The following is a 57,671-nucleotide window of genomic DNA, read 5'->3' as shown; positions in this document are numbered from 1 at the left end:
GTTCTCATTCTCTTTATGGCGCTTCGTAATGCCTAATTTATTTAACATCATGGCGTTAAAATCCGATTGAAAATCAGTATTGAATTGTTCCAAAATTCGTTCCAAAGCTTGTGTTTCTTCAATCAGCGGATACAAAGCATTTGCCAATTGCAGTAAATTCCATAAAGCAATGTGGGGTTGGTTACCAAAACGATAACGTTTGCCCTGAGCATCTGTCGTATTAGGTGTCCAATGCGGATCGTAACCTTCCAGCCATCCATAAGGACCATAATCTATCGTAATGCCATGGATCGACATATTATCAGTGTTCATAACGCCATGAACAAAACCTATACGTTGCCAATGGATCAGCAATTCTTTTGTTTGTGTTGCGATTTCCTGAAAAAAAGCAATGTATCTCTCTTTTCCGGTTGTTGTAATTGACGGGAAATAGGTCTCGATACAAAAATCAGCTAGTAGTTTAAGGTTTTTAACATCCTGTCGGGCAGCGAAAATTTCAAAATTTCCGAAACGTATAAAACTGGGTGCTACACGACAAACGACAGCTCCTTTTTCGTAAGCCGCATTACCGTTGTATAAAATATCACGCAATACCTTTTCACCGGTTTCCATAACACTGAGCGATCGGGTGGTAGGAACACCTAAATGATACATGGCTTCACTGCATAAATGTTCACGGATAGAAGAACGCAATACAGCCAAACCGTCTCCTCTGCGGGAATAAGGTGTTTTTCCGGCACCTTTAAGTTGTACCATCAGGTTTTGTCCTTGATTTCGGACTTCAAACAGATTAATCGCTCTGCCATCACCTAATTGTCCTGCCCAGTTTCCGAACTGGTGTCCGCCATAACACATGGCAAAAGGTTTAGTGCCTTCTAAAACTTTTTTTCCTGAAAAGACAGCTATAAAATCATCCGAACTGATTGATTGCTCCGATAGCCCGATCAATTCAGCCACTTCTGCTGATGCATGAACTAATTTAGAATGCAAAGGAACTTTAGGAGTCACATAAGAGAACATAGCTTCATAAACCTGACGGATTTCATTGCTCGTTTCAGGATCGGCAGGAAGCTTATCTGTGAAAATAGTGGTAACAGGAAGTTGCATAGCTTTTTGTCAAAGTTACAAAATTGGCTTCAGGATCCCTTTGGAATCTTTAAAAAAATGTATCTTTGAAGACAAATTTTTATACAAATGGCAACAACAACGCAATCGCAACTGGAAACGTATTTTGATACATTTCGAAAAGAAATTGTCGGAATAGATCAAACTTTTACCTCTCCTTTCGGTACAAAGAAGATCATTTATACGGATTGGACAGCTAGCGGACGCTTGTATAGACCTATAGAAGAGAAAATGTTGCACGATTTCGGTCCGTTTGTTGCCAATACGCATACCGAGACTTCTATTACAGGAACTGCAATGACCTTAGCCTATCATAAAGCACGTCATATCATTAAAGAACATGTTAATGCTTCAGAAGATGATGTTTTAATCGCGCACGGAACGGGAATGACCGGAGTGGTAAATAAGTTGCAGCGGATACTAGGCTTGCGTGTTCCTGAAAACCTGAAAGAGTTTGCACATATTCCTCAGGCAGTAAAGCCTATTGTGTTCATTTCTCACATGGAACACCATTCCAATCAAACTTCCTGGATAGAAACGATTGCCGATGTGGTGGTGGTACCGGCAAATGATGAAGGGCTTTTTTGCTTAGAGAATTTTAAACAATTATTAGAAAAATATAAAGACAGAAGTTTTAAGATCGCTTCCATTACTTCGTGTTCCAATGTTACAGGAATTAAGACACCTTATTACGAAGTTGCTAAGTTAATGCACCAATACAACGGTGTGTGTTTTGTTGATTTTGCCTGTTCCGGACCTTATGTGGAGATCAACATGCATCCGGAAGATCAGGAATCGTATCTGGACGCTATTTTCTTTTCCCCGCATAAATTTTTGGGAGGCCCGGGAACTTGCGGAGTAATGGTCTTTAATAAAAATCTGTATAAAAATAACGTACCGGATTGTCCGGGCGGAGGAACGGTAAAATGGACGAATCCGTGGGGCGAACACCAGTATATTGACAGCATTGAAGATAGGGAAGATGGAGGTACTCCGGGCTTTTTACAAGTGATCAAAACGGCTTTAGCGATAGAGTTAAAAGATAAAATGGGAGTGGATCATATTTTGGAACGCGAACACGAATTGGTTGCTTATATTTTCGATCGTTTACAAGATATTCCGAATATCAATATCCTGGCACCGCAACATCAGGACCGATTAGGGGTATTATCGTTCTATATTGATGAGCTGCACTATAATTTAGGCGTAAAATTACTCAATGACCGATTTGGTATACAAACTCGCGGAGGTTGCAGTTGCGCCGGAACTTACGGGCATTATTTGTTGCATGTGGATCAGGAAACCTCTCATACTATCGTATGTCAGATCTCAGCCGGAGATTTGGAACATAAACCGGGTTGGATCCGTATGTCGATCCATCCTACAACGACAAATGCAGAGATCGAGTATGTGTGTGATAGTATTATTGCCTTAGCCGAAAATCATAAAGAATGGGCTAAAGAGTATTCATATTCTAGTAAAACAAATGAATTTACCCATAAAAACGCTCAGGATACGATCCATAAAACGATAGAAGATTGGTTTACTTTATAAAAAACAGATCAGTAAATACGGTAAACATTAATGAGATTAAAAAAGAATAAGCTAGCTCTTATTTTTTCTTCTTATTTCGTTTGAATTTCCAACGTTTGTGAGTCCAGAAATAATATTCCGGAGCTTCATAGATCTGTTTTTCTACTTCTCGGATGAAACGTCTGCTTACTTCAAATTCCGGTAAGGTTTCAATATTGTTATCCGTTATCGGGATAAAAGTGGCCTCGTAGTAACCGCGTTTTATTTTCTTTACTTTCATATAAAGAACATTCATATCCAGATGTCTTGCCAGCATTTCACCTCCGGTATGGATCGGTACTTCATGCCCCAGAAAGGTATCCCAATATTTGGCTCTGCTACTACCGCCCGGCGTTTGGTCACTGATAAATCCGTAAACGCCCAGAATTCCTTTGTTTTGGTTTTCAGTCACTTCTTTTACCGTGTGTTTGGTATCCAGTAAAGTAGCGTCGAACCGCGAACGGATACTTCTCATTAAATGGTCAAAGTACGGGTTCTTGATTCTTTTGTAGATGCCGAATCCTTTAAACCGTATGTAAGTTCCTAAGGTAACGGACCATTCCCAACTGGCGTAATGGGCATAGAACAGAATGATACTTTTGCCTTTATCTTCGTATTCTTCGAACAGATCCAGATTGGTAAACCTAAAACGCTTTTGAATCTCTTTTTTAGAAATAGTCATGGTTTTGACCATTTCCATAAACATATCGCATAAATGGCGGTACGATTTTTTTTCGATGGTTAATCGTTCTTTTTTACTTAAGTTCGGAAAAGCCAGTTCAATATTAGATCTGACCGTTTTTTTACGATAACCGATAATGTTGTAAATGATGACCTTTATACAATCGGAAACAAAATAGAATATAGGGAATGGAAGTATAGATACTATCCATAATATCGGGTAAGCAAAGTAATAGGCAATACGCTGCATTTATTAAAAACTTTTTACAAAAATACTTTTTTTAAAGTAGTTTTAAAATAAATTAACTATTAGTAATTTTACCGAAAAACAAATCAATGGATATTTTCTTACTGACTATAATCGGAATTAATGTTTTGGTAAGCTTTAAAGGCTTTAACGACATGGCTTTTTTCAGGAAATACGAGTTCCATGTTGGCTCTGTTAAAGCAGGCGAACAGATCAGGATATTGACCAGCGGCTTTTTGCACGTCGATATTATGCACCTCGCATTTAATATGCTGACCTTGTACTTTTTTGCGCCGGTTGTTTCTCATACTTTGGGCAACATGTATTTCCTGTATATTTATTTCGGAAGTTTAGTTGCCGGGAACTTGCTGACGTTGTATTTGCACAAAGATGACTATTATTATAGAGCCGTAGGGGCTTCCGGAGCAGTAACCGGAATTATTTACAGTTCCATACTCTTGTATCCGGAAATGACCTTAGCGTTGTATTTTTTCATTCCTATTCCGGGGTATCTTTTCGGAATAGGTTATTTGCTGTACTCGATCTACGGAATGCGTGCTAAAAATGATAATATCGGTCATACGGCGCATTTCGGCGGAGCGATCGCCGGGTATCTGATGACTTTACTCAAAGATCCGTCGATGTTAGTGACCAATACTAAAATGGTGATCTTGTTAACAATACCTATTCTGCTGCTTTTTTATTTGTACAAAAACAATAAATTGTAAGATTTTGGCACGACAATTGGATAAATTATCTGAAAAACAAAATATAGTATGAAAAAATTAGTTCTGATTTTAACATTTGCAACAACAGCTATGATGGCCCAAAATCAAATTCAGGAACCCGTTCCTCAGATCTCAGTGAGCGGAGAAGGTAAAATTAAAGTAGTACCGGATCAGGCGGTTATTACTTTAGGCGTTGAAAATACAGGAAAAGATGCCACAGAGGTAAAAAAGAAAAATGATGAGACGGTTGATGCCATCATCAAAGCCATTAAGAAAAACGGAATCCCGACAAGTGATTACCAGACGCAGAATGTGTCCTTGCGCAAGAATTACGATTACAACCAGAAGAAATACAGTTATTATGCCAATCAAACCATAAGCATTCACTTAAAAGATCTGAAAAAATACGATGCTTTACTAATGAGTTTGGTCGATGCCGGAGTGAACAACATTCAGGGAGTGGAATTCAAATCGTCTAGGTTAGAGCAATACGAGTCAGAAGCGCGTGTTAAAGCCATGCTGGATGCGAAAAAGAAAGCGGAAGACTATGTTTCGGTTTTAGGACAAAAAGTGGGCAAGGCGTTACAAATTAGCGATAACTCACAGGTTAATTACCCGAGACCGATGTATAAAACCTATGCAGTAGCAGAAATGGCTGATGCAGCACCGAGAGAAACCTTAGCGATAGGAGAGATCGAAGTAACGGCAAATGTTTCCGTGAGTTTTGAGTTGAAGTAAAAAAAGTTTTTTTAAAATAGAAAATCCCGAAGTTTAGGCTTCGGGATTTTTTTGTTTTTTGATGGTCTTGGCTAAGAATAGTTGCGTGGTGGTTTAGCGGTTAACCTGAAAGTACTCACATAACTGAAAAATCCTCGTGGATTTTCAGAAGTATGTGATAATAAGTAATTACTTATGCCACCATCATATTGTCAATAGTTTTTTAATCAAAAAGCTTACTTATTGAAATTAATTTTGGACCTTCTAACTCAATTGTTTTAGAATTTTCACGGATATAACTTGATTTACCAACAAAGGACAACTCTTTTTGTTTAGGAATCCTTATTCTAAGAATAGTAACTCCTTTATAATCAATTACATCAAGCTGACTTAAAACTTGACTTTTTAATGGATCTGTTAAGTTTGATTTTGATATTTTACTCATTAATTTATTAATATAATCATCAAGATTACCATTCAGCAATTTTAATTCTCTGTCAATTCCAACAACATACCTTTGATTAATTGTTTTATAATCAACTTCATCCAAAGCTTGAACTCTTATCGCGTCTGCCTGTTTGTCTGCCACTCCAATAAATAAATAACCATCCTCTTCAGGACCAATATTCGCTATTCCACATATTGTTTGAATTATTTCATCATACAGTTTTTCATTCAATTTTCTTTGATCTGACAGATCAAAGAAACCTTGTTTACACTCATATCGGTTTGATTCGATTTTTGCTCGTCTTATTGAGTTTTCAAAATCTAAAGCAAGACCAGAGCCATGTCGTAAAACAGGTGGATCTTTTTTTACGAAATATTTTTGTATCAAGCCTATAGTAAGATTTATATTTTTCTCTCTATCTGCGGTTACAGAATAGTTAGCCGTTGAAGTCATTTTTTTTTGTAAATTCTTTAATGCTGTAACAATTTGTTCGTTATCTGCTGGTGATTTTTCCTCTTTAACGATCAAATGGAAAAATGCCATAAAAATAGAAAAGAATGATTCTTTTACAGGGTTTCTGGATTTTGGATTAACAATATTAATTATTGTTGTATTTTGCTCTCCGAAAACTTCTTCAATGATAGAAAAAGTAACTTTAATTTCGTGCATGATTCTATCAATACCATATTTCGATAATAATGTGTTGAATTCAATATTTTCATCTGATTTACTAGTGTATATTCTATTGAATAAATCTCTACTTTTGGCAAGAGGTTCATCTTTAACAATACTTGCAATTAAGTCTAATATCATTTCTTCATCTTCACTATCTCTCAATTGCTTTTTCCAAATAACACCATTTTTGCACCAAAATATTTCTTCCGCTATAAGACCATAACCAATTTTCTCACGTGTTGAATCTATGCTTATTTCAGGCATTTCGGCAAGATTTAAAATGTCTTTTGATGAATCTCCTCTTATTTCGGATGATACTTTTCTTATTGTGTCAGCTAAAACATCAAGCATACCTGCTTGCCTTTTTTCTTGAGGGCTTAATTGTTTACCTCCTGAGTTGATTCTGCCAAAAATGTCTGTAATTTCAGCTTCATTGTCAGTAGGGTAAATAGTGATTGCTAATTGATAATCTAAAAAATTAGCACAAGTTTTAGGGTCTAATAATTCATCTACGTTTGTTATTGCAGTAAACAAACCTTCTTCAGAGGATTGCTGTGCTCTTGATGATTGCTTTATGTCAAAATATTTTCCATTTATAGAGAACCTGTTTTCGATGAATGAAATTATTGCATTTAGTCTTTGTAATCCATCAATAATTTCCAATTTTCCATCATCAGTTTGAGCCAATAAAATTAAAGGAATCGGTAAGTCGCTAACAATACTATCAATTAAATATTCTTTCTCATCAACTGTCCAAACAAGTTTTCTTTGATATTTCCTATTTACTAAAAATTTTCCTTCCGAATAATTTCGATAGGCCTCTTGCAAACTCATTCCTCTAGGTGTAATACTCATTTGTTGTTGTTTTTTAATTATTACCCACTACTAAATATAATCAAATATATACAACTTTTCTCTACAAAAGTAAATTTTGTTGTTAGAAATTAGAGCATTACCGTAATAAGTAAGAGGAAATTGAAAGTAAACTTTGAAACAAATACAGAGCAGTAAAGCATTTAGGGAACAGAATTACTCACTTCGCTCGTGATCCTGAGTAAGGAAACCTTACTCAAACAAAAAAATCCCAAAACATTTATAAAAGTAAACTTGGTTATCAGATATAAAATATCACGAAACAGGATTAGCTTCGCTTTTCCTGCCAAGCTAGGCTTTGAAAATAAAACCAACAAAAAAACGCCTAAGCAAGGCTTGGCGTTTTTTTATTGATTCTATTTATTCGTGGGGAGAGCAGGATTCGAACCTGCGAAGGTGTAACCAGCAGATTTACAGTCTGCCCTCGTTGGCCGCTTGAGTATCTCCCCAGCCTGTGCTTATCTTGTAAGCGGTTGCAAATATAGGATTGTTTTTAAAACTTACAAATACAAAATGCGATTAATTTTAAAATAATTTATAACCATTTGTAAATTAGAAAAATAAAAAAATCTCCCATAGGAGATTTTTTTATATACGTTATTTTAAGAGGTCTTATTCACCTAAAAGTTCTTTGATCTTAGCGTCTAGTTCAGCACCTCTAAGGTCTTTGGCAATAATAACACCGTTTGCATCAACGATAAATGTTGCCGGAATGGCTTTTACGTTGTATTTCTCAGCGATCGGGTCGGCCCAGAATTTCAAATTAGAGATATGGTTCCAGGTTAAACCGTCTTTAGCAATAGCTTCTTTCCATTTTGCTTCGTCTTTGTCAAGAGAAACCCCGATAATGTTCAGTCCTTTGTCGTGGTAGTGGTTGTACAATTCCACTACATGAGGATTCTCCATACGGCAAGGGCCACACCATGAAGCCCAGAAATCAATGATGGTTACTTTTCCCAATGATTCTTTTAATGAAATTTCTTTTCCTTCTGGTGACGGTGCTGAAAAATCAGGTGCTTTTTTACCGATTTCTACAGAGTTGGCAGCCTCTATTATACTTTTAATATTTTTAGCGGCTCTTGTATCTAATAATTTTTGTTCAAAGTTGTCCAAACGTTTTTGTGCTTCGTCAACTGAAATTTCCTGACGCAACAATTGGTTCTCGGTCAACAGGATACCGACAAAACTTTTCGGATTGTTGGTAATGATCTGAACCGGAACATCAGCCAATTCTGATTTGATCTCCTCCAAATCCTTGATCAGTCCGTTCACTGTAGCAGTGTCACCGGATGATTGTGCCGTCATGTATTTTTCCTGATTTTCTTTCTGGTACGACATAATTTTGTCATACACTGCATTGTTCTTAGTGGTGAATTCCTGAAAGATATCATTTTCAACAGTTCCCGCTATTTTATTATTTTGAAGTGAATCTTTATCGAATGCAATTGAAATAGCTCCGTTTTCCAGGATAAAAGGAATTCCATTACTGCCTTCAACCGTTAAGAAGCCAAGTTCCGGTAATTCAGAAGTTCCTTTAAATTGAAATTTTCCGTTCTCAACCGTAACAGTATCTTTCGGAACCAATTCGTTCTCACCCTGAATTTGCAGATAAACTTTTGTGCCGTTGTCAACACCTTTTGTGTCTCCGGTAATGGTATAGCCACTTTCTGCATCTTTTTGACAAGAAACAAAAGCAAAAGCTACGGTTGCTAGTAAAGCCAGTTTTTTCATAAATAGTCTTTGTGTTAAGGTTTTGGCAAAATTATCCATTTTAGATGGTTTTGGAAGTATGATCGGTATTAATTTTTTCATAAAAAAATCAGGCAAATCGCCTGATTTTCTATTTAAAATGAATCTTTTTACTTTAAAGTGGTCGGACAAACATATTGAGTCAGTTCAACATTTGTATCGCGAATACCGCCCATTCCTTTTTCAACATTGATCATGTTGTGATAGCCTCTGGCTTTCATGATCGAAGCCCAGATTACTGAGCGATAACCGCCCGCACAGTGTACATAGAATGGTTCGTCTTTAGGAACTTCTGCTAAGTGTTCGTTTAAGTAATCCAACGGAATACTTTTAGCATTTATAATATGCTCTGCCGTAAATTCGCCCGGTCTTCGGGCATCGATAACAATAGCGTCTTTGTAATGCTTAGCAAACTCTTCAGGGCTTACGGATTGTAGAGAATCAGTTTCAAAACCGGCTTTTTTCCAGGCTTCAACGCCTCCGTTCAGGTAGCCTAAAGTATGGTCAAAACCTACTCTTGATAAACGGGTTACGGTTTCTTCTTCTTTTCCTTCCGGCGCAATGAGGAGGATCGGTTGTTTTACATCTTTAATTAAAGCTCCTACCCACGGTGCAAATTGACCGTGTAAACCGATGAATATAGCCCCCGGAACGTGTTCTTTGACAAATTCGCTTTCGTTTCTGACATCCAGAACGATAGCATCTGTTTGATTGGCTACGGCTTCAAATTCAGCAGGAGAAAGCGGTTTGTTCGCTTTTTGCATTACATTATCCAGACTTTCATAGCCTTGTATGTTCATTAGTACATTCTGAGGGAAATAGGCCGGAGGAGGAGTTAAACCTTCCAGTAATTCTTTTTTGAATTCCTCAACGGTCATATCGGCCCTCAGAGCATAATTGGTTTTCTTTTGATTGCCTAAAGTATCTGTGGTCTCTTTACTCATGTTTTTACCGCAGGCACTTCCGGCACCGTGGTTCGGGTATACGATCAGGTCGTCTGCCAGTGGCATGATCTTATCGCGTAACGAATGGAATAATTTTTCGGCTAAAACTTCCTGAGTAAGGTCTTCCACTAACTTTTGCGCCAGATCCGGTCGACCTACATCACCGATGAATAAAGTATCACCGGTAATAATTCCGTGTTGTTTGCCGTTTTCATCCGTTAGCAGGTAACAAGTACTTTCCAGTGTATGTCCCGGCGTATGAATGGCTTTAATGGTATAGTTACCGATTTTGAACTCTTGTCCGTCTTCAGCAATGATCGCTTCAAAATTCGGCTTAGCAGTAGGACCGTAAACTATTTGTGCTCCTGTTTTTTTAGCCAGATCTAAATGTCCTGAAACGAAATCAGCATGAAAATGCGTTTCAAAAATATATTTAATTTTAGCATTATCTTTTTCAGCTCTGTCTATATAGGGTTGTACTTCTCTCAGCGGATCAAACACGGCAGCTTCGCCGTTGCTTTCAATATAGTAAGCAGCATGTGCTATACATCCGGTATAAATTTGTTCTACTTTCATAATTCAATTTTTTAGTTTTCAAGTGTAAAATTAGTCAACTTTTAATAAAAAAGCAGTAACTCCTGTTACATTATAACATTTCTTTAAATAAAATAAAGACCGCCATTGCTAAAACAAAATAGGCAAATCCTTTTTTCAGTTGTTTTTCATTGATGAATTTATTAAGGTACGTTCCTATAAAAATTCCGGCAATGGAAACCAATGTAAAACTGAGTAAGAATTTCCAGTTGATCTCTAAGTTCTGGACATCTCCTAAAAAGCCGATCAGGGAGTTCATGGAAATGACAAATAAAGAGGTTCCGATGGCTTTTTTCATTGAAAGATGTGCGAATAAAACCAGTGTCGGAATGATCAAAAATCCGCCTCCGGCTCCTACAAAACCGATAAGAACCCCGATAAAGAAGGTTTGTATCAGTAAGGTAAACAGGGAAACCTCTTTGGGCTGTTCGCTCGTTTCTTTTGCTTTAAGCATGGAATAGGAGGCAAAGAGCATGATAACCGCAAAGAGCAACATTAAGAAAGAACCTTTGCTCAGAGTCATCCATTCGTTTTGAAAGATCACATCCGGCAACAAAGGCACTAAAAATTTTCGGGTGAGATATACACCGATAAATGACGGAATGGCAAAAATGATCCCGTTTTTAACGTCTACTAATTTTTTTTGGTAATTATGTATGGCACCCACTACGGAAGTCGTCCCCACAATGAACAAAGAATAGGCAGTAGCAGTAACCGGATTGATATGCAACAGATAGGTTAAAACCGGAACCGTCAGCATAGAACCGCCTCCGCCGGTTAATCCTAAAACCAAACCGATCAGTAATGCTCCTAAATAACCTAGTAGTTCCATTAAAGTTCTAGGATTTCGATTTTATTGCGGTTCAGTTTAATTTTTCCTTTAAGTTCTAAACTTTTCAAAAGTCGGGAAACAACCACTCTGGAAGTGTGCATCTCATAAGCGATCTCCTGATGAGTAGTATTGATCTCAGTATTGCCTAATACTTTTGCTTTGTCTGTCAGGTATTTGTACAGGCGTTCATCCAAGTTCATGAAAGCTAAGGTATCTATGGCTTCCAGCATTTCCTTAAGGCGAATGTTGTAACTGTCAAAAACAAAGTTGCGCCAGGTTTTGTATTTGGTGAGCCATTCTTCCATTTTTTCAACCGGGATCATAAGCAATGTTCCATCAGTTTCAGCAACTGCTCTTATTTTACTTTTAGCTTGTCCCATGCAACAAGTCAGGGTCATGGCACAAGTGTCGCCGCGCTCCAGAAAATAAAGCAACAATTCATCGCCATTGTCGTCTTCTCTCAGGATCTTGATGGCTCCGTTTAAAAGTAAGGGCATGGTTTTTATGTAATCGCCGATCTCAATTAAGTAATCATCGGCTTTGAATTCTTTGTAGATGGCAACTTTGCTTATTTCGTCTAATAATTCTTCTTCAAAAATATAGCCGTATGCCTGTTTTAGAAGTTCTTCCATTTTTTTATAGTTACAAGTCTGTTTTGAGTTATTGGTATGTAAAGATAGTTTTTTCTGGGGTTAATTGTATGTAACAAGGGTTACATTAACTTTTGTTTGGTGTTCGCAAAACATAAAATTAACGAAATATTATTTTTTTTTGACAGGCAATTACAATAAATTTGTCTCTTAGAAATAATACTTCTCTGATATCAATTATATATTATTGTATGGACGCTTTAAAAAGGCCAATGTTTGCTAGAGCTTCTAAAGATGATTTTTTTAAGAAACTGGTTAAAGAAGTTCAGGAAACCGTTTTAAAAAATAAAAAGATACAATATAAAAGTATTTATAAAGCCCTGGGGCTCTTAGCTTTGTTTTTTGTATTCTACGGATGTATCCTGTTGTTTGGGAACAGTACTCCGCTTTTATATACTTTCTATATTCTGATGGGATGGACAATGATCGTGCTATTTGTGAATTCATTTCATGATGCAGCCCACGGAGCGGTATTTTTTACACCTAAGCAAAACAGATGGTTCTGTTATGTATTGGAGCTTTTCGGTTCTAACAGTGAAATATGGATCAGACGTCATATAGAATTGCATCATCCTTATCCGAATGTACAAAATTGGGATTGTGATATCAAGCAAAGCGATCTGGTGAGACTTTTTCCGAACAGTAAGTGGTATAAGTTTCACAAATTCCAGCATATTTATATGTGGTTCTTATATCCTTTTTATACCATAATATGGTTGTTTAGCAGGGATTTTAAAGATTTTTTCGGAACAAAAGACAATTACCTGAAGAGAATTTATACCATTCCCGTTCTTGAGTATGTAAAACTTTTTGCAGCCAAAGTGTTCAATATTTTCTATATGTTATTGATCCCTTATTGGGTATTGGACCAACAGTTTTCAACCGTATTTTTAGCTTGGTTCGTAATGCATTTGTTGTCGAGTGCTTTAGGTGTGGTAGCTTTGATATCAACTCATGTTGATGAACATGCTGTTTTTCCGTTGCCACCGGAAGATGGGAGATTTGATTTGACTTGGGCTGAACACCAAATGCTGGTAACAAAAGATTTCAGTGCCGGAAATCCGATAGCTGATTTTCTGTACGGAGGCTTTACGCACCACGTAGCACACCATTTGTTTCCCACAGTAGGTCATACTTATTATCCTTATATTACTCCTATTATAAAGAAATATGCCGCAGAGTACAATTTACCTTATACTTGTTATCCGGCTATTGAAGCCGTAAAATCACACTTTTATTTGTTGAAAAACAGTGGAGTAGGTCAAAATATTTTTAATAGTTATGAACTATAATGATAGTTTCGACTGTTATAAACCAATAAAAACTGTTAATAATTGTAATTTTTAGTTAAATAACTATAAATTTGTTATCCTTATAAAAATACACAGGATGACATCAATAGCATATGTGAACGGACCTTCGGATACTCCGTTATTGGGAGAAAACATCGGTCAGAATTTAAAACGAACAGTAGAGAATTACCCCCAAAATACGGCATTGGTATCACTTCAGCAAAATTACCGTGCTACGTATCAGGAATTTTGGGATCAAACAACAGAATTAGCCAAAGGACTTTTAGCATTGGGTATCCAATCCGGAGACAGGGTTGGGATCTGGTCTCCTAATCGTTACGAATGGGTTTTATTACAATATGCTACAGCAAGGATCGGAGTAATACTGGTAAACATAAATCCGGCTTACCGCTCGAACGAGTTGATCTATGTTGTCAATCAATCCGGTATTAAATTGTTGATATCTGCATTACAGTTCAAAACAAGCGATTATAAAAAAATAGTTAAAAAGTCTGAGAAATACTGTAAAAGGTTAAAACAGGCTTTATATCTGGATCAGGATTGGCAAAAGATTCTGGATTTGGCGACAACAGTTTCCGATGAAACGTTAGCACAAGCCGAGTCAGGAGTTCAGTTCGATGATCCGGTTAATATTCAATATACTTCCGGTACAACTGGTTTCCCTAAAGGAGTGACGCTTTCTCATCATAATATTTTGAATAACGGCTATTTCATTGCGAAACGGTTACAGTATACGAATAGTGACAAAGTATGTATTCCCGTGCCTTTTTATCATTGTTTCGGGATGGTGATCGGGAATTTAGCCTGTACCACATCGGGGGCAACTATGGTTATTCCGGCCGAAAGTTTTGAACCTCGATTAACCTTGGAAGCAGTAGAAAAAGAACAATGTACATCGCTTTACGGTGTGCCGACTATGTTTATTGCCGAATTGCAGTTGCCGGATTTTAATTCCTTCAACCTGAAAAGTTTACGTACAGGGGTAATGGCAGGTTCGCCTTGTCCGGTAGAAGTGATGAAACAGGTGCAGTCTAAAATGTATATGAAAGAAGTCTCTATCTGTTACGGAATGACCGAAACCTCTCCCGTTTCCACACAAACGGTTATAGGAGCACCGTTAGAAAAACAGGTAAGTACGGTAGGAACGGTACAGGATCATTTAGAAATTAAAATTGTTAACCCGGAGAACGGTGAAATTGTACAGCGAGGAGAAGCCGGCGAATTATGTACCCGCGGTTATTCTGTGATGTTAAAATATTGGGAGAACCCGGAAGCTACAGATCAGGTACTGGATGACGCAGGATGGATGCACACCGGTGATTTAGCCGTAATGGATGATGAAGGTTATATCAATATAGCCGGAAGGATAAAAGATGTGATCATCAGGGGTGGTGAAAATATTTCACCGAGAGAAATTGAGGAATTTTTATATACTCACGATTTGATCGAAGACGTACAGGTAATCGGAATCCCGCATGAGAAATACGGTGAAGAGATCATGGCTTGGGTAAAGTTAAAAGCTGAAGCCGATTTGTCGCAGCACGAACTAATGTTGTTCTGTAAAGATCAGATAGCCCATTATAAAGTGCCGAAGTTCTGGAAATTTGTAGACAGTTTCCCGATGACCATTACCGGAAAGATCAGAAAAGTAGAAATGAGAGAAATATCCATCAAAGAACTGGGACTAGAAGAGCTGTTAAAGATCAAAACCAGTTAAACTTTTGTATGAAGCAGTACAATAGAAGTAATTTCCATAAGCATACATTTTGTATTTTCAGGCAGATCACAGCAACAGAAGAGACCAGTCTGAATTTTACATATAAAAGCAAATCGGGCAGTGAATATTGTTTTACGGAGCAAGGTGTATACAGACGATCCAGCCATTGGGGCAGAGCAGCTAACTGTCGTTGGATATTATCTGAAACAACAGCATATAAAAATCAGAATGTAGTTTGCGGCTATGCCAATTGGACGGATTTTTATACCAATAATGAAACGGCAGCGTTGTTTTTTATAACATTGGATCTCACTCAGCAAAAAGTGAGTTACCAACATAAAGACGCTTCAAACGATCAAGAGCGATTGCTGCGAACCGCTTCTGAAACTGCAAAACGGATCAAAGAAATAAAGAACATCCTCTATCAGGACGATTGGGCTAAATATTTAGACATCGTAAATGTTGAGAAAGCCAGAACACAACTTTTAGAAGAATTGGTAAATACCGAAACCCCCTTGGTAAAATTAAAAAGCAAATACTTGTAATTGAATGAAACAGACAAAAACACGACAACTCTCTTTTTTCAAGGTAGTAGCTTTAGCAATGCTATTACTACTGGTTCCGTGTAAAGTTCGCAATTTCATTGAAAAAAGTTTTGATCTAGAAATTTCCAAACCAAACCTTCAAATCAAGACAACCTGTAAAAAGGAATGTCAAATACAGGTATATCAAAAACAACAATGGCAGGTTAAAAAGGTATTGCCTGTAATTAGCGGAGACCAACCTGCCGATATCTTTTATACGGGTTTTATCTCAATTAAAGAACCGGGAAAAAAAGTTACTTTTCTACCTCAGCAGAAATCCGGTATAACAGTTCCTTATTATGTGTTATTTCAACAGTTGAAAATTCATCTTGTGTAGTTAGAACCCTGGATTATCCCTATTCTTAGGGAGATAAAAAGAGTAATAATAAAATCAAGAGTATATGAAAACACAGGAATCTTCATATAATCTAGCTGCACTTTTCGCATTAAGTCTGCGATTAGTAGTGGGCTGGACCTATTTTTCTGCCTTTTGGCGCAGAGTTGTTTTAGAAAATAAATTAGATCCGGAATTACCGGGTTACATCGGACAAAAGTTCAATCATTTTTTACCTAATGCCATTGGCATTCAACCTATCATTGAATATCTGGTAACCCATCCGGAGGCACTTCACCGGGCGATGGTCACTTTTACGATCATAGAAGCCTTAGTCGGTTTAGGGATCATCTTAGGGATAGCAACACGTGTAATGAGTATAGGCGTACTGAGTTTAGCCATGGGAATTTTATTGGGTTCCGGTTGGTTGGGCACTACCTGTTTGGACGAATGGCAGATAGGAGTGCTGGGTGTGGCATCCGGAGCCGTATTGTTTTTCGCTGGCGGAGGTTTATTTTCTGTAGATGCTTTGCTTGAACAAAAGGGAAGTACTTTTACAAAGAAACGTTGGTATCCTTATTTTTTCTCAGGAAAATTACCTTGGTCAACAGCAACATTGAATAAAGTTGTGCCGCTTATAGCCTTGTTTATCTTTGGTCTTACCTTATTTACAAATCAGGTTTTTCACGGAGGACTCTGGGGAACGTTGCACAACAAATCTGTAAAACCTAAAGTCGAAATTTCCAATGTAGTTCTGACATCAAATGCTCTGCAACTGGATGTTTATCGGGTAGAAGGAGCCGATGTATACGGTTCATTTGTAATTGCGATTAACTTATTAGATGAAAAAAATGAAGTGCTTTGGACCAAGACTCAGGAAGAACTTGCCGAACTAAAAGCTAACGCTATTCAGAATTATTATATAGCTCAGGTAAAAGCCGGAAAGCATAGTTTGGTATTGCCGTTAGGAGCCAAAGCTACTTTGAATTTTGTTTCCGATGATTTTCAGAAAATAAAAAATCAGGTAGCTAAGATACAGTTAGTAGATATCAGTGGTTTACAATGGGAAACTAAATTCTAATAAATGCACCGCTTCAAAAAATTAAAGAAGCGGTGTTTTTTTATAATCTTAACAGAACGCTAAATTTTTGTCAGGCTGTTTCATTTTTGGTAACTTTGAGGGAATAGTTTTTCAACCTAAAACATTTCGTTACAACGAAATTCTAAAAAGCTAACCATGAAACATCAATATCAAGTTACCGGAATGTCCTGCAAAGGATGTCAGGCAAGCGTGGAAAAAACCTTGCAGTCTTTTCCGGAAATACAAAATATCACTATTGACCTTGCCACAGGTAAAACCGAAATTGAAATGTCTTCTCATATTACCATTAAGCAATTACAAGATGCTTTTTTGAGAGATGGATTGCATTATTCGATTTCAGAATACCATGAGCATGCTATGCCACACCACCAACTGCAACAACCCAAAAAGAAAGGCAATGGAGTGTATTATTGCCCCATGTTTTGCGAAGGCGATAAAGTATACGACAAACCCGGAAGTTGTCCGGTTTGCGGAATGGATTTAGTAGAACAACCTGCTGCTAAACCAAAGGCTTTGTATGCTTGTCCGATGCATCCCGAGATTGTTTCCGACGAACCGGGAAGTTGTAGCATCTGCGGAATGGATTTAGTGTTACAACAACCCAAAGACGAAGAAGAGAATACAGTTTACAATTCCTTAAGGCGCAAATTTATTCTGTCGCTTTGTTTCACCATTCCCGTTTTTATTATTTCCATGAGTGGTATGTTGCCGCACAATCCGTTGTATGATATTATGGATGTAAGCTATTGGAATTACATTCAGTTCTTGCTTACGTTACCCGTTGTGTTTTACACTTGTTGGATGTTCTTTACACGAGCTTGGAAATCCATTATCACATGGAATTTGAATATGTTTACCTTAATTGGGATCGGGGCAGGAGCCGCATTTGTATTCAGTCTCATCGGTTTGTTCTTTCCGACCATTTTTCCGGACGAATTAAAAGCACACGATGGCAGTGTACATTTGTATTTTGAAGCTACGGCTGTTATCCTGACTTTAGTTCTGCTCGGACAATTGTTAGAAGCCAGAGCGCATACGCAAACCCATACGGCTTTAAAAGAATTGTTGAAATTAGCACCATCCGAAGCAACGCTTTGGGAAAACGGAACCGAGAAAAGAGTCGCTATCGATAAAATTGTAGTGGGAAATATCTTGAGAGTTAAGCCGGGCGAAAAAATTCCGGTAGACGGAATATTAACTGAAGGCAATGCAACTATTGACGAATCCATGATTTCCGGAGAACCTTTACCGATTGATAAAAAAGAAGGCGATAAGCTAATCGGCGGAACACTCAATACCAACCAATCTTTTTTAATGAAAGCCGAAAAAGTGGGTTCGGAAACGTTGTTGTCTCAAATTATTGAACTGGTGAACCAAGCGGGACGATCTAAAGCGCCTATTCAAAAATTAGCCGATACCATTTCTAAATATTTTGTACCCATTATTGTTGGCGTTTCCATCCTTACGTTTATCATTTGGGCAATTTTCGGACCGCAACCGGCTATGGTGTATGCTTTTGTAAATGCTATTGCGGTGTTAATCATTGCTTGTCCTTGTGCTTTAGGTCTGGCTACGCCTATGTCGGTTGTGGTGGGAATTGGTAAAGGGGCTCAGTTGGGAGTGCTAATCAAGAATGCGGAAGCGCTGGAAACCTTACACAAAATTGATGTAGTCTTAGTGGATAAAACCGGAACACTAACCGAAGGAAAACCTTCTGTAGAAAGTATTGAAGTAGTAAACGGAACTAACGAAAAAGAATTTACAAAAGTCTTAGCATCTGTTAATCAAAATAGTGAGCATCCTTTGGCAAATGCTACGGTTACTTTTGCGCACCAGAAGAATATAGCATTAGATTCGGTACACCAATTTGAATCGGTTACCGGAAAAGGAGTGAAAGCCGTTTGGAACGATCAGCAAGTTTTGATCGGAAATATAGGTTTACTTCAAGAATTCAAAATTTCGATTACCGATGTGGTGTTGCAAAAAGTAAAGGAAAAACAAGCACAAGGCAAAACCGTTTCTTTTTTAGCAGTTGCCGGAACCTTGTGGGGTTTTGTAGTCATTGCCGATGCGATTAAAACAACCAGTAAAGAAGCCTTGCAGTACTTTAAAGAGCAAGGTATAAAAGTGGTAATGTTGACTGGCGACAATCCGATTACGGCAAAAGCTGTGGCTAACGAATTAGGATTGGACGAATACAAAGCCGAATGTTTACCGCAAGATAAACTTCAGGTGATTCAAGACTACCAAAAAGAAGGGAAAATTGTAGCGATGGCAGGTGATGGTATTAACGATTCGCCGGCATTGGCACAAGCCCAAATAGGGATTGCCATGGGAACCGGAACCGATGTAGCTATCAACAGTGCAGATGTGACTTTGGTTAACGGTGATTTGAAAAATATTGTAAAAGCACACCAATTGAGTAATGCCGTGATGAAAAACATCAAACAAAATCTGTTTTTTGCCTTTTTCTACAATTTATTAGGCGTTCCGGTAGCGGCTGGCGTGTTGTTTCCTGTATTCGGTATTTTATTGTCACCAATGTTGGCCGCTGTAGCGATGAGTTTTAGTTCCGTTTCGGTAATTACCAATTCGCTGCGCTTAAAATCCTTAAAAATAAAATAATCAGAGTTTTATATAGCACATGAAAAAAATAATAATTAAAAATACCGATTTAGAAATTGCACCGATTAATTTCGGTGGAAATGTATTCGGTTGGACACTCGACGAAAAACAATCTTTCTCTATTTTAGATGCCTTTCACAACAAGGGTTTCAATTTTATTGATACAGCCGATACCTATTCATGGTGGGTAAACGGAAAAGGAGGGCAATCGGAAACCATCATCGGAAATTGGATGAAACAACGCGGAAACCGCAACGAAATGGTGATTGCAACCAAAGTAGGTTCGCAAACCAAAGAACATGGATTTGACATCAGTAAAAAGCATATCTTAAAATCCGTGGACGAATCGTTACAACGTTTACAAACCGATCACATTGATTTGTATTATACGCATTTTGATGATGACACAACACCGGTTGAAGAAACGATGGAAGCCTATGCCGAAATTGTAAAAGCCGGAAAAGTTCGTTACATAGCGGCGTCTAATGTTTCACCGGAACGTTTACGCGAATCATTTGACGTAGCCGAAAAAAATGGCTTTCCGAAATATGTGGCTTTACAACCACATTATAATTTAGTGGAACGTCAAAAATTTGAAAGCGAATATGAGCCTTTGGTCAAAGAATTCAATTTGAGTGTTTTTCCGTATTGGGCATTAGCAGCAGGATTCTTAACCGGAAAATACAGAACAGAGGCTGATTTCAGTAAAAGTGTCAGAGGAGAAGGCGTTCGAAAATATATGGACGACAAAGGCTTAGCGGTTTTAAAAGCATTGGATGAGGTTTCAGCTAAACACAACAGCCAACCGGCAACAGTAGCTTTAGCTTGGTTATTGGCTCACCCTTCAATTACTGCACCGATTGTTAGTGCAACGAGTCAAAATCAACTACAAACTTTGTTTGATGCACCTGAATTACAATTGGATGCAGAAGATCTACAATTGCTGGATACCAGCAGTTTGTAAAATTCTGAACTATAAAATATAAAGAGCTGTCTGTGGAAACAGACAGCTTTTTGTTAGAGATAAAATCTGAAAAGGCAATTAAAAAAATCACTAACTTTGAGAAAAAGCATGCTATGATTGTCCATAAAAATGATTTACGCCAACATCTTTTCCTGCATTTAGACGGATTGGTTACTGCGCCTACGGCGTATTATTTATTACAAAGTGGTGTTTTACAAGAATTGCTCGGTCAAACGTCTGTCGATTTACAAAAGCTTACCGAACAGTTTAACGCCAATGAAGGCTATCTGAATGTGGCTTTACGGGTTTTGGCTTCGCAAGGTTTTTTGGACTATCATTTAGATACAGCAAAAGAAGTCATCACGATTAGTTTGAATGCCAATTCCAAAGAAGCGTTTGCTCATTTTCATTGGTACGAAGCTACGGTTAAAATGTTAGAAGAAACCGATTTTTTTACTTCAGTAAAGATCACGAGTGAGCATTTATCCCGATTGCAAAATTTGTTTGACGATTATCATCAAAAGAAAGCTTTGGCACAAACGGAGGTTCAAAAACAAATTGTTAAACATTTAGAAGGTTATTTGGTAGCGCCCATTGCGGTGAGTTTAGGAATGACGGGAATGTTTCATAAATATTTTATGGAAACGTCTTTCAGTGCAGAAGAATTTCACAAAGAACCGGAAGCGTTCAAAGTGATCTTGGATTTCTTTGTTTCGTTGGATTGGTTTAGCCGAAAAAACGGAAATTATCAATTTACGGAAACCGGTTTGTTTTTTGCTAAAAGAGCAACTGCTTACGGAGTGACAGTTTCGTATTTGCCCATGTTTAAGAACCTGAACCAAATGTTGTTTGGCAATGCATCGGTTTTACGGGAAATAGCGGTTCATGAAGAAGAAAAGCACGTGAATCGGGAAATGAATGTTTGGGGTAGTGGTGGAGCGCATTCTACCTATTTTAAAGTGATTGATGATATTATTATCGAGTTATTCAACAAACCGATACAGGAGCAGCCCAAAGGTATTTTGGATATGGGATGTGGAAACGGTGCTTTTTTGGAACATATTTTTGAAGTGATTGAACGCCAAACCTTACGCGGCAAACTGTTAGACGATTACCCGTTGTTTTTAGTAGGAGCCGATTACAATCAGGCGGCTTTGAAAGTAACTCGTGCCAATTTGATAAAAGCCGATATATGGGCAAAAGTGGTTTGGGGTGATATTGGTCAACCCGATTTGTTAGCCAAAGATTTAAAAGAAAATTACGCTATTGATTTAGCCGATTTGCTGAATGTTCGTACCTTTTTAGACCATAATCGCATTTGGGAAAATCCAAAGAATAGCAATCCAAGTCGAGTTTCAACCTCAACCGGAGCTTTTGCACATCGCGGCGCCCGAATTTCCAATAATTTGGTAGAAGAAAACCTGTTTGAACATTTTAAAAAATGGTCGCCTTATGTGAAAAAGTTCGGACTTTTAATCATAGAATTGCATACGATTGCACCACAATTAACCGCGCAAAACAGAGGAAAAACAGCCGCAACGGCTTATGATGCTACACATGGTTTCTCGGATCAATTTATTGTTGAAATTGATGTTTTACACAAAATTGCAGCCGAAGCCGGTTTACAACCCGATTCTTTGTATTTCAAAAAATATCCGGAAGCAGACTACGCAACGGTTAGTATTAATTTGCTCAAAGGATAGTTTATTTTGCGATGCTTCTGCCCAAAACAAACATCGTCTCTTGGTTGCTGTCGATCACAATACGTTCGATGTCATTTTGCATGGCAATTTCCAATATATCTTTTGCAGGAAGCGAAGCAAAGGGTTTGGTTTCGTTTGCCCAATGCATTAATTTTTCCTGAGAAGTAAAAGCACCTAATACTTTTTGTCCGTCGACTTCAAAAACAGAGGTAAATGACATTTGAGTTCCCTTTTCGATAGTGGACCAACCTTCTTCATTTCTATCTTTACCGACAATAGGTTCTGTGGTTGGAATGAGTAAAAAAGCATTATTGCCTTGCAATTCGTTCAAAACAGCCATAAAAGTGTCTTGGTTTTGGTTCTCTCGAAAAGCTTTTATACAAGTTAATAAGTTGGTATTATTCGGTTGAAATTCCATTTCGGGTTGGGTAGTACTCATTTTAAATTCGTTTAAGAAGTTGCAAAACTACATATTTTTAATCACTGCTTAAAATAAGCTGCCTTGAATCAATCGGGATTTTTTTTCGTCTAAAAAGGGAAAGGTTTCCAAAATATCGAACTGTTTTCTTTCTTCATTAAAAATGCGCAAAGCGATCTTATCACAAAGAAAACTAAGGTTTGGTTTTTCCTGAAATAATGCTTCGGCTTTTGCAAGATTTTCAGGAGTAATTCGACGCCCGATGGAAATATGAGGCTCGTTACTTTTTATTTTTATAGGGTAGGGAAACTGCTGATGAACAGCAAGCATAATTTCTTTTAAATACCGTTTCGAATCGTCATCGGGAGCCAAAAAGAATGCACCGTTAGAAAACGTATTGAAATGATCAAATTTGACGGGTTGTGCTTTTAAAAATTTTGCAATGTCGGAAAGCTTGTTTTTAATTTGTTCAAGTTCTTTTTCGTCTTTTTCAAATTCATTTACGGTGATATGTGCTAATGAATTCTTACTGTTATACCAACCGATCTCAACGGCCAGTTGTTCTTTCATCTGTCTGATTTGTTCAATGCACAAATCGCCGGGTTGGATAACAACAGAATATCTCGCCATACAATTAGACGTGTTTCGACTTCATTTCTTTAATGATCTTATTCGTTCTCCTGTCGGCATACATTCGGTTTAATGAAGTTACCGCCCATAAAAAAGCGGGGATCCAACCGATGATGGTGAGCTGTAATAGCAAACAAATAATTCCCGATAAGATCTTACCTTGTAGCATGAGGCTTAACCACGGAAAGAAAAAGGCAATAACATAGCGCATAATAATTCGTTTTTTGATGTACTGATAAGTAGCAAAGATGTATAAAAAGTTACAAATGACTACTGGTTGACCACAAATTCATGCCTTGAGACTTGAATAGCTTCCATATTTCCTTTGGCCCAGGTTACTAAACCGTGTAAATGTGGCAACAAAGAGTTTCCCCTTTCGGTAAGTTCGTATTCTACTTTAGGCGGTATTTGCGGATAAACCGTACGTTTTACTAGGCCATCTGCTTCTAATGTTTTTAAGGTAACTGCCAACATTTTTTGAGAGATAGACTCTATGGTTTTATGGATTTCATTAAAGCGTAAAGTGCCTTTTTCTTCTAAAACCAATAAAACGAGTACAGACCATTTGTCTCCTATACGATCAATGATGTTTCGGATAGGGCAATCTTCTACATTTGAAAATTTATTTTTATTTTTTTCTTCCATAACTGCTTGAAAATTAGCATTACTAACTTGTGGGTAAGTAGTTGATTTTGAGGTAACTTCTTGTTTGAATTGTTTTTTATAAGTACCTTTGGTTACCAAAAGTAAGTAAAAAACTTTTAGTTAGCAATTAATCATTTTAAAAATTTAAGTTATGACAATAGGAATCACAGGAGCTACAGGTCAATTAGGACATTTAGTAGTTCAAAAATTAAAAGAGAGAAACACAGGTGCAACTATCGTAGCATTGGTTAGAGATCCTAAAAAAGCTGCTGATTTAGGAGTAGAAGCCAGAGTTTTTGATTACAACCAACCGGAAACTTTAGCAGAATCTTTAAAAGGAATTGATAAACTATTATTGATTTCAGGAAGTGAAATCGGAAAACGAGTAGAGCAACATGCTAATGTTATTGAAGCCGCTAAAGAAGCGGGTGTACAATTAATAGCGTATACTAGCTTATTGCACACCGATACTTCATCATTAGTATTAGCCGGAGAGCATTTAGAAACTGAAAAGCTATTAAAAACATCCGGGATTCCGTATGTTATTTTACGTCACGGTTGGTATACTGAAAACTATGTGGGCGGTTTAAGTGATGTGGTTGCTCACGGAACATTATATGGTAGTGCTGGTGAAGGAAAAATTTCTTCGGCTTCAAGAGCTGATTTTGCGGATGCTGATGTAGCAGTTTTGGTAACAGAAGGTCATGAAGGTAAAACATACGAATTAGCAGGTGATGAAACCTATACTTTAGCTGATTTTGCTAAAACACTATCAGAAGTGGCCGGAAAAGAAGTAAAATATCAAAATTTACCGGTTGACGACTATGCTAAAGTTTTAGTAAGCGTTGGTTTACCGGAAGGAATAGCCCAATTTTTAGCAGGAACACACGTTGGAACCGAAAAAGGAGATTTATTTGACGATAGCAAAGAATTGTCAAAATTAATTGGCAGACCTACAACGCCTTTAGCAACAGTACTAAAAGCTGCATTATAAGATTTTAATTTTTCATAGGACGAAAAGGGCTTAACAATATATATGTTGTTAGGCCTTTTTTATTTTCATCGCTAAGAGATATTCTGTTTTTCCTTTGGGTGTTAAGTAAGGATAGAGCGATTGACCGATCACCTCATAATAATAGGAAATAGTTTTTTTAGAAAGTCTTTCTTTAGCTATGGCGCTACCGGAGATCCAGAAATCAATTAAGATCTGCAATCGCTTGTATAAATATTCGTATTCGTGTGGCAATTCTTCTTTTCTAATGATGTCATTAGCTATCAAAGTTGCAAATAAGGTCTGGAATTGTTCGGTACGAATAGCATTTAGTTGGGCATAATGTACTTTGATCTTTTTATGCTCTCTCATGATCTGAACAAAATCCAGTAAAAAGAAACGATACGTATAAAAACTATCCATAATGACCTGAAAAACATGGAAGAAAGACTGCAAATTGTTTTCTTCCTCATGTTCGGTAATTCCTTTATCAATAGATTCAACCAGTTGGAAGTATAAAGTCTCTATAATTTCTTCTCTTTTTTTAAAATGATAGTTCAGATTGCCCTGACTTATTCCCATTTCCTGAGCGATCGTTCTTAAAGTAACCTGTGATAAGCCTTTTTGATTAAAAAGGTTCAAAGCTGTTATTACAATCTTGTCTTTGGTTTTTATCTTATCCATGAGTCAAAAATATAAAAAATAGTAAATATGACCTAAAAAAATATTTTTTTAGTACATTTGACCTAAAAAATAAATCATGAATAAAATAACGATCATAGGAGCGGGTATCGGAGGTCTGACTACCGCAATTGCTTTGCGCCGGAAAGGATTTGAAGTTGAGATCTTCGAGCATACCCCACAATTCACTGAAGCCGGCTCCGGAATTAATCTGGCTTTAAATGCTATGCAGATCTTTAAACACCTGGGAATTTCGGAAAAGATAGAACAAAGCGGACATCCCTTAGAGGCAATGAATGTCAGAGATTTGAAGTTGGATCTGTTGGCATCTTCTCCGATTAAAGAATTAGCAGCCCTTTATTCAGTCAGGGCAGTGGCCATACATCGAGCCAGACTGCATAGTATTTTGTTGGACGAATTGGGAGACACACCGGTTCATCTGAATAAAAAACTGCGTTCGCTTTGCCAAAAAGGAGAACAGGTAGAATTAGTGTTCGAAGACGGCACAACACATACTGCCGCGATCGTGATCGGTGCCGACGGAATAAGATCGGTAGTACGTGAAGCAGTTGTTCCCGAAGTCAAAAGCCGCGATGCCGGACAAATTTGTTGGAGAGGTATTTCTAAAGCGACACTTGCAGAAACTTTTCAAAAGGAATTGAACGAGATTTGGGGAGTAGGCAGTCGTTTTGGTTTTGTACCCATTAGTTCAGATGAGGTCTATTGGTTTGCTTTGATTCGTAAAGATAAACGAAACAATTTATCTGAAAATGGGTTATCTTTATTTAAAAATTATCCACAGGTAGTACAGCAGATCCTTGGGGAAACACCGGAAGAAGCCATAATCTGTAATGAGATCTGGGATTTAAAACCTATAGATATCTGGTACAAAGGAAACATAGTGCTGTTAGGCGATGCAGCTCATGCCACAACACCTAATCTGGGACAAGGTGCCTGTCAGGCAGTAGAAAGCGCTTATGTTTTGGCAGAGTGTTTAGCCTCAGAGCAAGATATTAGTTTGGCTTTTGAAAAATACCGCCAACAGAGAATAGCCAAAGCACATTATGTTGTAAGAACCAGTTGGTCATTAGGTAAAATGGCACAATTAGAGAAAAGTTGGGCTTGCAGTCTAAGAAATTTTCTAATGAAACGATTGCCGCAAACTGTTGCTGACCGACAAAGTAAAAGGCTTTATGCGCTTGATTTTAAACTAAGATGAATACCATGAGAAAAGTAAAAGAAGAAAAAATCAGACCAACACTCGCTATGCAGGAACTTTTGGCAACCATTGATTTTTACGATACGTTTTCTACCACCAACCATTTTCATTCAATGGAAGAGATCACCCGGCTCATTTTCAATTCTTCTTCCCGATGGGTGGACGCACTTTTTAAGATCAGGAACAAGCTGGTACAACTGATCGGTTTGCGATCCGATCTGCCTTCCGGTTACCATACCCGGTTTGAGGTGGGAGGTTACATCAAATTCTTTAAGATATTTTCCATTACAGCAAATGAGGTTGTACTGGGTGCCGATGATTCGCATCTGAATTTCAGGGCTGTTGTGGCAAATGAACCTACTGATCAGTATAATATCAAAGTTACCACTTTGGTTCATTTTAACAATGCAAAGGGGAAATGGTATATGAAGGTGATCCAACCTTTTCATCGTTTGGTTGTTGCCCGTATGGTGAAAAATGCGTTTTGTGAAAAGTCAAGTGATTTTCATTGTAATAATTAAAAGGTTGCCGAAAGGCAGCCTTTTTTATTGGGAATTATGGGAAACCGTAAAAATAAATGTTAGTATTTTTTAATTTTTGTCAAAAATGTATTAAAAATACCTAAAATTAGGTATTGTAAGATTTGTAGGGTTTTGTTAGGTTTGGAGATTGTGATTAAGGATAATTAATTTTCTTTAAATAAATGAATCAATATACATACAAGTAGTTCTAAATATTGATAAGTTTTGTAATGGAGATATTAGTTTGTCTGATAACAAATTTAGAAGTTAAATAAAGTTTTAATTGTTTAAAATGAAAATATTAACCAGAAGAATTGAAAATCTAATTTTTAAATTTTCCTTACAAATTGAAAAGGGAAAATGGGAACATGTTCCTTTACATTTGAATTATGAAGATGGTAAATATAGACAGTCCGAAATAAAAAACATAATAAGAGATGCTTTACCCCATTTCGCATTAACACCATTAGAATATGAAGAATACACTTCATCTGGTGATGATGGAGAAAAATTAAGATTGGCATGGTCTCGAATTTCTAAAAGAAACAAATACTCAAAAGGAGATTATGGAGAATTATTACTCTTTTTAATACTCAAAGTATTTTTTAAATCAGAGAAATTAGTGACCAAAGTAAAACTTAAAACAGGAAATCAGGAAGTATATGGTTATGATTGTGCACATTTTACAATTGAAAACGACCAACCAATATTGTGGTTAGGAGAATCAAAATTTTATAATAATTTTTCAAATGCTTTAAACAAAGCTTTTGAATCTCTTGAAGAACATTGTAAAATGTCTTATACAAAAAATGAGTTTTCATTTTTAGAGCCTCATATTGAATTAAATAAAGATTTTCCATACTATCAAGAAATAAAAAATAAATTAAAACTAATTCAGTCGTTTGATGAAATTAAAGTAAAAGTTCCTGTTTTTATTACCTACGATTGTGACATAATCAAAAATCACAAACAAACTAAATCACAAGAATTTATAAATGAGTTTAAAAAAGAATTTGAAGAAAAAAAAGATGCCATAGAAAAAAAAGCGCTAAATTTAAAATCAAACTTTGAATTAATATTCATTCTTCTTCCTTTTGAAACTGTATCAGAAATTAAAGATCAAATTGATTTATTAGAGAAAGGAAACCGATAATGTCTAATTTATATATTACATATTACTATAATTTATTCTCACTTCTCAATAAATTAAAAGAAGAGAAAAATCTTCCATTTAATGAATTTAAAGAACTTTTAGAGGGTACATATGAAATTTTACAGACTAACATTGATGGTGATGATGAATTATATAATTTTTCACTTTCAGTTATCTGTCATGCTTCTGAATATCTTCCCGAAGATTTATTACTTAAAGAAATTTTACTAGAATGCATTTCGTCCTCCAGAGTATTTTTATATAGGGATATGTTAGAAAACAAATCGGAGTTAATAAAAAAAATTGAACCTTCTTTATCTGAAGAATTTGCAAGAGAGTTTTATACGCTTGAATCGGGAACTACACTAACTAAAGAACAGAGGAAATTGTTTAATGAATTTCAAAAGCATAGAAGAATAGTTGTAAGCGCTCCTACTTCTTTTGGGAAATCAAGAATAATTACTGAAATCATTAACCAAAATAATTATTCAAATATAGCTATTGTTTTACCTACTATAGCTCTGTTGACAGAGACTTTTATAAGGTTTAGAAAAGATGTTAATATATCACGAAAGTATAATTTAGTTAACAGTATAAAACAACCTCTTAAAGAAAAAAATAATATTTTAATTTTTACACCAGAAAAAATAGACTTATTTATAGATGAATATCCAAAGTTTAAGCTTGATTTTTTTGTTATGGATGAAATATATAAGATTCAAGATGATGGTGATAGAAGCAAAATTTTTTCAAATAGTCTATACAGGTTATCTAAAACAAATGCTGATTTTTATTTAATTGGTCCCTATTTCGATAAATTTAGTGAGGAGTTTTTAAAAAAAACAAATTCATTTTTTTACAAATTCACTGCAGAAATTGTACAAAAAGATAATATTGATATAACTTCTTTTCAATCAAAAGATATTATTAAAATAGGAAATTATTCAATAACTAAAGGAACTATTGATACTAATTTAAAGAATATTGTTAAATCAAGTAACGAACAAACTTTAGTTTATGTTGGAGACAAAAGAGGTGTTGAGTCAAAAGCTAAATTTATTGCAAAGTCATTACCTTTATTAGAAGACAGAACAGGTTTAGTAGATTATTTAGAAACTACTTTTTCTAAAGATTGGTCTTTAGTAGAATGTCTAAAAAAAGGAGTTGCTTATCATCATGCTGGTATTCCAAAATTTGTTCAAATTGAAATTGTTGATTCTTTTAATGAAGGTGATATTCAGGCTATTGTGTGTAGTCCAACTCTAATTGAGGGAGTTAATACTTCTGCAAAACAAGTTATTATTTATGATAATGATAAAGGTGGTTCAGAAACTCCTTTAACAGATTTTGACGTTAAAAATATTAATGGTCGTGCAGGAAGGTTTTTATATCATTTCATCGGTAGATCAATAGCTTTAACAAATCTTCCCAGTAGTCAAGGCGAAAAAATAATAGAGTTTTCTTTATATGATAAAGAATTAAATGATGATGAAGTAATACAAGTTGATAAAGAAGATTTAAAAAACAAAAATTTAGAACGAAGAAATAAAGTTGAAGAAATATTGATTTTTCAAAGAATTCCACTCGAACTAATAAAAAAGAATAAATTTATACCCGTTGAAAATCAAATAAGATTAATAAATTATTTTAGGAGTAATCTTTTCTTTTTTGAACATTTTCAATTTCAAATGCTTCCTAAAAAAGAACAATATAATTATGTTTTGGATCTAATTCATGAGTATCTTTTTGTTGAAAAATACAAGAATGACAGAAATATACCAATTTGGGATTTAAAATATCATTCGAGTGGTCACATATACTTTGATTTGAGTCTAAAGCAACTTATTGAACAACAAAGTAGAAAAACAATTGATGCTAAAATAAGAGTTGCATTAACTTTAATTTCAAACTATTTTGAGTTTGCCTTACCCAAATATTTAACGGTTTTTCAAAACTTATTCAACTTTGTATGCGATGAAATTAATCAGCCTACAAAAAAAATAAACTTAGAGTTATTAATATTGAAATTGGAATATGGAGGTACTGAACCTCAAGAAATTGCTTTAAAAGAAATTGGATTACCACAAATTATTATAAAAGGAATAAGTGAGAAATTCAAAGGATGCAATGATATTAATGAAATAAGAGAGAAGTTTTTCAATAATCCGGAATTAATTAAATCTTTACATCCTTATGAACAAAGAATATTTGCAAAACATGTTTAATAGGTGTAACAAAATATTAAATCGAAAATATGAATATATCTTAAAATAATAGATGAAAACTAATCAAGTTTAAAGATACCTTGAAAAAGGTCATAAATATAAAATTTGTAAAAATCATCAGTATTTTCAAAATTAAAAATTCTATTGAATAAAACCATATTTCAATAAAAATAAATGAATAAAAACTCCAAAAAGAATATTTCTGAAAAAAAGTTTAAAGATTTAGACGCTCATGCAACTAAAGGCTTAAGTAAAATTATTTTTAAGAACGCTGACAGATTAAAAAAAGATGCCAAATTTTTAGCAGAAGAAAAAAAATCTTTCAGTACAGCAACATCTTTACTTATATTAAGTCTGGAAGAAATTATAAAAGCTATAATAGTTGAGCTTCATGCTCTTGAGTATCCTATTTATAAAAGTAAAGTTGTACACAAGGTATTTAATGATCATAAAACGAGGCATGAATTTGCCAGTCTCTTAGAAACATTAAATGCTACAAACATACTAGGAGCACTATTACAAGCAACATTTAATAAAAATAAAAATAACATTGTCAGATTAATACCAAAAAACGATTATGAAAAAATAATGACAGGAATTGGTATTTTATGTGAATTGTTGGATAATATTTATAATGATGAAACAATTAAACTTTTTAACAATTATAAAAACAATGGTTTATATGTCGATTATCGTGATGAATTGTTAGTTCCTGATCAAATGATTAAGGAATGTCATTACGAAGAAGTAAAAGGGGTTCATAAAACAATGTCAAAGATTTATAGATTAATTGTTTTAGCACATCATCCTAATATTAAAAACAGAAATAATTACAAAGCTTATAGACAAATAAGGGTAATAACCTATAAACTGACTAAGGAAGGGAAAATTAATGAATGGTTAGATTTATCTAAAGAAGATTAGAAAAACAACTCTAGTTTAGAAATATAAAACGAGACATAGATAGCTCAAAATAATAATTAAAGTATACTTTTACCGAATATTTAATATTAAAGTGATAATTACTTTAGTCCCACATTAATTTATTTAAAGAACAAATATTTATAATGAGATACCTTATACTTTTACTTTTCAGTTTACAGTTTTATGCCCAGTCTTTTGATAAGATTACCACACTAAAAGAAGCAGAACAATATTTAGAAAATAAACCAACCTTAGACTTTCAGATTGAACATATTTCAACTACACCGGATAGTTTGGTCTTTTATCGTAACGAATTACTAAAAAAAGAGAAAGAAGGTACAGTTAAATATTTAGAAAGTAAGACTATTGTAGCTTTTAAAGTCAATTATATTTATTTTGATGGTAAAAAATTGAGTGGAGAAGAAATTAATGCAAAACGTAAAGAAGTTTTAGAGAAATATTCACAAAGAATGACATCAGATGTTTTAGTGGCAGAGTATACAATGGATCATAATATAAAGTCAGGAGGGAATTTGGGCTGGGTAGATGAAATTAACATAGAAAAAACATTTCGTGAAGCAGTTAAAAATCACAAAAAAGGAGATGTTTTTACGGTAGATGTTCCACATTTAAAATGGTATTATGTGGTTTTTAAATTATATGATGATGTTGATAGAGTAGTATTGTATTATTTGAAAAGTAATAATTAAATTTATACTATCTATCTAAAAATTGATTTTTGTAAATGAACGACAACCACTACCTCTATTGCCTCGAAGGCGTTGCCGATATTTCAGTACCTAATAAAAGTTTAATTTTACCTTCGTTAGAAAATCTAGCATCACATTACGGAGTAACCAATGTCTATAAGACGTGCGACAGTTTAGAAGGATTAGAAGAAAGTTTAAGCACTCTGTTATACGAAGACCGCCATTTTAAAGACTATTCTATTTTGTATCTCGTGTTTGAAGGAAGAGGCAACCAAATTACATTGGATAATTACTATTATACACTGGAAGAGATCGCCGAATTTTTCGAGGGAAAGCTCACCGGAAAGATCGTCCATTTTGCCAACACCATGCAATTGAATTTAGAAGAAGAATCCTTCCAATATTTCTTAGACGTGACCGGAGCCAAAGCCATTTCCGGCTATGGTAATGCCGTTCCTGTATTGAGTACGGTGTTGGACAATTTGTTCTTCGCACTGTATCAGGAATACGACGAGGTTACGGAATTAGTGGAAGAATTGTTCCGACAGCGTTATGCCTTGTGCAAAAGTCTGGGCTTCCGGTTGTATTACTAATCCTTTAACCGGATTGCCAGAATTTCTCCTGTGGCACAAACCGTACCGTTGGCACTCAGCGTCATATCGACCCAGATCTTTCTTCCTTCTATACTTCGGAGTTTACCTTTCAGTTCTAATTCAACACCCATAGGAGTCAATGCTTTGAAATCAACTTTTAAGGAAGCCGTTACACAACGAACCGGTATAGGAGCTTCTTCTAAAGAAATGCCTTCTGCCTGACAGGCAAAAGCAGCTGCCGATCCGGTGCCGTGACAATCTAAGAGCGAAGCGATCAAACCGCCGTAAACATTTCCCGGAATAGAAGTATATTTTTCTTCCGGTGTAAAATGAGCTATAGTTTCATCACCTACTAAATAGGTTTTAAGCTGATAGCCATCAGGGTTATTTTTACCGCAGCCGTAACAATGGGCTAAATTATCAGGATATAAGTCTTGGATCGCTTTTGACATACAAAATATTTTATCAATTGAGCGAATAAAGGTACTCATTGGTTTACAAATAGACAAAAATTAGGTTAATTTGTAGACTCATTAAATAAACGATCGATGTTCGGAAAAAAGATCAAAGCAAAAAAACGATATTTAGCCTTTTTAGTCTTACTATTTGTAATTTGTACTGTAGTAGCCTATAAAACGATTCAGAGGGAGGCAGCTCCTAAAGTGTATGGTTCTGTTTCGGAAGTTCCGGAGACACAAACAGCCCTGTTATTGGGAACCGGTAAAACACTAAAAAGTGGTCAACCCAATGCTTATTTCTTTAATAGAATTGAAGCTGTTGTAGCCTTGTATCAAGCAGGAAAGATCAAAAATGTGATCATAAGTGGCGACAACAGTCGTGCAGATTATAACGAACCGGAAGATATGAAGCAGGAACTGATGAAAAGAGGTGTTCCGGAAGAACGGATCTATTTGGATTTTGCAGGCTTTAGAACATTGGATTCCGTCGTGAGGTGCAAAGAGATATTCGGTCAGGATCAGATCATTATTGTGTCTCAGCAGTTTCACAACGAAAGAGCCGTTTATATTGCGGAACATTACGGAATAAAAGCTATTGCTTTTAATGCAAAAGACGTGAATGCTTATGCAGGATTTAAGACACAGTTAAGGGAGTTTTTAGCAAGAGATAAAGTTTTTATTGATTTTCTATGTAATGTAAAACCCAAGTTTTTAGGAGATAAAGTTGTAATACACTAAAATATGACGAAGGTTCAGTACCCCAATAAAAAGGTTGTCTCAATAGAAGACAACCTTTTTTAATAGGAGTTAATATAAACCTCTATTATGGCCTACTTTAATTATAGCCTGTATTCTACTGTTTTACCTGTAAGAACACAAAACTATAGTCGGTAGGGTATTGTGTACCGTTAATGCTGCCGTATTGATGGCACGACATACATTGCGTACTTTGAGCGTAGGTTTCCATAGTTGTATTAGCAATATTGGAAGGAGTTATACCTCCCATTTGCAGCGGGATCTGTTTATTGTTGTTTCCGTCCTGTACCGGGTTCTGAGGCCATTGCACATTAACCAGTTGATAATATTGCCATACCGATTGCGGATTGCTTTGGCGAATCAGATCTTGTACCTGAGCATTTAATGTTTTAATATCGGTAGTTAAGGCATTATTAGCGATCCGTACTACTTGTACAGGAGTAGAAAGGCTATCTCTATTCGGCACAGGCGATTGGTTAGGAATAGCCGTACTATTTGGGTTAAAAAAGCTATAATTCACAGAATTGTCAACCTGACCGGCTGTTGGTGCATTATGTACATGTTCAAATGTCATCCAGACAAATTGTGAAGCTAAAGACGTTTTACGAATAATATGCAAACCTACTAACGCAAGGTATTGCTGTGTATATTTTCCGTAAATAGGTTGATTGTTAGTGTCAAAACCGGTTACAGTAGGAACTAGAGCCTGAGACATTTTATAATACTTCTGTACAGAATCTACCTCTTTTTCCGGAACCACTTTCCAGGCGGCTTTAAACTCAATTGAACCTGTCGGCAGCCAAACACCATTGTGTTGGGAAGCATAATTTTTCAAGTTAGCCATTGTATACAATTGGTTTGCATTGATAAAATCGGCTTCAGTCATATCAACAAGTACCTCATACCATACCAGATTTCCTCCCTGATCGGTAAGCCAGGTCCCTTTTGCCTGAAAGATCTCTTCAAGTTTACTGTCTTTAGATGCTTTGAGCGATTTTTTATTTACTTTATTCAGTAACAAGCCGATCTTACTTAGCTTATGGATACGTTTAATTGACGTTAGCGGGTTCAATGCTTTTAAACTTTTTCCTTGTGCCGAAAAAATAGCATCAACACTTGGACAGCTTTCCCATACTGTCGGACTGAAATCGCCGGGCGTTCCATAGGTCGAAGCCGTTGCTGTACTATCCGGAACTCCTTGTCCGCCCGCTTTCCAGTTAAGGGCTAAAAAGCTACTCCAGGCAAAACAGTTCATCGTTTTTTGCGAACTCAGGTTACAGGCATCGTCCGGCAGCACATAGGAAACTTCCGGAGGATTACAGAAAGCACCGCAATCTATAGTTTCCTGTTCTGTTTCTTGTGTTGCAGCCACTTCGGTCATTTCTTCCGTATTTTTCTCTTTTTTACATGAGGTCAGTAAGAGAAGCAAACTCAATCCCCATAATAGCGTTTTTCTCATATTACAGAATAGCTTTTAAGTGTTCAACTTGCGCTTCTGAAAGAGCCGTAGCATTCTTTTTAGTACTTAGTGTAGGTAAAGTTCCGGCAGGAACCACTTCTAATACTCCGGCAATAGGATATTTCGGATCAGTTGAGGTATTGTACAAAGCCAGTGGTTTTTGTCCGGTTGAAGCAGAACTGTCCACTTCCAGGCTTACAACAAATAACTGCCCGTTGTTTCCCAAATCCTGATACGAATTGATCGTTGTTGTAATACCGGGACCAAAATCAAATTGCGTGTTTTTTGTGGCATTATAAGTAAGAATGGCAATATTATCTGTTGTTTTACCGACTTCTACCTGAGTAATGCAGGAAGTCAGGTTAGAGAGCGAATTGAGCTTATTGTATAAGCTAGCCGATAAAACGTCATAATCTAAAACGTACTGGATATTAGGTAAAAGAACAGGAGCATCGGCTACCGGAGGAAATATTTCCGGTTTCTGGCCACTGCTTGCCGGTATGCCGGTTCCGGCTAATTGTACCTGAAATGTATCTGCAATTTGAGAACCCCATTTCATAGGCACTCCGTTTATTTTAATATCGCTTAGTGTAAAGTTAGCACCTTCCGGTACAAAAAAGCGGGAATGTAAGATCATATTGTTCGGGTAATAAGCCTTACCGGAATTATTTTCTAATCCTCTGACGATCGTATAACAATCTTGAATTGTTTTATTGGCATTGGCAGGCATTTCAAACATACTTAGGTCGGGTTTTTGCCCGTATAAAGCAATAGGGTTAGTAAGCGTGATCAATAGATCATGATCTTGTACCAATAAATTTACCGATTGCCCGATACGTGGATCACTATTGCGGTAAATTTGTCCGTATTGAGAAGCACAGATAAGTTGGTTGGCATCTTTGAGAATGGTTCCGTTCACTTGTCTCAAAATAGTGGCAGCAGCCCCCAGATAAATTTCCGCACCTAAAGAATTCGGCGGACTGGTAAGGTGAATAGCACCACCGCTTAAACCTGTGGTAGCCGAACCGCTGTTCCATTTGTTGATAGGATTATAGGCCGGTTTTCCGGTTTCGCGTACGATCACCGGATTATTGTTGGCATCATACAGGTAAAGATCTTCCAGTTTAATATTTGGTTGGCTTAAGATCTCTTGGTACAGAGACAATACCAGATCGGGAGATACACGCCATAAATGGAACCAATATTCAGGATTTTCATGCGTAAAGTCAACCGCTGTGATGTTGCCGTTCTCATCACGTGTTACCGACCATTCGCAGTATTCGTCCTGCCAGCCTCTCGGTCCTTTGGGACCAAAGGATTTTGTTTGAGTATTGTTCGGATCGCATGGATTAGCGGGAACATCAAGAGTGATATTGTATTTTTGACTAAAAGCATCCGGACCTATATCGGCCAATTCATGAAGTTTATCAGTAGCATCTTCTCCGAAAGTATGACTGAAAAGCCCTTGGAAATAATGATTGATCCGATTCGGAAAGGCAGTCCATTGGATCGGAACGGTATTACTGGAAGCCGGAATAACAGGAGTTACCAGCGGGTCGTAATACCAACTTCTGGGATGGTCGTAAAGGCTGGTCCAGGGATTTCCCATTTGAGAATTAATGGTGCAATAGTTAACATAATTGCTCCAGGAAGCTAAAAATTGTTCTTTTAGTTTATCAGGTTGGTTTTGGAAATCTTTTTCTCCCTGATACGCCGGAGTGTCAAATTTAGTCATTGTCATAATATTGAGTTTTAAGAGTTGTATCTCAGGTAAAGTTTTACATGACGTAAAAGGTTACACAAATCGGTTTAGGTAATAACAGTGACTAAAGTAAGCAGTACGTATCGGTACTAATACTCAATAGTAAAAGTAGAAAATCGCTACAAGATGAGTACAGGCAAAAATACCTGTTTTTATTTTTGAGTAGAATTTATAGGATGTAATTATAGTGTTAAGTCGTTGTTATTTTGTGGATTATAGTAGTTGTTCCCACCATTTTTCCCAAACGGTACTCAATTGATCCAAAATTACCTTTTCGCCTATCTTTGGTGTAATAACCGGATAGTTTTCTTTTTCGGCTAATTCAGTAATCCGTTGCAGCGGTTCGTACCAAGGATGTTGCGCCAACTTGAATTTGGAATGATGAACCGGTAAAATGAACTGAGCTTTTAAGGCTTTGGTTTCCGTTATGATCTCTTCCGGAAGGGAATGAATGTATGGCCATTTTTCGTTATACTGCCTGCATTCGAGAATTGCCAGATCAAAAGGACCGAATTGTGCTCCGATCTCATCAAAATGCGGACCGTAGCCACTGTCGCCACCTAAGAATAGTTTTTGAGAAGGTGTTTCCAATACAAAAGAGGTCCATAAAGAGATATTCCGTGTGAATAACCTCCCTGAAAAATGACGTGCCGGAGTTAAGGTTATGGAAAATCCGTTTTCGAGATTAACGGATTCGTACCAATTTTTTTCATGTATCGTATTACGATCCCAGCCCCAGTATTCAAAATGCTGTTTAACACCCATTCCGCAGATCACAGTGCTTACTTTGGTTTGCAATTTTTGAATCGTATGATAATCCAAATGATCCCAATGATCATGTGAAATAAGTAGAAAATCAATATCCGGCATATCTTCCGCATTGTAATCATCAGCACCTTTAAAAGCTTTTACTGAGCCGGGGATGGGCGAAGCATTACCACTGAAAACCGGATCGACCAAAAAGGTTTTTCCATGTGTCTGAAAGAAATACGAACTGTGACCGAACCACACCAAAACCTCGTCGTTTTTAGAAATTGCTTTCAGATCGGTACGAACGGAAGGGATCGGAAATTTCGGTTCGGTTTCCGGATGTTTTTTAAAGAATTCCCATAATACCTTTAGCATGCTTTCACCTTCCCGGAGTGCCGGAGTTGTTGTGATATTCTGAAACTTTCCGTTGGCATAATTGGAAAAAGTATTGAATTGTTCTTTTTGTTTGGTTTTGGGAGATTCCCCCAGTTGTCTGAACAGATCTTTCATTTCAAATCAGGAATAGAACGGTAAAGTTAATTCATTTAGAAGTTTTTGACTTCATTTCAGAAGTTAAAATCTGCCATTCTTCTATTATTTGTATTTTTACCGAATATGAATGTTTACATCAGAATACTATTTATATTTTTCTGCGTTTATGGTTCGGCTCAAAATCCGGTTGTTTTTGACTTTGGCGATGAGTTAAATAAATATAGTAATGAGTTTTATGACATCATTGAGACTCCGAACGGAACAAAATGGATATCTTCTGAGAATGGTCTTTTAAAATATGATGGCAGAAAGTTTGAAAAAGTAAGAAACGAGGAACAAAAAGGAAATACTGTTTTCAATCTTCAAATCGATAAAAAAGGAAAGTTATGGTTCAACAACCTGTACGGACAGTTTTTTTATGTAAAGAACGATAGTATTCAGTTCTATAAGGATTTCAATTCCGTTCTGAAAGGAGGGTTGAGTCAGTTTATTGTTAAAGGCGAAGATATCGTTTATTTGTTTTCGTCTAAAGGAATTTACAGATCAGATGCAGAGACCATCCGGAAAATAAGTGACACAAAAGTATTAACGTCTTGTTACACGGGAGAAAAAGGATATTTTATTGGCAATGAAAGCCGAATCTTTACAATTGATTTTTCTACGGATAAGATCACACAACTATCGCAATTAGAAATAGAGAACTCCTCTTCAAAACCTGTTTTCTTTGTTTTAGATACAACCTGTTTTTTATTCGCTGAAAACAGATCAAAAGGACAATTCTTTAAGATTACCGATTCCGGTCATTTAAAGATCAATAGTCCCGAAGATATAGCTTTTGAGCGGTTGATCAATGTAAAGGTAGTGGATCATAAGGTTTTTGTATTTACGTACAACGGAACACAGGTATACGAGTATAAAGAAGATTCTTTTGTTTACAGAAATACTTTTTTTAAAGAGAATAAAGTAAGCCATCTTTTTAAAGATTCAGAAGACAACTATTGGTTTGCAACGCTAAAAGACGGAATAAAAGTAGTGCCCAATATCAACCTGCTTTCTAATAATTTTAATTATGAAAGCTATGGATATATTGTTGGCTCTAAAGCTAAAAATGACCGAGAACTTATTTTTTACACGGATTCAGGTTATTTGCTGTTTTTTGATGTAATAAAAGGCATTACCAAAGTTTTAAAAGTACCCACAAAGAATATTCTTTCAGCCATAGAAGTGGATCCGAAGAAAGATATTGTTTACATCGGTGTAAATAATAACGAGAGCTTTATATATGATCTTAAAAAACATACATTTCAAAAAACGTCGCTGTTCAATGTAGCCAAAGATATTCAGGTTGTCGGCGATAAAGTATTGTATTTAACGTATAACAAATCGGTTTTATATACCGAAAAGTACAACCGTATTCAGGAAGATACAGTAGATGATTCCCGGGCGTATACAGCCCATGTCAGTAAAACAACTCAAGACTTTTTTATAGCAACAGCCAGTGGTGTATATAAGTTTAGCAGTGGCAAAAAAAAGCTATTGCAATTTAAGAATGAGATATTTAACGCTACTTCGATCGCAGAAACGGATGACGGTACCATTTGGTTTTCCGGAGTTCAGAACAAGCTATACTACTTAAAAAACAATGAAGTTTTTAATTATCGCTTTAAAGATTTTGAACCCAAAGAAATTAAATTCCTAAAAGCCTATAAGAATGAACTTTGGATAGTTTCTGAAAAAGGGTTGCTAATGATCGATCGGAGTGACAAATTCAAGGAAACCCTTTACAATACACGGAACAGTGGTATCAGCGGTTCTATAGTTTCTCTGGAAGTTTTTAAGGATAAGATCATTTACACCAGTAATAAAGAAATATTTTCTATAAAAAAGGAACTTTTAAGTAAAAAAAAACAAAAATTCCTGATGCATATTTTACAGCAGTGACCGTTTTAGATAAGGAAATTGATATTAGTAAAAAAATTGAATTAACACACGAAAAGAACAATATTAAATTTTCATTTAATACCAATGCTTTTAATAATGCAGAAAATATATCGTACAAATACCGACTGAAAAATTACGACAATACGTGGCGGGAAATTGAAGAGGCAGAGCGCTCCGTAAAATACTTATCCATTCCGCCCGGAAATTATGTCTTTGAAGTTTTTCCATTCTATATTGATGAAGTGGCCCGGACCAATAATAAAATAGTTTCCATTGAAGTAGTTGTCAATGAACCTTTCTGGAAAACCAAAGGTTTTGTTTTTATGATAAGTGTACTGCTGGTCTTAATTTTATATGGGATCGTAACGATTTCCAACAAAATAAAAATCGAAAAAAAGAACCGAGAGATCTCACAATTACTCGTGGATAAAAAGATAACCGCATTGCAATTAGAAAATTTGCGTTCCCAAATGAATCCTCATTTTATCTTTAACGCAATGAATTCTATACAGGATTATATTGTTCACAACGAACGAAAATTAGCCAGTTCCTATCTGGTTAAGTTCTCCCGTTTAATGCGTTTGTATCTGGAACACAGTCAGGTAAGCGAAATCTTTTTAAAAGAAGAAATAGAAACTTTAGAGCTATACTTGTTCCTTGAAAAGATACGATTTGAGACCGATTTTGAATACGAAATACAGTACGATAAAAATTTGTTAGGCTCTGATCTCAAAATACCATCTTTATTGTTACAGCCATTTATAGAGAATGCCATAAAACACGGATTGAGCAATAAAAAAGGGCTAAAAAAGATAAAGGTCAGTTTTCAGGAAAAAGATTCTTTTTTCGAAATCATGATCGATGATAACGGAGTAGGGCGACAGGCTACCCAAAATAAAGAGAACAAATACAAGTCCTTTGCCACCAAAGCCACTGCTAAGCGAGTGGAATTACTGAATAAGAATTACAATAAAAACATTTCGGTTACCATAGTCGATAAACACGATGAATTCAGTCGTCCGACAGGAACAACCGTAATTATACAAATATCCAATTACTAAAATGAATTGCATTATAATAGATGACGAAAAGAGCGCAAGAAGCTTAATAAAAACCTTTTTAAAAGAGAACTTTGCGCAGTTTGATTCTTTTTTTGAAGCGTCCAATTTAGAAGAAGGAGTTGCTCTTTTGAAAAAAGAAAAGATAGATATAGTGTATCTCGATATTCAGATGCCCGGCGAAAGCGGTTTAGAGATCATTAATTATTTTGATACTGAAGCAATGAACTTTAAGATCATCTTTACCACAGCGTATCATCAATATGCAGTTGATGCGTTCAAGCTGAATGCTTTGGATTATTTGTTGAAGCCTATTGATGAGCAGGAGCTTATTAAAGCTACCCAAAAAGCCATTGCCGAAATTGAAAAAAATGAGTTAGGCACGAAGCTTGAAAGTTTAAAAGAAGCTTTAGAACAAATTGCGGTTACTAAAATAGCACTCGATGTACCCAAAGGAATCCTGTTCATGAACTTAGACGATATTGTATATTTTGAAGCAGACGGCATGTATACCAAAGTGCATTTAAAAACCGATGAGACCAAACTGGTCAGCAAACCTTTGAAGTTCTTTAGTGACCAATTAGAGAATAAACCTATCTTTTTTAAATGCCACCGAAGCTTTCTGGTCAACCTGATGTACGTTAAAGAACTTGTTAAGAGCGACGGTGATTACCTGATCCTCGAGAACAAAAAAACAATACCGATCGCTAAATCTAAAAAAGACGAATTTATGGCAGTGATCAAAGATACTTTTTGGTAAAATCCTTTAGCAATAAAACGAGCAGTTTCAGAAGTAAATCAGCAGTCTTTATAAGATAACAAAATACTGACTTTACGTAATGAATTTTCTTTGTTGTTGTAATAAAAAGAAACACAAATGAAGAAAATTTTACTTTTAGCGCTTAGTTTATTCGTTTTTAGTCTAAAGGCGCAAACCGTAGTGTATGTTGATACCGATGCTACCGGAAACAATGACGGAACCAGTTGGGCTAATGCCTACAACTCTTTGCACGATGCGTTAACCAATACAAATATTGCCGGTGCTGAAATTTGGGTAGCCGAAGGAACTTATAAACCAATTAATGCTTCTACACCTTTTTTAAACCAATATGGTGTTAATATTTTCGGTGGTTTTGTGGGAACAGAAAACACAAAAGCTGATCGTAATGTTGACCCATGGTTACATCCGGTGTATTTATCCGGTGATATTAATGGTGATGATTTAAATGAAGTGCCAAGTGCTAGTTCGGCTAATAAAAGTGATAATGCAACACGTATTTTACAAATTGAACCAACAACTCTTGGTGGTGCAACTTTAAATCATGTAAATGAGAGCATTGTTATTGATCGTATCAACTTTGTGAAGGCTTACGGCGGAAGCGCTTTGTACAGTCACCCAAGTTCAGCTAACTATACGCAAAATGAAATAACACTTATAAATTGTCGTTTTTCTAGAAATTATGCGTCTACAAGACCAGCTTTTGATATTTGGGCTAATATATTTGGAGGAAGTAGTTCAAGTCCAATTAAAACTTTTTCTTTGCTCAATAGTATTGTAGATGAAAATGTGTCGCAAGTTGGGTATGCTTTTGAATATAGAACGCTTCAAGATGACGATGAAATTTTCATTGCTAATAACTTGTTTATTGCTAATAAAGTAGAAAATGCAGGTTATTCAGGTAGTGTGGCGCGTTTAATTTCTGTTAATTATCATACTTTAAAAGTTAGATTTTCTAATAATACATTGGCGTTAAATCAAGAAGGCAATGGCGTAACAGGCGGCTCTGTTGCAAGTTGTATTCGCTTAGAGCGAGTAAACGGGAATGTTCAAGGTTTTTGGTATAATAACATGTATTACAATAACATCGGAACAAATGAGTATGTGGGTAGTACATCTTATTCAACTGCTGGGATTGTTGCAGGTAATACAAATGCCAGAGATTTTTCATTACCCGTTTATGATGTGCCAAACTCTGTTTATTTATCTACAAGTCCTTTTGTAGATATTACTGCAGGAAATTTTGAACCCTTAGCAGCCTATCGTCAAAACGGAACTATGGGAGCTGGTTATGATTTAACTAATTATCCGGCGACTGATTGTTTTCAAAACGGAAGAACGTATTCTAGCGGAACGATCATTGGTTTAGGAGCTATACAGCATGCAAATACAGCAATGTTTCACGGACCCGGAGATATTGCAAATTCATCAACACCAGCCCCGGCAGGAGATATTTTTGTAGATGCGAGTGCAACAGGTAATAATGATGGAACAAGCTGGGCAGATGCTTATAACTCTTTATATGATGCTTTAAACTCTATGAGTCTAACACCTGGAGGAAAAGTATTTGTAAAAGCAGGAACGTATTACCCAACAGCCGGAGGGTTCACGGTAACTGATGATTCTGTTCAAATTTTCGGAGGTTTTGACGGTACGGAGACTGATGAAAATGACAGAGATATGTCGTTGATTTACACAACAAATGCTACCATTATTTCAGGGGATGTTAATGGCGATGATATTGTAGGAGATTTTTCATCAAACAAAGCTGATAATTTAGCACAATTAATGATGGTTAATACAAATTCAGTAACCATTGATGGTTTTATTTTTGAAAACGCTCATAAACCTAGTGGTAGTAATCCTATTATTTATTTTTCAGTAACAGGCAACACATCATATTTTACGCTAAAAAACAGTATCATTAGAAACAATTATGCTGCAAGTGGTTTATTAATGGATTACAGATATTTTACGGATACTATTGAGTTTATTAATGTTGCCATCAAAGGCAATTTAGTTAATAACGGAATTTGTTTGTTCCAAAGTTCAAGTAGTAATACGCCTATCGATTTTAATTTTGTGAATTTTGAGTTTAGTGATAATCAGTTTAATTCTGACTTTGGAGCTATTTGGTTCAGAGAAACAGGAACTTCAAATATGAACACAACAATTGTAAATTCAACATTTGTAAACAATACAAATGACTATTCAACATCAACAATTAAACATTTAGTTAATATAAGCTCTTTAGGTTCGTTAGAGAATAATGTAGATGTTTATAACTCTATTTTTTATAATAATTACTACAATTCATCTATAGTTAGTGATAATGTTTTTGATAATTCTAAAATTTCAGAAGGTATTTACGGAGATTTAGATATTGATAATTGTATTGCACCTACAATTTATCCTTATACATCTAATATTGATGCAGATGCTTTTAATATCAGTACAGCAAATCCTAATTTAGATGCTGAATATAAACCTACGTCAACTTCTACAGCAGTTATAGATCAAGGAACTAATTCATTTTATAACTCAGGTTTATTCGGAACGTTAGATGCTTCAGGTAACCCAAGATTTGTCAATACCACAATTGATTTAGGTGCTTATGAATACAATGCAACATTAAGTAGTTCAAGTTTTTCTACAAACGATTTCAAACTGTATCCTAATCCGGTAACAGATTTCTTTACAATAGATGCTAATGAGGCAATCGAAAAAGTTGAGGTTTATAACTTAACAGGAGCAAAAGTTATGGAAACGAATCAAACTCAAGTAAATATATCTTCTTTAAGTGCAGGGCTTTATTTGGTTAAAATTTACTCAGAAAACGGGGTAGGTGTTCAAAAAATCATTAAAAAATAAATTTTAAATATCATAACATGAAAAAAGTAATTCTATTCGCATTCTTAATTTTATCAAGTCTATCGTTTACTTCTTGTAATAAGGATGATGATAACACTAAAGAAAACTACGCTAAGCTTGACGATGAAAGCTATAGTTTAAAAACTAGTCTATACTATACTGACACAAATAATGATGGTACTTATGAATCTATACTATTTATTTATTCGGAAGGAATTACTTATGATGAGGTAAATGACGAGTTTACAGGTCAAGGTAGTTTAGCTGTAATAGAAATGGATAGTCATCCGACGCAAGATTTTTCCGGAAATTACACACAAACAGATGATGTAGATATTATTTTTTTTCCATTATATGATTTTGACAATTTAGGTAATGGTAGAGCTCCGGCTCCGGAAAACTATGTGTTAGATACATTTAGTCTATCTATTGCTAAAAACGGTAATACTGCTACAATTAACGTTTCAGGAGAATCAACAGATACTCCGGCGCTTCCTTTTGAAATGTATTACAGCGGAAATCTTACATTTAGTCCGATAGACTAATTTAAAACCTTAAAAATGAAAGTTTTTTATAGCATTTTATTTTTTTCTCTTGCTTCATTGACCGGTCAGGCACAATTTGGAAAGATGTTAAAAGACAAGGCAAAAAAAGCCGTTGAGAAAAAAATAAATTCAGCAGATACTACAACATCTTCGTCCGGTTCTGATTCGTCTACAAATGCAGGAATGGCAGAGCGTTCTACTGCAGAATATTCAGATGAAGAATTTAAAAAAGAATTAGAGAAAAAGTATCCGAATGATCAAGCAAAGCAAGATTTGTACTATCAGAAATACCTGGAGAAAAAAGCAAAAGAATCTAAGTCAAACGCTATCGTTAATACTGCTGATTCTGATGAAGGCTTCTTGTATCTTTCCTATACATTCGGGATGTCTTCAGGAGTTAACAGCTATGCGGTAGACCAGGTTAAATTACGACGACAAATGACCGATAGGGGAGATAATGTCGATATTTTGCCTAAGCAAGATACAGAGTATGCCTGGCTGCGATTTTTAACCACTCCCGAATTAGAAATGATGTCGCCGGATGGTTATATCGGGTACGAATTGGTTTCAGGTTCTTATGTTACTAAAATAGGAGCTGACAGATCTCAAACTATGGAATTAGGAACCGGAATGCCGGTTTTGACCAGAGGAATGCTGATAGCAGAAGATGTATTTGTCATCTATGCAGGTTCGCATCAAGGAGGACATGCTTTTAATGTTCCTTCGTATATGGATCAAGATGACATTACCATTATGAATATCGTGGGAAAAGGTGACCAACAATTTCATTTGGAATGGTTAGAAAAAGCCAAACCGATTGTAAAAGAGTTTGAAGCTACTTTAAAAGCCAATTACGACAAAGCCGCAAAAGCAAGTATGGCGAGTATAAAAATGCCTAAAGCCGGAACCATGAATGGAAATAGCGAGTTGAAAAACTTTGCCATAGCCAAAGTAAAAGAAACAATAGCTAGAGACGGTGCTCAATTGTTAAAACTGAACATAGAATCTAGCGACTGGTCTATTGTTAAGAATAAATATACAGGGCATATTTTATACCGTTGGATAAAAGGATCCTTTACCGAAAAGAACAAAAACAAAGATTGTATGTTACAAGGATTTTTGATCAAACAGGAATACAACGGAAGCGGTTACGGAAGTTCTCAATTTGGCGGAATCATACACGGACAAATGCCTTACGGACAATTGATGGATTGCGCTAATGCAATGTAACGAACTGTATATAGTATAAAACGATCAGATTTTTTTATTGAAAAGTCATGTATTTGGTTAAGTTAAAAAAGTCCCGGAAACTTCCGGGACTTTTTGATATAGTATACTCTTTAATTCAGCAAACGGTTTTATTACATCTTCTCCTGAATAATATTCTGTAACGTTATCACTGCTTCCAATCTAAGCCGCAAGCGATCAAGTCGTCGGATATTTTCTGTTGCCAGATTGCGTTCCACTTTGTCCCGAATATTCTTTAATAAAGAGGCAGGATCCTTTTTCTGCATTTCTAAAAATCGGATAACGTGCAAAGCAGCCAGATTTTTAGCCCGTTTTTGTTCCGATACCGCTATTTTCTTTTCCAGAAGCAGTTGTTCGTATCTCAGATCTTTCAACTTCCGTTGTAATACTAATTTTCCATTCTTCCTTTGATCTGTCTGCAATAATTTTTTGGTATTGAAGATATCCTTCTCTTTTAGCTGTTGCAGATAAATAAGAATAGCCATAAGCTTTTTTTTAGCAGTTAAAGGTAAATTGCGTTTTCCGCTCACAAACATTGACCACTGGCTTCTGCTGATCCCTAAAAGCAAAGCTATCTCATGTTGGGATAACCCTAATGTTACGCTTAAGCTTGATCTATCTTTCATAATTTGACAAATTTTTTGAACGAAATATTCTCACATTTTTTCCAAACAAAAATTTTGCCACAAAAGTTATAGCAAAAATGGAGAATGTATTTTTTCCGGACTTTTCAAGTTACAATTAACTAAGTACCCTATGTAAATATCTGTTTGATCTCAATATATTGAACAAATGCCTATGAACAATTAATAATGATTGTGCTAATGCGAGGTAGATCTATAGGAAACTTTTTATCTAATTATTAACCCAAGATTGAATTAAAAAGAGGCTATCTCAAAAGTAAAATAGTTATTATTTTTAATCTATTTCAAAATATAGAAGTAATACTATTTAATTTGTTATAGAATCTGAAACTAATTTAAGGATATCAATAAACAAGTATTTTGAGATTGTTACATTCGTTTAGTGAGGTAGTAGTTAATTTTAGATATTTTCTTTAATCCAATATAATGGGATTTTTTCTTGCTCAAGTCTCCAGTTATTTGTTTTTAAAATATCATAAAGTTTTTGCTCTTTATCCGTCAAATTAAGCTTCGTTGAAACTTTTGTAGGCGTACCATTATCATTCTCAAAAAACTTTTGAAATGTAAAGGAGTCCATAAAAATGCTTTGTGTTTGGGGAAAGTAACTTCTAAATTGAGATAAAATTTCAAAGCCTTGGACATCAATATCACCCCAATAAAGCAATTCAAGGTTAGTAAACCAATATATTTTTTTTAGATTATAAACACTAAAACCGCTTCCAAATACCGCAATAGCACCACTCATTTTTGGAAGTGTTAGCGCTGTGTAAAGTGTTGTCTTGTTTTCTACGATCAATACTTTCTGAATAGGCAAGTTCAATGATTCAAACTGGCTAACAGGAATTGCAATATCATCAAGACCTGAAAAAAAATTTTGGCTTAACTCTTTGTCAAGAATTTTAAAGCGAATTTGGGGTTCGCTGTATTTTAGATTAAATCTTTTTTCAAACTGTTTTTCTTCCGAGTTGATATGATCTGAAATAAGAACATCAAGTAGTTCTTTTATTACGCTTTGATTTCTCTCGATAAACTTAGTGTGAACATTTACAGGTAATTCTCTTATATATAAATTAGGTTTCGGATTTTGTTTGAAATATGCACACACTTTTAAAATGCTGTACCATTCCATATGATTATAAATAACTTTTGTCGGGTTATTGAATATCCATTCTTCAAACTCAGGAAAAGTTTCAATTATCCTAGCAAAGTCTATTTTAAACAATTCAACTTCTCTTTCTTTTCCCAAGAACTTTAAAAAATCTTTTTCACAATCAAAGTAGATAGAGGTAGGTAAGTCTTGTGTTCCTAAATGCTTTGTTCTTACTTGTTGAAATTCTAAGGTGTACCCAAATCCCTTTTTCTCTTTGGATTGGCTAATAATTAGCTGTATTTCTTTTCCAAATTCAGGTAATGATGATTTTGTATATGTTTTATCACCACGGATTACAAGTTTCTCAAAAGGCTTGTTCTCAACCAACGATTGAAGAAAGGAGACATATTTTCTTTCGGCTTTTTTCTTTATTTCTTGTGGTGTAATCATTGATAAATGTAATTTGCTTTTTCTTCATTGAATTGTTCAATTGGCATATCATATAACCAGGAATGTCTTTCTTCTTTACGCTCTACATAATGTACAAATGAAATATCATTTTCTACAATGTGAATATTGTCACTTGGCGTAACAACTAACAACTGTAAATGAAGCTGTTTGCATAGTGTAATAAGATATCTAGCTTTATCTTCGTCTTGCGCTTTAAAGGCTTCGTCAATGGCGATAAACCTGAAAGAGTTACTTTGTAACCCTTCTTTTGTTAAACCAAATTGATAAGCAATGGCAGAACCTAAAATCGTATAAGTAAGTTGTGCTTTTTCACCACCGGAAAGCTGCCCCATATTTTCGTAGGTCTTGAATTTAGCATTGGTTTCTTTGTAAAATTCTTCGGCTTTGTAGTTGAACCATGAACGAACATCCATAACTTTTTTACGCCATTCTTCTTTTCCCAATTTTGAAATCAATGGTTCAATATGATTGTAAAAATGGTTTTTTCGCCCATCAATAGAGGCATCAATTTCTCTAATGTTAGGAATGGCGGCATTCAGGAGATTCCTAAATTCTTTTACTTCATCATTGAGTCTATTCGGAGCAACCAGCTGAATATAGGTTTTAGGGCTACTTTTAAAATCAATTTTTTCCAATGAGTCGTTTAAATGCTTGATGTTTTCTTTGATGGAATCTGACCAGTTTTCGAAAAACATTCTAAAATCACCCACTTTGTTGGTAATGGTTTCTTGTAGATAATCGTTGAATTTTTTTTCAAATTTCGGAAGATTATCTTTTTCCAACCTCTCCAAAAACTTTTGATATTCATTAATGAATTCTAGATTTGTTGAATCAGGTAATGAACTGACATCAGAACGCCAATCTATGAATTTAGAGGTGATTTCTTCAGCAGGACGTTTAAAAGCATTGATTTTAATTTTTACTTCGTCTTCGTTCTTCTGTTTTTGTCTTTCAAGTTCTTTTGTTTCTTTTGAATTTTCATCTTGAAAATTTTTACGAGTTGTTTCAAAGTTGTTGTAATCAATACCTAATAGGTCTGAATATTGTGTTTCAAAATCAGAAACTTCAATATTCCCTAAAGGTTCAAAAATGGCTTTGCTACTAGTTATAGTATTATCAACTTTTTCTTTTTTCGCTTCTGCTTGGAAAATCAACCTGTCTTTGTTTTTAATCTCAACCTCTGAAAGTTGTTTTAAATCTGTCTGAACTTTTTCTAATTGCTCCTGCAACTTCTTTACTCGGTCGTTGGTTTTTTCTAAATCAGATTTCTGTTTTTCTTTTTCAAGAATTTCTTGGGCATAAGTCTGCCAATTTATATCATCATATTTATCAAATTTTGAAAAAAGATTATGGCAATCATCTCTGAAACTACCTAAATTTTTTATCTCGGTATTTTTGTGTGTAATCGCTTTTTTGTTCTCGGTTTGCTGACTTTGTAAACTGATTAGTTCTTTCTTTAAAACAGCAATTTTCTCTTTATTATCCCAACCTAAAACATAGTTTTCTTTTCTTAAAACGTGCGGACGGTCATCTTTTTCGTGCTTCCCTCTTTTGGATCTTATCAAACCATTTTGCGTAATTGTCATTTCAGAATGACGCTCAAATTCAGAAAGATTATCTACGCAAGTAAAATTGAATTGAGCTTCCAAATAATTCTCAATCCAATCGGCATAAATTGTTTTCGGTTTTATATCAATCTTATGAACTAAGGATTTTTCTTTTACGTTTTTACGTTGAAAATTTTTGAGATAATCCTGCTCTTCATATTTATCATAACGAATTATTCCCCTTAGATTATTACTGTTTACATATTGGTTTACCTGTAAATAATATTTTGGTGGAACTATCAATCGCAACGCAAAACTGTGCAATACTTTTTCAATAGAAGATTCCCAATTTTGTTCATCGTCTTTTACCTTAATCAATTCACCAATGAATGGGATTTCCTCTTTGGTCGTTCCAATGTATTCAATAAGTTCTTCCCGTATTTCAGCTACACGACCTGCAATATTGTTTTTATTCTTTTGAAGCGTTTGAATGGTTTTTACCAACTCGTTAGTTGATTTTTCTAATTCATCTCCATTGTTTTCCAAGCCACGAAGATTTTTATTTTCTTCTTCAATTTTTTGTTGGGTGGTTTGTTTTAATTGTTTTGCATTCTCTCTGTTCGTATTAAAGGTTTCTTCGCTTGGATCGGTGTTCAATTCAATGTTTTGAGCGATTTTGTTGTAATCATCAAGTTTCTTAATTCTATTCTCTTTTAATGTTGTAAGGCTTCTAATTTCCTTTTCTAAATCCTTGATTTTGCTCCCGACTTCATCTTTTTCGATGGCTATTGAAATCGCTCTTTCGTCTTGTTTCAGTCTATCTTCTTTATCTTTTAGCTTCGTTAATTCCTCATTTAGTTGTTCCAATTCCGCTTTGCATTTTTCAAGTTCCTTTTCTCCCAATTCAACACCTCTTTTTGCAAACCAATAGACAGCTGTTTCTTTTGATTGCTCTAATTGTATCAAATTCTCTTTAATTTTATTCAGTTGGTTTACAATTTCATTAATAGGAGTGAGTTGTGCGATTTGCTCTTTGGCTTTTTCAATATTGGTTTTTGCATCCATTAAAGTCAAAAAACTTTCTTTGAGTTGGATGAATTCTGTTTCAGCATCTTGTTCCTCTAACATATTTGTTCTGATAAACTCGTCTAAGTCTTCCAAAACTTTTACACCCACTACCTGATTGAATAAACTCAGAGCTTTCACGGTGCGCATCCCGAATAGTTTTGACATTCTTTCGGCATAAGCCGTTGGACCTTCTATAAATTCAATTCTCTTTTTTGCACTGTTTGCATTGTAGGTTTTATCTAATCGTCTTTTCCACAGTCCTTTTGCATCAAACTGACTGAAATCTTTTTCAATTTCAAGTGGAATGTGGGCAATCCCAAATTGTCTTCTCAACTCGTTATTCGAAAACCATCGAGCCTGAAATATTGTAATTTGTTTTTGGTCTGTGTTTTTGAAATGAGCAAGAATTACGGAGTAGGTATTCGTATCACGCAGTTTTTGTGTAGAAGTAGAGCTTTTCCCTTCTTCTTGAATATTTCCGTAATGTCCCAGCACATATGTTTCTTCTGTTCGGTCACCTTTTTTCTCAACACCTGATGATTGATTATAGAAACGGTCCCTTTTTGCAGGAACTATCAACGTAAGCAAAGCATCTATATATGTACTTTTCCCTGATGCGTTGGCACCGGTTAATAATGAATTATTCCCTTGTGGGTTTATCCTGAAAACTTTCTTGTCAAATGTTCCCCAGTTAAACACTTCCATATATTGAAGTCTGAAACCCGCTGTGTCAGAACTTGTGCTAAACAGACTCAACATATTCCTGTAGTTTTATTTTAAAATCCTGTAATATATCCAGTGTTATCTTTTCTTTGATAATTCGATGAATTTGGTATTTCGTTTCGTTGTCTTTCTTGCTTATTTCCTTCAAATAGCCTAATTCTACAGCCTTTTTAATGTAACTTTCCAAATCTTTCTGAAATTTCAACTTATTATAGCCTTCCTGTAGAAACAGTTCCAATTCATCCTTGATTTCTGTATCTGTTATGAATTTTTCCGTTGCCAATTGTGTTGGATTACTATCAAATTCCTCTAAACTTTGTCGTAAAACCACAAGTACGATTGAGGTTTCAAATCCGATTTGTCGTCGTGTTACCAAACCGAGAGTTTTACCTTCGTTGTCTTCAAGTTGTTTTACAAAAGCAAAACCATCATCTTTCTTTACGATGAGTTCCAGACCAATCTGTGCAATGTATTCCTTAATCTCTCCCTGATATTTATTTGAAATGTCTTCCCATTCATTTGAATTGCGTTCGACAACACCTCCTTTGAGCAATTTTACTATTGCTTTGCTGTATGGTTTTCTATTTTGTTCTAAACTATTCATTTGGTCAATATAATTTCTGGAATTTTAATCTGTTTTTTGTTTTCAACATCAAATACTACATTCTGGGTTTTTTCTAGATTGATTGAATGTTTAAATTCTTTTACAATGCCAATGTATCCAAACAGTTCAGGCAAACCTTTTTCAAGTCCACCATAAATCTCAACCACATCTAAAAGTGTTGTTTGAGATTTTTCTTTAAGTATGTTTTTTACCCTTTTTCTCAGCAATTCTTTGTCAATATTTGATTGAGAAAATAATTTGTTTAAATTATTGGAAGAAGTGATGTCTTCGTTTGCAACTTGTGGTTTGTCTGTATAGCTCATTTCTTCTTTTTGTTCTAAAGTTAGTTTTCTCTCGAATAGAATATTAATTTCAATGTCAGTTTCTAACTCAAATGAGATATCTGGCTTTTTCTTTGTTTTTGTCTTACTGATTTCTACAAGTTGTTTTTTAATTTCTTGAATAATGTTTTTAGTTGCTTCTGATTTTGAACTCTCGCTTTCACGAATAATACGGCTCAACTTTTCTGCCATTTTATCGTTAGCTTTATATACTTTTTGCCCTGAACTATGAAGATGTTTTTTCATACCTTTAAGGAATGAGTCATTAACAGGAATTGATTTTTCCTCCAATGTTTTGTATAATTCTCTAGTCAGAGTTTCCCATCTGTTTTGCAATTCAGGATTTAAAATGAACGACCAAAAAGCATAAAAACTTTTTCCTTGTTGACTTTCTTTTATAGCTTCAAGTGCATCGAAAGTAAATTCCAATATGTCGCTTTTTGTTAAACTCCCGTCTGCGTGTTTTTGATAAATACCTTTGGTTATTTCTTTGAAATTATCTTCGACTTCCTTAAAGTCTGACAACAATTCTTTGGCCGATTGATTAAGTTGGTTAAATCGCGGAACAATTTCAAATTCTTCAAATACTTTTACATCTTCTCCAATTTTTATTCGTTGAATTTGTTGTTCAATCTCCAATTTCTTTTCTTCTAATAACTCAATTCGTTTTTCAGCATCTTCATTGGTAAATTCAACCAATTCTTTCAGTTGATTAAAAATATTGTTAAACTTGGATTCAGTACCAATAAACTCATCTTTTTTCAAACTTGTCAACCAATCTATGGTTTTACTTGAATTAGCAGATAATTCATAGAAAACTTCGCCTTGCTCATCAGGATAATTGGCCAGGAAGCCTTTGTTTGTCCAATTTAGAATGTATTTTTTTGCTTTTTCTTCGTAGGTATCAAAAGCATTGATTTCGCTTTCTTCATCATTTTCAACCTGCTTGTATTCCAAGAAATCAGCTAATTGATTGTGAATATTCTCAGTAGAAATTGAACCTTGTTCGCTTGAAAATGTATTCATCAAAAATTCAATAATTATTTCCCTGCTTCTTAGATGTAGCAATTCAACACTTGGAGAAGTGTTCAGTATGTTTAATATTTGAGATAGATCAGTCATTAAAATTACTTTTTAATCACTTTGGCAGAAATTATGGATATTAAGGAGGAAACTAAAGTGATGAACAATTTAGTTTTTTGGTAGGGTAAATCAAACATACGTAATTTTTTATTTTTTTTAAAATATTATTTTTGAAATAATAGTAATTTTTTTACGTGTTATTTTAATAGAGTCTGACGAAAAACGTTGGCTATTATTTTATTTTAAAAGATTTTTTCTGTTTTTTAAATGGATAAAATATAAAATTTAACAAAATATACATTTTTTCTGTAATTAAGATCCGAACTAAAGTACTATGTTTGTCAGGGTTTTTATAACTATGATCTCCTATTGTCAGGATAAACCCAAACACATATAAGATCATCCGATATTTTTTTGATAAGGAAGAAGCTGATCGAGAACAAAGTAATAGTAAGAGTTTGAACAAAATGGTCTTTTTTAAATACAGCATTTTGATATTTTTAGCAGGAGGAAGCTATTTGATGCCGGCTTTTGCTCAAAATTTCCCAAGTCCTCAGACTCCCCAACCTTCCCAATTTCAAAATTACGGGAGTCAAAATTTTAATCCATCGAGCAATTATAATCCTTCAACGACCGGCTCTTTATATTCAGGAACGAATGAACAAAATAGAGTCCACAGACAAAACCAACAGATCATTAACGAAGTAGCAGTTCACCAAAAGCAGCAAAAGGAGCTCTCAGATCCGAGTTTATATATAAAATACGAGCTGCCAAGCTATGAGATATTAGATGATGCCAAACTTTACAGAGACACTTACATCAAGATGCTTGATTTGAATGTAGAGAATTATTCGGTCAAAGATGTCAATTTTGATATTGAGAACGCTTACTTTCAAAATCAACAGGATAAAGCAGAGTTTGATAAAATCATAAAAGAAGGCGGAGACTTTCTACTGGCAAAAATGAAAGAGCTTGGTTATGATACTAACAATAATGTAGCCAAAAACTATATGCTCTTCCGATTCTTTTCAGAGTCTTTACAGTTGACTGATGGTAAAAAACATTTACCTTTCAAATATGACTTTGAAGACTACATGGGAACAAATGATTTTTCAAAAATGTTTGTTTCAAAATTGATAAGCACAAATACAGGTCAATGCCATTCTTTACCACTATTGTATTTGATTTTAGCAGAGCAAATAGATGCAGAAGCTTTTTTGTCAATGTCTCCTAATCACTCCTTTATCAAATTTAGAGATGAGAACAATAAATGGTATACTATCGAGCTAACGAACGGAATGTTTACAGCTCCATCTTTTATTCTAAATTCAGGGTATATAAAAGCCGAGGCACTTCAAAATAAAATTTACTTACAAAACCTGACCAAAAAGGAATTATTATCTAACTTTTATGTTGACTTGGCAAATGGTTATATTCATAAATTCGGATACGATGAATTTGTAGGAGAGGTTATTGAAAAAGCCTTACAACTATATCCAAATAACATAAATGCTCACATGATCAAGGCTAATTATTTAGCCACTCGATTTGAATATGTTTGCTTTCAGCTAAGAATTAATCCAAGAGATCATAAACAACTTCAAAACATTCGGTATTATCCGATAGCAATAGAAATGCTAAAAGCAGTTAAAGATTACAATAGGTTAATTGACGATCTGGGTTATGCAGAAATGCCGGCAGCAGCTTACGAAGCTTGGCTGTCTTCATTAAATGAATCGAAGAACAAGCAACAAAGCGAACAATTAAAAAAGCAATTTAAAGGTAAAACCGTTCAAAAACTAAAAAACTAAATGAAACACTATATTCTTTCTATAACCCTATTTTTAGCATTGATAGGTAAAAGTATGGCTCAAGAGCAAAAAAACTTGTTTGAGGACAGTTATTCGCTTTTAAATGAAATGTTGCAGGATGAAAGTAAGTACACTTTCAAAAAAGCGGTCTTTTCAGTTGAAAATGCTTATTTCGATGGACGACTAGATACTGTTTTTATCAATGATGAAATTGACCTGCTAACAAGATTGAGCAGATCATTGATCCAAGATAGATTTTTAGCCTATTTAGAAAAAGATAAACCGACAGTCAATAAATGGGCTTCGGTGTATCAGGTGATGAACGATACGATCCCTATTTACATTAATGACAAACTGTACCGGTATCAACCTTTTGGCTATGACTTTAACGATGTGTTCGGACATCAGAATAGAGAAAACTTATTTGTATCAAAGTTATTAGTCACTCGAAAAGGAAATTGTCGTTCACTTCCATACTTGTACAAAATACTTTGTGAAGAACTAGGAACTGATGCCCATTTGGCTTTAGCTCCCAATCATGTGTATATCAAACACAGAAGCATTAAAGATGGTTGGTACAACACAGAGCTTACAAGTGGCATATTCCCCATTGATGCTTGGATCATGGCTTCGGGCTATATTCACTTAGATGCTATTACAAACGGAGTGTACATGAAAGCACTTAACAACAAAGAAAGTATTGCTCTGCTGTTAATTGACTTAGCTGAAAACTACAATACAAAATACCCAAATAATGACGGACAATTTGTATTAAAATGTTGTACATTAGCTATTAAATGTTATTCTAATTTTGCCAATGCTTTACTATTAAAAGCGGAGACAGATAAAAGACTTTTAGCGTTTGTAGCGGACGAAGCAACATTTAATACGAAACTAAAACAATTAGAGCAACAATACGCCCACATTCACGAAATAGGCTATAGAAATATGCCCGAAAGCATGTATTTGAATTGGTTGGTTTCATTAAAAACAGAACGAGACGCATACGAAAATAAAAAACTAAACACTATAAGTAAACAAGAATAATGAAAAAGGTTTATTTACTATTTGCTTTTCTCTTAGTTTGTGGAACAGGGTTTTCACAAGACGAACTCTCGAAAGAAGAACAAGAAAGAAGAGAAAAAAATATTGAAGCAGGCAATCCGTTTGCCCGATTTGGGTACAAAGCCAAAGTAGCTACATTGAGTAAAGGAAAATATTTAGAGTTTCACGACTTAGACAGCATTGTAACCATTGGTTCCGTACGATTTAATGTGTACAAGA

The 57,671-nt window shown here is 35.2% G+C and carries 49 protein-coding genes, 1 tRNA gene and 1 pseudogene (1 of these 51 only partly in view); 29 read left to right on the top strand and 22 right to left on the bottom strand.

The window, feature by feature from the left end:
- Nucleotides 1–1,107, bottom strand: partial view of a YdiU family protein gene (locus tag NHF50_RS01320; RefSeq protein ID WP_252774795.1) — the 5' portion only. Its footprint begins 459 nt before the window's first position; 1,107 of the gene's 1,566 nt are visible here — the first part of the coding sequence; its start codon is at nt 1,105–1,107; its stop codon lies off the left edge, out of view.
- Nucleotides 1,108–1,194: 87 nt separating this feature from the next.
- On the opposite strand from NHF50_RS01320, the gene NHF50_RS01315 reads away from it, so the two are divergent.
- Nucleotides 1,195–2,679: an aminotransferase class V-fold PLP-dependent enzyme gene (locus NHF50_RS01315; protein WP_252774794.1), complete on the top strand. Its 1,485-nt coding sequence runs from the start codon at nt 1,195–1,197 to the stop codon at nt 2,677–2,679.
- 58 nt (nt 2,680–2,737) lie between these two features.
- Here NHF50_RS01315 and NHF50_RS01310 read toward each other — a convergent pair whose 3' ends face one another.
- Nucleotides 2,738–3,628 (bottom strand): lysophospholipid acyltransferase family protein, encoded by an 891-nt coding sequence (locus tag NHF50_RS01310; protein ID WP_252774793.1) that lies wholly within the window; start codon nt 3,626–3,628, stop codon nt 2,738–2,740.
- 86 nt (nt 3,629–3,714) lie between these two features.
- On the opposite strand from NHF50_RS01310, the gene NHF50_RS01305 reads away from it, so the two are divergent.
- Together NHF50_RS01305 and NHF50_RS01300 are read left to right on the top strand one after the other, a co-directional pair.
- Entirely contained in the window at nt 3,715–4,353 is a 639-nt protein-coding gene (locus tag NHF50_RS01305) for a rhomboid family intramembrane serine protease (protein ID WP_252774792.1), read from the top strand.
- Between the two features lie 48 nt (nt 4,354–4,401).
- A complete protein-coding gene (locus NHF50_RS01300) occupies nt 4,402–5,091 on the top strand; it encodes an SIMPL domain-containing protein (RefSeq protein ID WP_252774791.1) in 690 nt (229 codons plus the stop codon).
- Nucleotides 5,092–5,293: 202 nt separating this feature from the next.
- Here the strand turns inward: NHF50_RS01300 and NHF50_RS01295 are convergent, their stop codons facing one another.
- The 6 genes from NHF50_RS01295 to NHF50_RS01270 all read right to left on the bottom strand — a co-directional run bounded on the left by NHF50_RS01295 (nt 5,294) and on the right by NHF50_RS01270 (nt 11,817).
- The gene (locus NHF50_RS01295; protein WP_252774790.1) at nt 5,294–7,048 is read right to left on the bottom strand and encodes a DUF262 domain-containing protein; all 1,755 of its coding nucleotides are present in this window, start codon (nt 7,046–7,048) and stop codon (nt 5,294–5,296) included.
- Nucleotides 7,049–7,433: 385 nt separating this feature from the next.
- Nucleotides 7,434–7,515: transfer RNA gene (locus tag NHF50_RS01290), tRNA-Tyr, on the bottom strand.
- A 163-nt stretch (nt 7,516–7,678) separates the two neighbouring features.
- Nucleotides 7,679–8,797, bottom strand: a complete 1,119-nt coding sequence (locus tag NHF50_RS01285) for a TlpA disulfide reductase family protein (protein WP_252774789.1) — start codon at nt 8,795–8,797, stop codon at nt 7,679–7,681.
- 128 nt (nt 8,798–8,925) lie between these two features.
- Nucleotides 8,926–10,335, bottom strand: coding sequence for a rhodanese-like domain-containing protein (locus tag NHF50_RS01280; RefSeq protein ID WP_252774788.1), 1,410 nt, complete (start codon nt 10,333–10,335; stop codon nt 8,926–8,928).
- A 70-nt stretch (nt 10,336–10,405) separates the two neighbouring features.
- On the bottom strand, nt 10,406–11,185 hold the full coding sequence (locus tag NHF50_RS01275) for a sulfite exporter TauE/SafE family protein (RefSeq protein WP_252774787.1): 780 nt from the start codon (nt 11,183–11,185) through the stop codon (nt 10,406–10,408).
- The gene (locus tag NHF50_RS01270; protein WP_252774786.1) at nt 11,185–11,817 is read right to left on the bottom strand and encodes a Crp/Fnr family transcriptional regulator; all 633 of its coding nucleotides are present in this window, start codon (nt 11,815–11,817) and stop codon (nt 11,185–11,187) included. The genes NHF50_RS01275 and NHF50_RS01270 overlap by 1 nt, the downstream gene beginning before the upstream one ends.
- Before the next feature lie 209 nt (nt 11,818–12,026).
- On the opposite strand from NHF50_RS01270, the gene NHF50_RS01265 reads away from it, so the two are divergent.
- The 8 genes from NHF50_RS01265 (at nt 12,027) to NHF50_RS01230 (ending at nt 22,177) form a co-directional block, all read left to right on the top strand.
- The gene (locus tag NHF50_RS01265; RefSeq protein ID WP_109567974.1) at nt 12,027–13,127 is read left to right on the top strand and encodes a fatty acid desaturase; all 1,101 of its coding nucleotides are present in this window, start codon (nt 12,027–12,029) and stop codon (nt 13,125–13,127) included.
- Nucleotides 13,128–13,224: 97 nt separating this feature from the next.
- Nucleotides 13,225–14,865, top strand: coding sequence for an AMP-binding protein (locus tag NHF50_RS01260; RefSeq protein ID WP_252774785.1), 1,641 nt, complete (start codon nt 13,225–13,227; stop codon nt 14,863–14,865).
- Nucleotides 14,866–14,873: 8 nt separating this feature from the next.
- The gene (locus NHF50_RS01255) at nt 14,874–15,410 is read left to right on the top strand and encodes a hypothetical protein (protein ID WP_252774784.1); all 537 of its coding nucleotides are present in this window, start codon (nt 14,874–14,876) and stop codon (nt 15,408–15,410) included.
- A gap of 4 nt (nt 15,411–15,414) precedes the next feature.
- A complete protein-coding gene (locus tag NHF50_RS01250; RefSeq protein ID WP_252774783.1) occupies nt 15,415–15,786 on the top strand; it encodes a hypothetical protein in 372 nt (123 codons plus the stop codon).
- A gap of 64 nt (nt 15,787–15,850) precedes the next feature.
- Nucleotides 15,851–16,864 (top strand): TQO small subunit DoxD, encoded by a 1,014-nt coding sequence (locus tag NHF50_RS01245; protein ID WP_252774782.1) that lies wholly within the window; start codon nt 15,851–15,853, stop codon nt 16,862–16,864.
- 156 nt (nt 16,865–17,020) lie between these two features.
- On the top strand, nt 17,021–19,510 hold the full coding sequence (locus tag NHF50_RS01240; protein WP_252774781.1) for a heavy metal translocating P-type ATPase: 2,490 nt from the start codon (nt 17,021–17,023) through the stop codon (nt 19,508–19,510).
- A gap of 19 nt (nt 19,511–19,529) precedes the next feature.
- Nucleotides 19,530–20,474, top strand: a complete 945-nt coding sequence (locus NHF50_RS01235; RefSeq protein WP_252774780.1) for an aldo/keto reductase — start codon at nt 19,530–19,532, stop codon at nt 20,472–20,474.
- A gap of 113 nt (nt 20,475–20,587) precedes the next feature.
- The gene (locus NHF50_RS01230) at nt 20,588–22,177 is read left to right on the top strand and encodes a class I SAM-dependent methyltransferase (RefSeq protein ID WP_252777299.1); all 1,590 of its coding nucleotides are present in this window, start codon (nt 20,588–20,590) and stop codon (nt 22,175–22,177) included.
- A 1-nt stretch (nt 22,178) separates the two neighbouring features.
- Here NHF50_RS01230 and NHF50_RS01225 read toward each other — a convergent pair whose 3' ends face one another.
- From NHF50_RS01225 to NHF50_RS01210, 4 genes are read right to left on the bottom strand one after another with little or no spacing between them, the layout of a single operon-like run.
- A complete protein-coding gene (locus NHF50_RS01225; protein WP_109567967.1) occupies nt 22,179–22,616 on the bottom strand; it encodes an SseB family protein in 438 nt (145 codons plus the stop codon).
- Between the two features lie 48 nt (nt 22,617–22,664).
- Nucleotides 22,665–23,225: a 2'-5' RNA ligase family protein gene (locus NHF50_RS01220; protein ID WP_109567966.1), complete on the bottom strand. Its 561-nt coding sequence runs from the start codon at nt 23,223–23,225 to the stop codon at nt 22,665–22,667.
- Nucleotides 23,226–23,229: 4 nt separating this feature from the next.
- Nucleotides 23,230–23,436 carry a YqaE/Pmp3 family membrane protein gene (locus tag NHF50_RS01215; RefSeq protein ID WP_109567965.1) on the bottom strand — a complete coding sequence of 69 codons (207 nt, stop codon included), beginning with the start codon at nt 23,434–23,436 and terminating at the stop codon, nt 23,230–23,232.
- 59 nt (nt 23,437–23,495) lie between these two features.
- Nucleotides 23,496–23,969, bottom strand: a complete 474-nt coding sequence (locus NHF50_RS01210) for a helix-turn-helix domain-containing protein (RefSeq protein ID WP_252774779.1) — start codon at nt 23,967–23,969, stop codon at nt 23,496–23,498.
- 52 nt (nt 23,970–24,021) lie between these two features.
- On the opposite strand from NHF50_RS01210, the gene NHF50_RS01205 reads away from it, so the two are divergent.
- Nucleotides 24,022–24,864, top strand: coding sequence for an SDR family oxidoreductase (locus NHF50_RS01205; RefSeq protein WP_252774778.1), 843 nt, complete (start codon nt 24,022–24,024; stop codon nt 24,862–24,864).
- A 48-nt stretch (nt 24,865–24,912) separates the two neighbouring features.
- Here NHF50_RS01205 and NHF50_RS01200 read toward each other — a convergent pair whose 3' ends face one another.
- On the bottom strand, nt 24,913–25,545 hold the full coding sequence (locus tag NHF50_RS01200; RefSeq protein WP_252774777.1) for a TetR/AcrR family transcriptional regulator: 633 nt from the start codon (nt 25,543–25,545) through the stop codon (nt 24,913–24,915).
- Nucleotides 25,546–25,621: 76 nt separating this feature from the next.
- On the opposite strand from NHF50_RS01200, the gene NHF50_RS01195 reads away from it, so the two are divergent.
- From NHF50_RS01195 to NHF50_RS01165, 7 genes are all read left to right on the top strand, one after another.
- Nucleotides 25,622–26,761 (top strand): FAD-dependent monooxygenase, encoded by a 1,140-nt coding sequence (locus tag NHF50_RS01195; RefSeq protein WP_252774776.1) that lies wholly within the window; start codon nt 25,622–25,624, stop codon nt 26,759–26,761.
- 5 nt (nt 26,762–26,766) lie between these two features.
- Nucleotides 26,767–27,282, top strand: a complete 516-nt coding sequence (locus NHF50_RS01190) for a DUF2867 domain-containing protein (RefSeq protein ID WP_252774775.1) — start codon at nt 26,767–26,769, stop codon at nt 27,280–27,282.
- Between the two features lie 292 nt (nt 27,283–27,574).
- Nucleotides 27,575–28,435 (top strand): DUF1837 domain-containing protein, encoded by an 861-nt coding sequence (locus NHF50_RS01185; RefSeq protein WP_252774774.1) that lies wholly within the window; start codon nt 27,575–27,577, stop codon nt 28,433–28,435.
- The gene (locus NHF50_RS01180; protein WP_252774773.1) at nt 28,435–30,660 is read left to right on the top strand and encodes a DEAD/DEAH box helicase; all 2,226 of its coding nucleotides are present in this window, start codon (nt 28,435–28,437) and stop codon (nt 30,658–30,660) included. Before NHF50_RS01185 ends, NHF50_RS01180 begins: the two co-directional genes overlap by 1 nt.
- 174 nt (nt 30,661–30,834) lie before the next feature.
- The gene (locus tag NHF50_RS01175) at nt 30,835–31,584 is read left to right on the top strand and encodes an AbiV family abortive infection protein (RefSeq protein WP_252774772.1); all 750 of its coding nucleotides are present in this window, start codon (nt 30,835–30,837) and stop codon (nt 31,582–31,584) included.
- A gap of 143 nt (nt 31,585–31,727) precedes the next feature.
- Nucleotides 31,728–32,294 (top strand): peptidylprolyl isomerase, encoded by a 567-nt coding sequence (locus NHF50_RS01170; protein ID WP_252774771.1) that lies wholly within the window; start codon nt 31,728–31,730, stop codon nt 32,292–32,294.
- Nucleotides 32,295–32,329: 35 nt separating this feature from the next.
- Entirely contained in the window at nt 32,330–32,887 is a 558-nt protein-coding gene (locus NHF50_RS01165) for a DUF6642 family protein (RefSeq protein ID WP_252774770.1), read from the top strand.
- Here NHF50_RS01165 and NHF50_RS01160 read toward each other — a convergent pair.
- On the bottom strand, nt 32,884–33,339 hold the full coding sequence (locus NHF50_RS01160) for a PaaI family thioesterase (RefSeq protein WP_109567957.1): 456 nt from the start codon (nt 33,337–33,339) through the stop codon (nt 32,884–32,886). The two genes, NHF50_RS01165 and NHF50_RS01160, sit on opposite strands and share 4 nt — an antisense overlap.
- A gap of 96 nt (nt 33,340–33,435) precedes the next feature.
- On the opposite strand from NHF50_RS01160, the gene NHF50_RS01155 reads away from it, so the two are divergent.
- Nucleotides 33,436–34,083 carry a vancomycin high temperature exclusion protein gene (locus NHF50_RS01155; protein WP_252774769.1) on the top strand — a complete coding sequence of 216 codons (648 nt, stop codon included), beginning with the start codon at nt 33,436–33,438 and terminating at the stop codon, nt 34,081–34,083.
- Nucleotides 34,084–34,198: 115 nt separating this feature from the next.
- Here NHF50_RS01155 and NHF50_RS01150 read toward each other — a convergent pair whose 3' ends face one another.
- The 3 genes from NHF50_RS01150 to NHF50_RS01140 all read right to left on the bottom strand — a co-directional run bounded on the left by NHF50_RS01150 (nt 34,199) and on the right by NHF50_RS01140 (nt 38,582).
- Entirely contained in the window at nt 34,199–35,560 is a 1,362-nt protein-coding gene (locus tag NHF50_RS01150; RefSeq protein WP_252774768.1) for a hypothetical protein, read from the bottom strand.
- 1 nt (nt 35,561) lies between these two features.
- Nucleotides 35,562–37,301, bottom strand: a complete 1,740-nt coding sequence (locus NHF50_RS01145) for a hypothetical protein (protein ID WP_252774767.1) — start codon at nt 37,299–37,301, stop codon at nt 35,562–35,564.
- Nucleotides 37,302–37,535: 234 nt separating this feature from the next.
- A complete protein-coding gene (locus NHF50_RS01140) occupies nt 37,536–38,582 on the bottom strand; it encodes an MBL fold metallo-hydrolase (RefSeq protein WP_252774766.1) in 1,047 nt (348 codons plus the stop codon).
- 105 nt (nt 38,583–38,687) lie between these two features.
- On the opposite strand from NHF50_RS01140, the gene NHF50_RS01135 reads away from it, so the two are divergent.
- The 6 genes from NHF50_RS01135 (at nt 38,688) to NHF50_RS01110 (ending at nt 46,987) form a co-directional block, all read left to right on the top strand.
- Entirely contained in the window at nt 38,688–40,505 is a 1,818-nt protein-coding gene (locus NHF50_RS01135) for a hypothetical protein (protein WP_252774765.1), read from the top strand.
- A complete protein-coding gene (locus NHF50_RS01130) occupies nt 40,502–41,566 on the top strand; it encodes a sensor histidine kinase (RefSeq protein ID WP_252774764.1) in 1,065 nt (354 codons plus the stop codon). The genes NHF50_RS01135 and NHF50_RS01130 overlap by 4 nt, the downstream gene beginning before the upstream one ends.
- Before the next feature lies 1 nt (nt 41,567).
- Entirely contained in the window at nt 41,568–42,323 is a 756-nt protein-coding gene (locus tag NHF50_RS01125; RefSeq protein WP_252774763.1) for a LytTR family DNA-binding domain-containing protein, read from the top strand.
- Nucleotides 42,324–42,440: 117 nt separating this feature from the next.
- The gene (locus NHF50_RS01120) at nt 42,441–45,212 is read left to right on the top strand and encodes a T9SS type A sorting domain-containing protein (RefSeq protein WP_252774762.1); all 2,772 of its coding nucleotides are present in this window, start codon (nt 42,441–42,443) and stop codon (nt 45,210–45,212) included.
- 17 nt (nt 45,213–45,229) lie between these two features.
- Nucleotides 45,230–45,757, top strand: coding sequence for a hypothetical protein (locus NHF50_RS01115; protein ID WP_252774761.1), 528 nt, complete (start codon nt 45,230–45,232; stop codon nt 45,755–45,757).
- Between the two features lie 15 nt (nt 45,758–45,772).
- Nucleotides 45,773–46,987, top strand: coding sequence for a hypothetical protein (locus NHF50_RS01110; RefSeq protein ID WP_252774760.1), 1,215 nt, complete (start codon nt 45,773–45,775; stop codon nt 46,985–46,987).
- A 131-nt stretch (nt 46,988–47,118) separates the two neighbouring features.
- Here NHF50_RS01110 and NHF50_RS01105 read toward each other — a convergent pair whose 3' ends face one another.
- From NHF50_RS01105 to NHF50_RS01085, 5 genes are all read right to left on the bottom strand, one after another.
- Nucleotides 47,119–47,631, bottom strand: coding sequence for a helix-turn-helix transcriptional regulator (locus NHF50_RS01105; protein WP_252774759.1), 513 nt, complete (start codon nt 47,629–47,631; stop codon nt 47,119–47,121).
- A gap of 418 nt (nt 47,632–48,049) precedes the next feature.
- Nucleotides 48,050–49,189, bottom strand: coding sequence for a Wadjet anti-phage system protein JetD domain-containing protein (locus tag NHF50_RS01100; RefSeq protein WP_252774758.1), 1,140 nt, complete (start codon nt 49,187–49,189; stop codon nt 48,050–48,052).
- The gene (locus tag NHF50_RS01095) at nt 49,186–52,530 is read right to left on the bottom strand and encodes an ATP-binding protein (protein WP_252774757.1); all 3,345 of its coding nucleotides are present in this window, start codon (nt 52,528–52,530) and stop codon (nt 49,186–49,188) included. The genes NHF50_RS01100 and NHF50_RS01095 overlap by 4 nt, the downstream gene beginning before the upstream one ends.
- A 37-nt stretch (nt 52,531–52,567) precedes the next feature.
- Entirely contained in the window at nt 52,568–53,152 is a 585-nt protein-coding gene (locus tag NHF50_RS01090; RefSeq protein WP_252774756.1) for a DUF4194 domain-containing protein, read from the bottom strand.
- Entirely contained in the window at nt 53,149–54,615 is a 1,467-nt protein-coding gene (locus NHF50_RS01085; RefSeq protein ID WP_252774755.1) for a DUF3375 domain-containing protein, read from the bottom strand. The genes NHF50_RS01090 and NHF50_RS01085 overlap by 4 nt, the downstream gene beginning before the upstream one ends.
- Before the next feature lie 452 nt (nt 54,616–55,067).
- On the opposite strand from NHF50_RS01085, the gene NHF50_RS01080 reads away from it, so the two are divergent.
- The 3 genes and pseudogenes from NHF50_RS01080 to NHF50_RS01070 form a co-directional block, all read left to right on the top strand.
- On the top strand, nt 55,068–56,387 hold the full coding sequence (locus NHF50_RS01080) for a hypothetical protein (RefSeq protein WP_252774754.1): 1,320 nt from the start codon (nt 55,068–55,070) through the stop codon (nt 56,385–56,387).
- Nucleotides 56,388–57,434: a hypothetical protein gene (locus tag NHF50_RS01075; protein ID WP_252774753.1), complete on the top strand. Its 1,047-nt coding sequence runs from the start codon at nt 56,388–56,390 to the stop codon at nt 57,432–57,434.
- Nucleotides 57,434–57,671 (top strand): annotated as a pseudogene (locus tag NHF50_RS01070) (hypothetical protein); the annotation flags it as partial. The gene NHF50_RS01075 and the pseudogene NHF50_RS01070, both read left to right, overlap by 1 nt.

The organism is Flavobacterium sp. NRK F10 (assembly GCF_024054235.1).
GTDB classification, from domain to species: domain Bacteria; phylum Bacteroidota; class Bacteroidia; order Flavobacteriales; family Flavobacteriaceae; genus Flavobacterium; species Flavobacterium sediminis.
This window is presented reverse-complemented; position numbering and strand designations above follow the sequence as displayed.

Coding starts and splice junctions, on each gene's coding strand:
- NHF50_RS01115 (WP_252774761.1), top strand. CDS start 45,230: ATGAAAAAAGTAATTCTATTCGCATTCTTAATTTTATCAAGTCTATCG.
- NHF50_RS01180 (WP_252774773.1), top strand. CDS start 28,435: ATGTCTAATTTATATATTACATATTACTATAATTTATTCTCACTTCTC.
- NHF50_RS01095 (WP_252774757.1), bottom strand. CDS start 52,530: ATGGAAGTGTTTAACTGGGGAACATTTGACAAGAAAGTTTTCAGGATA.
- NHF50_RS01220 (WP_109567966.1), bottom strand. CDS start 23,225: ATGGCGAGATATTCTGTTGTTATCCAACCCGGCGATTTGTGCATTGAA.
- NHF50_RS01295 (WP_252774790.1), bottom strand. CDS start 7,048: ATGAGTATTACACCTAGAGGAATGAGTTTGCAAGAGGCCTATCGAAAT.
- NHF50_RS01120 (WP_252774762.1), top strand. CDS start 42,441: ATGAAGAAAATTTTACTTTTAGCGCTTAGTTTATTCGTTTTTAGTCTA.
- NHF50_RS01235 (WP_252774780.1), top strand. CDS start 19,530: ATGAAAAAAATAATAATTAAAAATACCGATTTAGAAATTGCACCGATT.
- NHF50_RS01100 (WP_252774758.1), bottom strand. CDS start 49,189: ATGATTACACCACAAGAAATAAAGAAAAAAGCCGAAAGAAAATATGTC.
- NHF50_RS01260 (WP_252774785.1), top strand. CDS start 13,225: ATGACATCAATAGCATATGTGAACGGACCTTCGGATACTCCGTTATTG.
- NHF50_RS01240 (WP_252774781.1), top strand. CDS start 17,021: ATGAAACATCAATATCAAGTTACCGGAATGTCCTGCAAAGGATGTCAG.
- NHF50_RS01245 (WP_252774782.1), top strand. CDS start 15,851: ATGAAAACACAGGAATCTTCATATAATCTAGCTGCACTTTTCGCATTA.
- NHF50_RS01090 (WP_252774756.1), bottom strand. CDS start 53,152: ATGAATAGTTTAGAACAAAATAGAAAACCATACAGCAAAGCAATAGTA.
- NHF50_RS01140 (WP_252774766.1), bottom strand. CDS start 38,582: ATGAAAGATCTGTTCAGACAACTGGGGGAATCTCCCAAAACCAAACAA.
- NHF50_RS01195 (WP_252774776.1), top strand. CDS start 25,622: ATGAATAAAATAACGATCATAGGAGCGGGTATCGGAGGTCTGACTACC.
- NHF50_RS01125 (WP_252774763.1), top strand. CDS start 41,568: ATGAATTGCATTATAATAGATGACGAAAAGAGCGCAAGAAGCTTAATA.
- NHF50_RS01255 (WP_252774784.1), top strand. CDS start 14,874: ATGAAGCAGTACAATAGAAGTAATTTCCATAAGCATACATTTTGTATT.
- NHF50_RS01305 (WP_252774792.1), top strand. CDS start 3,715: ATGGATATTTTCTTACTGACTATAATCGGAATTAATGTTTTGGTAAGC.
- NHF50_RS01230 (WP_252777299.1), top strand. CDS start 20,588: ATGATTGTCCATAAAAATGATTTACGCCAACATCTTTTCCTGCATTTA.
- NHF50_RS01225 (WP_109567967.1), bottom strand. CDS start 22,616: ATGAGTACTACCCAACCCGAAATGGAATTTCAACCGAATAATACCAAC.
- NHF50_RS01155 (WP_252774769.1), top strand. CDS start 33,436: ATGTTCGGAAAAAAGATCAAAGCAAAAAAACGATATTTAGCCTTTTTA.
- NHF50_RS01190 (WP_252774775.1), top strand. CDS start 26,767: ATGAGAAAAGTAAAAGAAGAAAAAATCAGACCAACACTCGCTATGCAG.
- NHF50_RS01165 (WP_252774770.1), top strand. CDS start 32,330: ATGAACGACAACCACTACCTCTATTGCCTCGAAGGCGTTGCCGATATT.
- NHF50_RS01315 (WP_252774794.1), top strand. CDS start 1,195: ATGGCAACAACAACGCAATCGCAACTGGAAACGTATTTTGATACATTT.
- NHF50_RS01145 (WP_252774767.1), bottom strand. CDS start 37,301: ATGACAATGACTAAATTTGACACTCCGGCGTATCAGGGAGAAAAAGAT.
- NHF50_RS01185 (WP_252774774.1), top strand. CDS start 27,575: ATGAAAATATTAACCAGAAGAATTGAAAATCTAATTTTTAAATTTTCC.
- NHF50_RS01265 (WP_109567974.1), top strand. CDS start 12,027: ATGGACGCTTTAAAAAGGCCAATGTTTGCTAGAGCTTCTAAAGATGAT.
- NHF50_RS01085 (WP_252774755.1), bottom strand. CDS start 54,615: ATGACTGATCTATCTCAAATATTAAACATACTGAACACTTCTCCAAGT.
- NHF50_RS01150 (WP_252774768.1), bottom strand. CDS start 35,560: ATGAGAAAAACGCTATTATGGGGATTGAGTTTGCTTCTCTTACTGACC.
- NHF50_RS01135 (WP_252774765.1), top strand. CDS start 38,688: ATGAATGTTTACATCAGAATACTATTTATATTTTTCTGCGTTTATGGT.
- NHF50_RS01280 (WP_252774788.1), bottom strand. CDS start 10,335: ATGAAAGTAGAACAAATTTATACCGGATGTATAGCACATGCTGCTTAC.
- NHF50_RS01175 (WP_252774772.1), top strand. CDS start 30,835: ATGAATAAAAACTCCAAAAAGAATATTTCTGAAAAAAAGTTTAAAGAT.
- NHF50_RS01250 (WP_252774783.1), top strand. CDS start 15,415: ATGAAACAGACAAAAACACGACAACTCTCTTTTTTCAAGGTAGTAGCT.
- NHF50_RS01200 (WP_252774777.1), bottom strand. CDS start 25,545: ATGGATAAGATAAAAACCAAAGACAAGATTGTAATAACAGCTTTGAAC.
- NHF50_RS01285 (WP_252774789.1), bottom strand. CDS start 8,797: ATGAAAAAACTGGCTTTACTAGCAACCGTAGCTTTTGCTTTTGTTTCT.
- NHF50_RS01105 (WP_252774759.1), bottom strand. CDS start 47,631: ATGAAAGATAGATCAAGCTTAAGCGTAACATTAGGGTTATCCCAACAT.
- NHF50_RS01300 (WP_252774791.1), top strand. CDS start 4,402: ATGAAAAAATTAGTTCTGATTTTAACATTTGCAACAACAGCTATGATG.
- NHF50_RS01270 (WP_252774786.1), bottom strand. CDS start 11,817: ATGGAAGAACTTCTAAAACAGGCATACGGCTATATTTTTGAAGAAGAA.
- NHF50_RS01275 (WP_252774787.1), bottom strand. CDS start 11,185: ATGGAACTACTAGGTTATTTAGGAGCATTACTGATCGGTTTGGTTTTA.
- NHF50_RS01075 (WP_252774753.1), top strand. CDS start 56,388: ATGAAACACTATATTCTTTCTATAACCCTATTTTTAGCATTGATAGGT.
- NHF50_RS01160 (WP_109567957.1), bottom strand. CDS start 33,339: ATGTCAAAAGCGATCCAAGACTTATATCCTGATAATTTAGCCCATTGT.
- NHF50_RS01170 (WP_252774771.1), top strand. CDS start 31,728: ATGAGATACCTTATACTTTTACTTTTCAGTTTACAGTTTTATGCCCAG.
- NHF50_RS01310 (WP_252774793.1), bottom strand. CDS start 3,628: ATGCAGCGTATTGCCTATTACTTTGCTTACCCGATATTATGGATAGTA.
- NHF50_RS01110 (WP_252774760.1), top strand. CDS start 45,773: ATGAAAGTTTTTTATAGCATTTTATTTTTTTCTCTTGCTTCATTGACC.
- NHF50_RS01205 (WP_252774778.1), top strand. CDS start 24,022: ATGACAATAGGAATCACAGGAGCTACAGGTCAATTAGGACATTTAGTA.
- NHF50_RS01215 (WP_109567965.1), bottom strand. CDS start 23,436: ATGCGCTATGTTATTGCCTTTTTCTTTCCGTGGTTAAGCCTCATGCTA.